Annotated in this window: 52 protein-coding genes and 1 other RNA gene (2 of these 53 cut by a window edge); 21 read left to right on the forward strand and 32 right to left on the reverse strand. The window is 73.2% G+C overall.

Annotated features, from left to right (window positions below):
• Together AOM04_RS07080 and AOM04_RS07085 are read right to left on the reverse strand one after the other, a co-directional pair.
• Positions 1-708, reverse strand: partial view of a GlcG/HbpS family heme-binding protein gene (locus AOM04_RS07080; protein WP_062464083.1) — the 5' portion only. It extends 264 nt beyond the left edge of the window; 708 of the gene's 972 nt are visible here — the first part of the coding sequence; the start codon lies at positions 706-708; the stop codon falls past the left edge of the window.
• The gene (locus AOM04_RS07085; protein WP_062464084.1) at positions 705-1,463 is read right to left on the reverse strand and encodes an SDR family NAD(P)-dependent oxidoreductase; all 759 of its coding nucleotides are present in this window, start codon (positions 1,461-1,463) and stop codon (positions 705-707) included. The genes AOM04_RS07080 and AOM04_RS07085 overlap by 4 nt, the downstream gene beginning before the upstream one ends.
• Before the next feature lie 233 nt (positions 1,464-1,696).
• Here AOM04_RS07085 and AOM04_RS07090 point away from each other — a divergent pair, with 233 nt between their 5' ends.
• The 5 genes from AOM04_RS07090 to AOM04_RS07110 are packed head-to-tail and all read left to right on the forward strand — an operon-like array spanning position 1,697 to position 6,809.
• Positions 1,697-2,935 (forward strand): FAD-dependent oxidoreductase, encoded by a 1,239-nt coding sequence (locus tag AOM04_RS07090; protein WP_062464085.1) that lies wholly within the window; start codon positions 1,697-1,699, stop codon positions 2,933-2,935.
• Positions 2,932-3,702 carry an SDR family NAD(P)-dependent oxidoreductase gene (locus AOM04_RS07095; RefSeq protein ID WP_062464086.1) on the forward strand — a complete coding sequence of 257 codons (771 nt, stop codon included), beginning with the start codon at positions 2,932-2,934 and terminating at the stop codon, positions 3,700-3,702. The genes AOM04_RS07090 and AOM04_RS07095 overlap by 4 nt, the downstream gene beginning before the upstream one ends.
• Positions 3,699-5,102 carry an FAD-binding oxidoreductase gene (locus AOM04_RS07100; protein WP_082104472.1) on the forward strand — a complete coding sequence of 468 codons (1,404 nt, stop codon included), beginning with the start codon at positions 3,699-3,701 and terminating at the stop codon, positions 5,100-5,102. The genes AOM04_RS07095 and AOM04_RS07100 overlap by 4 nt, the downstream gene beginning before the upstream one ends.
• Positions 5,095-5,595, forward strand: a complete 501-nt coding sequence (locus AOM04_RS07105) for a VOC family protein (protein ID WP_082104473.1) — start codon at positions 5,095-5,097, stop codon at positions 5,593-5,595. The genes AOM04_RS07100 and AOM04_RS07105 overlap by 8 nt, the downstream gene beginning before the upstream one ends.
• On the forward strand, positions 5,592-6,809 hold the full coding sequence (locus AOM04_RS07110; protein WP_169816422.1) for a Bcr/CflA family efflux MFS transporter: 1,218 nt from the start codon (positions 5,592-5,594) through the stop codon (positions 6,807-6,809). Before AOM04_RS07105 ends, AOM04_RS07110 begins: the two co-directional genes overlap by 4 nt.
• Here the strand turns inward: AOM04_RS07110 and AOM04_RS07115 are convergent.
• The gene (locus AOM04_RS07115) at positions 6,787-8,016 is read right to left on the reverse strand and encodes a multidrug effflux MFS transporter (protein WP_062464088.1); all 1,230 of its coding nucleotides are present in this window, start codon (positions 8,014-8,016) and stop codon (positions 6,787-6,789) included. The two genes, AOM04_RS07110 and AOM04_RS07115, sit on opposite strands and share 23 nt — an antisense overlap.
• A 68-nt stretch (positions 8,017-8,084) precedes the next feature.
• On the opposite strand from AOM04_RS07115, the gene AOM04_RS07120 reads away from it, so the two are divergent.
• Positions 8,085-8,534: a MarR family winged helix-turn-helix transcriptional regulator gene (locus tag AOM04_RS07120; protein ID WP_062464089.1), complete on the forward strand. Its 450-nt coding sequence runs from the start codon at positions 8,085-8,087 to the stop codon at positions 8,532-8,534.
• 17 nt (positions 8,535-8,551) lie between these two features.
• On the opposite strand, the gene AOM04_RS07125 is transcribed toward AOM04_RS07120, so the two are convergent.
• The 9 genes from AOM04_RS07125 to AOM04_RS07160 form a co-directional block, all read right to left on the reverse strand.
• The gene (locus AOM04_RS07125) at positions 8,552-11,191 is read right to left on the reverse strand and encodes an alpha-L-rhamnosidase (RefSeq protein ID WP_062464090.1); all 2,640 of its coding nucleotides are present in this window, start codon (positions 11,189-11,191) and stop codon (positions 8,552-8,554) included.
• 34 nt (positions 11,192-11,225) lie between these two features.
• A complete protein-coding gene (locus AOM04_RS07130) occupies positions 11,226-12,065 on the reverse strand; it encodes a nucleoside hydrolase (RefSeq protein WP_062464091.1) in 840 nt (279 codons plus the stop codon).
• A gap of 1 nt (position 12,066) precedes the next feature.
• Positions 12,067-13,317 carry a family 1 glycosylhydrolase gene (locus AOM04_RS07135; RefSeq protein ID WP_062464092.1) on the reverse strand — a complete coding sequence of 417 codons (1,251 nt, stop codon included), beginning with the start codon at positions 13,315-13,317 and terminating at the stop codon, positions 12,067-12,069.
• An 80-nt stretch (positions 13,318-13,397) separates the two neighbouring features.
• Positions 13,398-14,681: an MFS transporter gene (locus AOM04_RS07140; protein WP_062464093.1), complete on the reverse strand. Its 1,284-nt coding sequence runs from the start codon at positions 14,679-14,681 to the stop codon at positions 13,398-13,400.
• Between the two features lie 139 nt (positions 14,682-14,820).
• Positions 14,821-14,967, reverse strand: a complete 147-nt coding sequence (locus AOM04_RS14515; RefSeq protein WP_156160649.1) for a hypothetical protein — start codon at positions 14,965-14,967, stop codon at positions 14,821-14,823.
• 58 nt (positions 14,968-15,025) lie between these two features.
• Positions 15,026-15,886, reverse strand: coding sequence for an ATP-binding cassette domain-containing protein (locus AOM04_RS07145; protein WP_062464094.1), 861 nt, complete (start codon positions 15,884-15,886; stop codon positions 15,026-15,028).
• An 11-nt stretch (positions 15,887-15,897) separates the two neighbouring features.
• A complete protein-coding gene (locus tag AOM04_RS07150) occupies positions 15,898-17,688 on the reverse strand; it encodes a dipeptide/oligopeptide/nickel ABC transporter permease/ATP-binding protein (RefSeq protein WP_062464095.1) in 1,791 nt (596 codons plus the stop codon).
• Positions 17,685-18,626, reverse strand: coding sequence for an ABC transporter permease (locus AOM04_RS07155; protein WP_062464096.1), 942 nt, complete (start codon positions 18,624-18,626; stop codon positions 17,685-17,687). Before AOM04_RS07155 ends, AOM04_RS07150 begins: the two co-directional genes overlap by 4 nt.
• Positions 18,627-18,681: 55 nt before the next feature.
• Complete coding sequence (locus AOM04_RS07160) at positions 18,682-20,241, reverse strand: ABC transporter substrate-binding protein (RefSeq protein ID WP_062464097.1); 1,560 nt, start codon at positions 20,239-20,241, stop codon at positions 18,682-18,684.
• 109 nt (positions 20,242-20,350) lie between these two features.
• On the opposite strand from AOM04_RS07160, the gene AOM04_RS07165 reads away from it, so the two are divergent.
• From AOM04_RS07165 to AOM04_RS07180, 4 genes are all read left to right on the forward strand, one after another.
• Positions 20,351-20,971 carry a TetR/AcrR family transcriptional regulator gene (locus tag AOM04_RS07165; protein WP_062464098.1) on the forward strand — a complete coding sequence of 207 codons (621 nt, stop codon included), beginning with the start codon at positions 20,351-20,353 and terminating at the stop codon, positions 20,969-20,971.
• A gap of 177 nt (positions 20,972-21,148) precedes the next feature.
• The gene (locus tag AOM04_RS07170) at positions 21,149-22,078 is read left to right on the forward strand and encodes a LysR family transcriptional regulator (protein ID WP_062464099.1); all 930 of its coding nucleotides are present in this window, start codon (positions 21,149-21,151) and stop codon (positions 22,076-22,078) included.
• 117 nt (positions 22,079-22,195) lie between these two features.
• Complete coding sequence (locus AOM04_RS07175; RefSeq protein ID WP_062464100.1) at positions 22,196-22,750, forward strand: quercetin 2,3-dioxygenase; 555 nt, start codon at positions 22,196-22,198, stop codon at positions 22,748-22,750.
• 12 nt (positions 22,751-22,762) lie between these two features.
• The gene (locus AOM04_RS07180; protein WP_082104476.1) at positions 22,763-23,563 is read left to right on the forward strand and encodes an alpha/beta hydrolase; all 801 of its coding nucleotides are present in this window, start codon (positions 22,763-22,765) and stop codon (positions 23,561-23,563) included.
• Between the two features lie 21 nt (positions 23,564-23,584).
• Here AOM04_RS07180 and AOM04_RS07185 read toward each other — a convergent pair whose 3' ends face one another.
• Together AOM04_RS07185 and AOM04_RS07190 are read right to left on the reverse strand one after the other, a co-directional pair.
• On the reverse strand, positions 23,585-24,376 hold the full coding sequence (locus AOM04_RS07185; RefSeq protein WP_062464101.1) for an IclR family transcriptional regulator: 792 nt from the start codon (positions 24,374-24,376) through the stop codon (positions 23,585-23,587).
• A 39-nt stretch (positions 24,377-24,415) separates the two neighbouring features.
• Positions 24,416-24,970 (reverse strand): carboxymuconolactone decarboxylase family protein, encoded by a 555-nt coding sequence (locus AOM04_RS07190; protein ID WP_062464102.1) that lies wholly within the window; start codon positions 24,968-24,970, stop codon positions 24,416-24,418.
• Positions 24,971-25,085: 115 nt separating this feature from the next.
• On the opposite strand from AOM04_RS07190, the gene AOM04_RS07195 reads away from it, so the two are divergent.
• From AOM04_RS07195 to AOM04_RS07215, 5 genes are all read left to right on the forward strand, one after another.
• Complete coding sequence (locus AOM04_RS07195) at positions 25,086-25,997, forward strand: alpha/beta hydrolase fold domain-containing protein (RefSeq protein WP_062464103.1); 912 nt, start codon at positions 25,086-25,088, stop codon at positions 25,995-25,997.
• A 23-nt stretch (positions 25,998-26,020) separates the two neighbouring features.
• The gene (locus AOM04_RS07200) at positions 26,021-26,800 is read left to right on the forward strand and encodes an SDR family NAD(P)-dependent oxidoreductase (RefSeq protein WP_062464104.1); all 780 of its coding nucleotides are present in this window, start codon (positions 26,021-26,023) and stop codon (positions 26,798-26,800) included.
• Positions 26,801-26,844: 44 nt separating this feature from the next.
• Entirely contained in the window at positions 26,845-27,720 is an 876-nt protein-coding gene (locus tag AOM04_RS07205; protein ID WP_062464105.1) for a fumarylacetoacetate hydrolase family protein, read from the forward strand.
• Positions 27,717-28,568 (forward strand): fumarylacetoacetate hydrolase family protein, encoded by an 852-nt coding sequence (locus AOM04_RS07210; protein ID WP_062464106.1) that lies wholly within the window; start codon positions 27,717-27,719, stop codon positions 28,566-28,568. The genes AOM04_RS07205 and AOM04_RS07210 overlap by 4 nt, the downstream gene beginning before the upstream one ends.
• A gap of 107 nt (positions 28,569-28,675) precedes the next feature.
• On the forward strand, positions 28,676-29,293 hold the full coding sequence (locus AOM04_RS07215; RefSeq protein WP_062464107.1) for a DedA family protein: 618 nt from the start codon (positions 28,676-28,678) through the stop codon (positions 29,291-29,293).
• A 35-nt stretch (positions 29,294-29,328) separates the two neighbouring features.
• Here AOM04_RS07215 and AOM04_RS07220 read toward each other — a convergent pair whose 3' ends face one another.
• From AOM04_RS07220 to AOM04_RS07230, 3 genes are read right to left on the reverse strand one after another with little or no spacing between them, the layout of a single operon-like run.
• The gene (locus AOM04_RS07220; RefSeq protein WP_062464108.1) at positions 29,329-30,330 is read right to left on the reverse strand and encodes a sensor histidine kinase; all 1,002 of its coding nucleotides are present in this window, start codon (positions 30,328-30,330) and stop codon (positions 29,329-29,331) included.
• On the reverse strand, positions 30,327-30,992 hold the full coding sequence (locus AOM04_RS07225) for a response regulator transcription factor (protein WP_082104531.1): 666 nt from the start codon (positions 30,990-30,992) through the stop codon (positions 30,327-30,329). Before AOM04_RS07225 ends, AOM04_RS07220 begins: the two co-directional genes overlap by 4 nt.
• Positions 30,993-31,031: 39 nt before the next feature.
• Positions 31,032-31,706 (reverse strand): phosphatase PAP2 family protein, encoded by a 675-nt coding sequence (locus AOM04_RS07230; RefSeq protein ID WP_062464110.1) that lies wholly within the window; start codon positions 31,704-31,706, stop codon positions 31,032-31,034.
• Between the two features lie 97 nt (positions 31,707-31,803).
• Here AOM04_RS07230 and AOM04_RS07235 point away from each other — a divergent pair, with 97 nt between their 5' ends.
• On the forward strand, positions 31,804-32,601 hold the full coding sequence (locus AOM04_RS07235) for a COG4705 family protein (protein WP_062464111.1): 798 nt from the start codon (positions 31,804-31,806) through the stop codon (positions 32,599-32,601).
• A gap of 367 nt (positions 32,602-32,968) precedes the next feature.
• On the opposite strand, the gene AOM04_RS07240 is transcribed toward AOM04_RS07235, so the two are convergent.
• Entirely contained in the window at positions 32,969-34,231 is a 1,263-nt protein-coding gene (locus AOM04_RS07240; protein WP_228373657.1) for a hypothetical protein, read from the reverse strand.
• Positions 34,232-34,266: 35 nt separating this feature from the next.
• Positions 34,267-36,654, reverse strand: coding sequence for an alpha-L-rhamnosidase (locus tag AOM04_RS07245; RefSeq protein WP_062464112.1), 2,388 nt, complete (start codon positions 36,652-36,654; stop codon positions 34,267-34,269).
• Positions 36,655-36,794: 140 nt separating this feature from the next.
• Between AOM04_RS07245 and AOM04_RS07250 the strand changes: the two genes are divergently transcribed.
• Positions 36,795-38,090, forward strand: coding sequence for an MFS transporter (locus AOM04_RS07250; RefSeq protein WP_062464113.1), 1,296 nt, complete (start codon positions 36,795-36,797; stop codon positions 38,088-38,090).
• 86 nt (positions 38,091-38,176) lie between these two features.
• A complete protein-coding gene (locus AOM04_RS07255) occupies positions 38,177-38,812 on the forward strand; it encodes a TetR/AcrR family transcriptional regulator (protein WP_062464114.1) in 636 nt (211 codons plus the stop codon).
• A gap of 200 nt (positions 38,813-39,012) precedes the next feature.
• Here the strand turns inward: AOM04_RS07255 and AOM04_RS07260 are convergent, their stop codons facing one another.
• From AOM04_RS07260 to AOM04_RS07280, 5 genes are all read right to left on the reverse strand, one after another.
• Positions 39,013-39,462, reverse strand: coding sequence for a hypothetical protein (locus AOM04_RS07260; RefSeq protein ID WP_062464115.1), 450 nt, complete (start codon positions 39,460-39,462; stop codon positions 39,013-39,015).
• A gap of 193 nt (positions 39,463-39,655) precedes the next feature.
• The gene (locus AOM04_RS07265; protein WP_062464116.1) at positions 39,656-41,047 is read right to left on the reverse strand and encodes a S1C family serine protease; all 1,392 of its coding nucleotides are present in this window, start codon (positions 41,045-41,047) and stop codon (positions 39,656-39,658) included.
• A 67-nt stretch (positions 41,048-41,114) separates the two neighbouring features.
• Complete coding sequence (locus AOM04_RS07270; RefSeq protein ID WP_228373658.1) at positions 41,115-42,425, reverse strand: MFS transporter; 1,311 nt, start codon at positions 42,423-42,425, stop codon at positions 41,115-41,117.
• 93 nt (positions 42,426-42,518) lie between these two features.
• Entirely contained in the window at positions 42,519-44,105 is a 1,587-nt protein-coding gene (locus tag AOM04_RS07275) for a bifunctional phosphatase PAP2/diacylglycerol kinase family protein (RefSeq protein WP_062464117.1), read from the reverse strand.
• Positions 44,106-44,233: 128 nt separating this feature from the next.
• Entirely contained in the window at positions 44,234-45,073 is an 840-nt protein-coding gene (locus AOM04_RS07280) for a helix-turn-helix domain-containing protein (protein ID WP_062464118.1), read from the reverse strand.
• 122 nt (positions 45,074-45,195) lie between these two features.
• Between AOM04_RS07280 and AOM04_RS07285 the strand changes: the two genes are divergently transcribed.
• Complete coding sequence (locus tag AOM04_RS07285; RefSeq protein WP_062464119.1) at positions 45,196-45,978, forward strand: SDR family NAD(P)-dependent oxidoreductase; 783 nt, start codon at positions 45,196-45,198, stop codon at positions 45,976-45,978.
• Here the strand turns inward: AOM04_RS07285 and AOM04_RS07290 are convergent.
• The 6 genes from AOM04_RS07290 to AOM04_RS14975 all read right to left on the reverse strand — a co-directional run bounded on the left by AOM04_RS07290 (position 45,975) and on the right by AOM04_RS14975 (position 52,349).
• The gene (locus AOM04_RS07290; protein WP_062464120.1) at positions 45,975-46,715 is read right to left on the reverse strand and encodes a copper homeostasis protein CutC; all 741 of its coding nucleotides are present in this window, start codon (positions 46,713-46,715) and stop codon (positions 45,975-45,977) included. The two genes, AOM04_RS07285 and AOM04_RS07290, sit on opposite strands and share 4 nt — an antisense overlap.
• 58 nt (positions 46,716-46,773) lie before the next feature.
• On the reverse strand, positions 46,774-48,942 hold the full coding sequence (locus AOM04_RS07295) for a DEAD/DEAH box helicase (RefSeq protein WP_062464121.1): 2,169 nt from the start codon (positions 48,940-48,942) through the stop codon (positions 46,774-46,776).
• A 245-nt stretch (positions 48,943-49,187) separates the two neighbouring features.
• On the reverse strand, positions 49,188-50,195 hold the full coding sequence (locus tag AOM04_RS07300) for a bile acid:sodium symporter family protein (RefSeq protein WP_062464122.1): 1,008 nt from the start codon (positions 50,193-50,195) through the stop codon (positions 49,188-49,190).
• A gap of 238 nt (positions 50,196-50,433) precedes the next feature.
• Positions 50,434-51,027, reverse strand: coding sequence for a hypothetical protein (locus AOM04_RS07305; RefSeq protein ID WP_062464123.1), 594 nt, complete (start codon positions 51,025-51,027; stop codon positions 50,434-50,436).
• 280 nt (positions 51,028-51,307) lie between these two features.
• Positions 51,308-51,690: RNase P RNA component class A (gene rnpB, locus AOM04_RS07310), an RNA gene on the reverse strand.
• Positions 51,691-51,848: 158 nt separating this feature from the next.
• Complete coding sequence (locus AOM04_RS14975) at positions 51,849-52,349, reverse strand: MarR family winged helix-turn-helix transcriptional regulator (RefSeq protein ID WP_062464124.1); 501 nt, start codon at positions 52,347-52,349, stop codon at positions 51,849-51,851.
• 97 nt (positions 52,350-52,446) lie between these two features.
• On the opposite strand from AOM04_RS14975, the gene AOM04_RS07320 reads away from it, so the two are divergent.
• Positions 52,447-53,910 carry an MFS transporter gene (locus tag AOM04_RS07320; protein ID WP_062464125.1) on the forward strand — a complete coding sequence of 488 codons (1,464 nt, stop codon included), beginning with the start codon at positions 52,447-52,449 and terminating at the stop codon, positions 53,908-53,910.
• A gap of 82 nt (positions 53,911-53,992) precedes the next feature.
• Here the strand turns inward: AOM04_RS07320 and AOM04_RS07325 are convergent, their stop codons facing one another.
• Both AOM04_RS07325 and AOM04_RS07330 read right to left on the reverse strand, forming a co-directional pair.
• The gene (locus AOM04_RS07325) at positions 53,993-55,165 is read right to left on the reverse strand and encodes a 4-hydroxybenzoate 3-monooxygenase (RefSeq protein ID WP_062464126.1); all 1,173 of its coding nucleotides are present in this window, start codon (positions 55,163-55,165) and stop codon (positions 53,993-53,995) included.
• A gap of 100 nt (positions 55,166-55,265) precedes the next feature.
• Positions 55,266-56,018: an IclR family transcriptional regulator gene (locus tag AOM04_RS07330; RefSeq protein ID WP_156160652.1), complete on the reverse strand. Its 753-nt coding sequence runs from the start codon at positions 56,016-56,018 to the stop codon at positions 55,266-55,268.
• A gap of 111 nt (positions 56,019-56,129) precedes the next feature.
• On the opposite strand from AOM04_RS07330, the gene pcaH reads away from it, so the two are divergent.
• A protein-coding gene (gene pcaH, locus AOM04_RS07335; protein WP_174447666.1) for a protocatechuate 3,4-dioxygenase subunit beta crosses the window boundary here: on the forward strand, positions 56,130-56,211 show its start. The gene runs 755 nt beyond the window's last position; only the first 82 of its 837 coding nucleotides appear in the window; its start codon is at positions 56,130-56,132; the stop codon falls past the right edge of the window.

The raw sequence follows: 56,211 nt of genomic DNA on the forward strand, positions 1-56,211 counted from the left end.
GTCCTCGCGGATCGGGTCGCCGCCGCGGTCGACCACGGAGACAGCGACCCGCAGGCCGCGCGCCGCGGCGGCCGCGATGACGGCGTCGCACAGCCCGGCGGCCCACGCGAGCTCGTGCTGGCGGGAGGCGACGGGCGCCGGGCGCATCCCGAGGGCGTCGGAGGGCGCGACCACCAGGTCGCCGAAGCGGTCGGCCCAGCGGGCGCGGTCGTCGCCGTGCTGGCCCGCGTACGGCACGCCGAGGGCGTACGCGATGAGGAGGTCCTCGGGGTTGGCGGGCTCGCCGTCCGCGCTCACCACCTCGGGGGCCACGCCCCGCGGGAGGAACGGGCTCACGGTCGCGCCGGAGGCCGCGATGCCGCCCACCACCACGCCGTCGACGGTGATCGGCATCCCGCCGGCCCCGGGGAAGACTGCCTCGGGCGAGGCGGCGACGAAGCCGCCCGCGATGGGCGCGGGCAGCGTGGTCATGCGGTGCAGGTGCTCGGCGGTGGGGATCTGCTGGGTCGCGGAGATCCACGCCTTCGAGCGGGCCCGCGCCATGCCGCCGGGGCCGCCGCGGTCGAGCCGGGAGGCGGTGACCACCGCGCCGGAGGCGCCGACGAGCGCGATCGCGCCGCGCAGCCCGAGCTGCTCGGCCTTGTCGACCGCGCGCGCGACGAGCACGCGGGCGTCGGCGAGCGGGAGGTCGCGGGGGTGGACGCTCATACGAGGGTCCGGCCGCCGTCGACGTACAGGCACTGGCCGGTGATGAACGCGGCGCGGTCGGACAGGAGGAACGTGACGGCGTCGGCCACCTCGGCCGGGACGCCGAGGCGGCGCGCCGGCACGAGCGACTCGAGCTCCTCGCGGTGCCCGTCGCGGTCCAGGTAGGCGCGCGTGAGGTCGGTCTCGACGTAGCCGGGGCCCACGGCGTTGACCGTGATGCCGTGCGGCGCCCACTCGCGCGCCATCACCCGCATCATCTGGTTGATGCCGCCCTTGGTCGCGGCATAGGGGGCGTGATGGGCGTGCGCGAGCAGCGCGGAGACGGACGACACGAAGACCATCCGCCCCTCGCCCGCGGCGACCATGCGGCGCCCCACCTCCTGGCCCAGCCACCATGCCGTCGAGAGGTTGAGGGTGAGGATCGACTGCCAGTCGTCGTCGCCCAGCTCGAGGACGGGCCGGCGGTCATTGCGCCCCACCGCGTGCACGAAGGCGCGCGGCTCGCCTACCATCGCGACGGCCTCCGCGACCGCGTCGCGGCACGCCTCGGGCGTCGAGATGTCGGCGACCACGCCGAGCAGCTCGCCGCCCTCGGCGGGCGAGTCGCCCACGAGCCGCTCGAGCGCGGCGGCGTCGCGGTCGACCACCACGGTCGCCATGCCCTGCCGGGCCAGGCTGCGCGCGCTCGCGCCGCCCAGGCCGCCCGCTCCGATGACGAGGGCGCCCTTGCCCTCGAGGTTCAGCCAACGTGCCATCTGCTCACTCTTCCTTGAGTTCTCACAGTGTGAAAGTCGCTTTCACGAACCGTAGGGCACGAGGCGGGCACCTGTCCAGGCGGGCGCGCCGCGCATCGTCCCGGCGCCCACCCGGCCGTCGCGCGAGGCTGGCGCCGACAGCCGGGCGGCGCTACCCTCCACATGAAAGCCGTTTTCACGAAACGAAAGTTGCCCGGTCCCCCGGGCGGCGCCCCGCACAAAGGAGTGCACGCATGGCCTTCCACCCGCTCCACGTGATCATCGCCGGCGGCGGCCTGGCCGGGCTCACCGCCGCCCACGGCCTGCTCCGCGCCGGCCACACGGTCGACGTCTACGAGCGCCACGACACCGTCGAGCACCGCCAGGGCTACTACCTCCACGTCAACCCCATGGGCGGCGACGCGCTCGAGCGCTGCTTGCCCGAGGACCTCTTCCGCCTCTACCAGGCCACCTCGCGCGTCAACTACGTCCGCACCGGCTCGATCGTGCGCGACGAGCAGCTCCACGAGCTCAGCTCGCAACCCCCGCTCATCCCGCCCAAGGAGGGCCCCTTCCCCGACACCGGCGTGCACCGCCGCCAGCTGCGCCAGATCCTCATGGCGCGCCTCGACGACGTCTACCACGCGGGCCTCGGCGTCGCGTCCTTCGCGCAGGACGATGCGGGCGTCACCGTGACGCTGTCCGACGGCACCGAGGTGCGCGGCGACGTGCTCGTCGGCGCCGACGGCATCAACTCGGCGGTGCGCCGCCAGCTGCTCCCGGACGTGCAGGTGGTGCGCACGGGCATCGACGGGATCGGTATCTTCGGGCGCACGATCATCACGGAGGAGCTGCAGGCGCAGCTGCCGGCGCTGCTCGACGAGGGCGTGCAGATGATCGTCGACCGCCACGGCTCGCGCCTCCTGGCGGCCACGTACCGGCCGCGCCGCCCCGCCGACGAGGCGTGCGCCGAGATCGCGCCCGACGTCCCGCTCGAGCCCGTCGAGCCGTACATCATGGCCAGCTGCTCCGTGCCGCCGGGCACCGAGATCCCGCCCGCCGAGGAGTGGACGCTCGAGACCGCGGAGCGGATCCGCGACGCGATGCTCGCCGCGATCGACGGCTGGCACCCGGCCACCAGGGCGATCATCGCGGCGATGGACGTGCCGTCGATGTTCGCCGTCCCGTTCGGCTTCCTCGACCCGGCCGAGAGCTGGGAGCCCTCGCGCGTGACGATCATCGGCGACTCCGCCCACGCCATGCTGCCCACGCTCGGCATGGGCGCGAACGTGTCCCTCAACGACGCCGCGGTGCTGGTCGACCGCCTCGCCGAGGTGGGCCGCGGCGAGCGCCCGCTCGAGGACGCGATCGGGGCCTACGAGGCCGAGATGCGCGCGACCGCCTACCCGATCCTCAGGATGGCCTCGCACCACGACGAGAACTTCGGCGGCGGCGCGCTCGTGGACCTCGCCCACGCGGAGCCGACCGCGTGACGGGCCGGCTCGCCGGCAAGGTCGCCCTCGTCACCGGCACGGGCGGCGGCATCGGCCGCGCAACCGCCCTCGCGTTCGCCCGCGAGGGCGCGCACGTGATCGGCTGCGACCTCGATCCCGCCACATCCGAGGAGACGGTCGCGCTCGCGCGCGACGCGGGCGGCCGCATGGACGCGATCGCGCCGGTCGACCTCGCGACGCCCGACGGCGCGTCGGCGTGGGTGGACGCGGCGGCCGCGCTCGGCGGCGGGGTCGACATCCTCGTGAACAACGCGTCCGCGATCCGCTTCGGCGCGATCGACGTCCTGTCCTACGAGGACTGGTCCTTCACCATGCGCAACGAGCTCGACATCGTCTTCCTCGTCACCCGCGCGGCCTGGCCGTACCTCATCACGCGCGGCGGCGGCTCGGTGGTGAACATCGGGTCGATCTCGGCGTCGCGCGGCGCGTGGTTCATGCCGCAGAACGCGCACGGCGCCGCCAAGGGCGGGGTGCTCGCGCTGACGAACCACCTGGTGGTCGAGGGTGGCCCGCACCGCATCCGCGTCAACGCCGTCTCCCCCGCCATGACCCAGACCCCGCACACCACGCCCATGCTCGAGGACCCCGACGGCCCGGCCGAGCAGATCCTCTCCCGCGTGCCCCTCAGGAAGTGGGGCCAGGCCGAGGACGTCGCGAACGCGATCCTGTTCCTCGCGAGCGACGAGGCGTCCCACGTGTCCGGCGCGAACATCCCGGTCGACGGCGGCGCGGCGGTGGTGGGATGACCGCCGCGGTCGACGGCCGCCCGGGGGTGCGCGGACGGTTGACTATGCGCGGCGAGCCCGCGTACGAGGAGGCCCGCGTGGGCCGCGTCTTCAACGCCCGCAGGCCCGACCGCTATCCGGCCGCGGTGCTCGAGGCGGCCGACGCCGAGGACGTGGCCGCCGGCGTGCGCCTCGCGATCGAACGCGGCTGGACGGTGTCGGTGCGCTCGGGCGGCCACTCGTGGGCGGCGTGGAGCGTGCGCGACGACGCGCTGCTCATCGACCTCGGCGCGCTGCGCTCGCTGTCCTACGACGAGTCGACGGGCGTCGTGGCCGCGGGCCCGGCCACCAAGGGCGGCGAGGAGCTCGCGCCGTACCTCGCCGCGCGCGGCCGCGCGTTCCCCGGCGGGCACTGCCCCAGCGTCGGCATCGGCGGCTTCCTGCTCCAGGGCGGCCAGGGCTGGAACGGGCGGCTCAACGGCTGGGCGTGCGAGAGCATCGTCGCGATCGACGTCGTCACGGCGGACGGCGAGCTCGTCCGCGCGGACGCCACCCAGCACGCGGACCTCTACTGGGCGGCGCGCGGCGCGGGCCCCGGCTTCCCGGGCATCGTCACCCGCTTCCACCTCCAGACCTATGCCAAGCCCGCCGCGATGTGGCACGACACCTGGACGTTCGCCCTCGACGACGCGGAGGCGGTGATCCACTGGCTGCACGCGGTCCTGCCCACGCTCGACCGCCGCGTCGAGCCCGTGATGGCCGCGACGCGCCTGCCGGACGTGCCGCTGCACGAGGGCGTGACCCACCCCGGCGGCACGGTCCTGCTGCTCCATGCGACCTGCATGGCCGACTCGGACGAGGAGGCCCGGGCGCTGCTCGCGGGTCTGGGCGACTGCCCCGTCGCCGGCCGCGAGCTAGGCCACGTCACCGCGCCCACCTCGATCGAGGAGGAGAACGCCGCGCAGGCCGGGCAGAACCCCGAGGGCCACCGCTACGCGGTCGACTGCGCGTGGACGGACGCCCCCGCCGAGACCCTCGCCCCGCTGCTGCTCGACATCTGGCGCGGGCTCGACACCGAGCACTCGTTCTCCATCTGGTACGGCTGGGCGCCCACGCGCGAGCTGCCCGACATGGCGTTCTCCGTGGAGGGCAACGTGTACGTCGCGACGTACCTCATCTACAGCGACGCGGCGGACGATGCTCGCTACCGGTCACGCGTGCACGCCCAGACCGCGGCGATCGCCCGGGACGGAGGCGTCGGCGTCTACCTGGGCGACACGGACTTCACGGCGCGCAACGACCGGTTCCTCTCCCCCGCGCACCACGCGCGGCTCGAGGAGATCCGCGGGGCCCGCGACCCGCACGGGCGGATCGCGTCGTACCTCACGTCCGACCCGGCGGGGCTCAACGTCCATGCCTGAGCGCGCACGCCTCGACCACGTCGGGCTCAACGTCGCAGACCTGGCCGCCGCATCGTCCTGGTACCGCGACGCCTTCTCATTGGAGGTGGACTTCGAGGGGCGGGTGGACGCGATCGGGCTGTCGTTCGTCATGCTGCGCGACGCGCACGGCGGGCGGCTCGAGCTGCTGCACCGCGAGGGATCCGCGGCGGGCCCGCGGCCGGTGGATCCCGCGGAGGCGGCGCTGCGCGAGGGCTTCGGGCACATGGCGTTCGACGTGAGCGGGCTCGACGCGGCATTCGCGCGGCTGGTCGCTCTGGGGGCGCGCGAGGTGATGACGCCGCGCCCGTCCCCGGAGCCGGGGATCCGGATGGCGTTCGTGGCGGATCGGGAGGGCAACCTGGTCGAGCTCCTCGAACGATTCGCAATGACAGATGTGACAGGAGTGACGGACGATGCGGGCGCGGCGGGCACGGCGGCCTTGCCGTCCGCGCGGGGCCGGGCGAGCGCGTGAGCCAGGTCCTCGGCGAGGCGCCGCGACGGCTGGTGCCGCTGCTCGCCTCGTTCACCGCGCTCGTGGTCTTCACCACCGACGTCTACATGCCGGTGCTGCCGCGCCTCCAGGCGGACCTCTCGATCAGCGCGGCGGCCGCGGCGGCGACGCTGTCCGCCGTCCTCGTGGGCGTGGCGGGCGGGCAGCTGGTGCTCGGCCCCGTGAGCGACGCGGTCGGACGCCGGCTGCCGCTCCTCCTGGGAGGCCTCGCCTACGCGGCCGCGCACGTGCTCAGCGCGCTCGCCCCCTCGATCGGGCTGCTGCTCGCGCTGCGGTTCGTGACGGGGCTCGCCGCGGCCGCGTGCCTCGTGGTGACGCGGGCGATCGTGGCGGACGTCTACCCGGACACCGCCGCCGGCCGCGCGTACGCGACGCTCGGCGCGACCGCGTCCATCGCGCCGGTCATCGCTCCCCTGCTCGGCGGCGCGCTCGCGCGGGTCACCGACTGGCGGGGCATGTTCGTGGTGCTGGCCGTCGCCGCGCTCGCCCTCACCGCGTTGTCCGCCCGCGCGCTCCCGGAGACGCTCCCGCGCGAGCGGCGTATCCCGCCTCGGCCCGGCGCGATCGTGCGCGAGCTCGGGGCCGTGCTGAGCCTCCGGCCGTTCCTCGCCTACCTCGGGGCGACGGGCGCGATCGGCGCGGTGCTGTTCGGGTACATCGGGGCGTCGTCGTTCGTGCTGCAGGAGGGGTTCGGGCTGTCGCCGCAGCAGTACAGCTACGCGTTCTCGCTGAACGCGGTCGGGATCGTGGCCGCGTCGATGACCACGCGGCACCTGGTCGCGCGGGTCGGCTCGGCGCGGATCCTCGCGGCGGGCCACGCGTCGTCGGCGGCGGGTGCGGTGGTTCTCGGCATCGGGGTCGCCGCCGGGTCGCTCGCCGTGGTGCTCGCGGGCCTGTTCCTCGCGATCGCGAGCATCGGTCTCATCATCCCGTCGGTGACCACGCTCGCGATGGCGGCCGCGCGCACCCGCGCCGGCGCCGCGTCGGGTCTGCTCGGCATCGTGCAGTTCACCGCCGGCGCGATCGCGTCGCCGCTCGCCGGGGCGGGCGGATCCGCGTGGGCGCTGGTCGCGGTGGTGGGCGCGGGCGCGCTGCTCGGGCCGCTCGCCGTGGCTCTCGTCGCCGGGCGTCGAGGCGCCGCCGGGGCCGCGCTCAGCGCGCCCGGCGAATCGTGACGACAAGCGTCGCCGTCGCGACCACCGCGCACGCGACCATGACGAGCGCGAGCGGCGCCGCCGTGGCCGTGCCGCCGACGCTCACCAGCGGCGAGACCAGCGCGGCGAGCCCGAACTGCGACGCGCCGAGCACCGCGGACGCCGCGCCCGCGGCCGCGGGGACGGCGCCCAGGGCGAGCGCCGTCGCGTTGCCGAGGACGAGACCCAGGCTCGACACCGCGGCGAACAGCGGGATCGCCAGCCGCCCGGCCCCGACCCCCGCCGCGACCAGGAGGCCGAATACCAGGGTGGACGCGAGCATCGTCCCGATCCCCACGGCCAGGAGCGCGCGCACGTCGCGCGTCGCCGCGAGCCTGGCGGAGACGCCGCTCACCACGACGAGCCCGAGCGCGTTGACGCCGAACGCGAGCCCGTAGCCGGTCGAGCCGAGCCCCATCATGTCCTGATAGACGAACGGCGACGCGGAGATGTAGGCCATCATCACGCCGAACGCGAAGGTGAAGGTCGCGGTGTAGCCGAGGAAGCGGCCCGACCGCAGCGCGCGCAGCGGCGAGCCGGTGGCGGCGCGCTCCGCGCGGTGGACGATGCGGCGCTCGGCCGGGTAGGTCTCGCGCACCACTGCGAGGATCGCGACGAGCATCACGACGGACAGCGCGAGCACCACCGCGAGGATCCCGCGCCAGCCGATCGGCTCGACCAGGAGTCCGCCCGCGATGGGGGCGACCACGGGGGCGACGCCGCCGACGATCATCATGAGGCTGAAGGCGCGGGCCGCGGCCTTGCCGGTCGCGAGGTCGGAGATCACCGCGCGCCCGATCACCATGCCCGCGGCGCCGCCGAGGCCCTGCGCGAGGCGCGCGGCGATGAGCACGCCCGTGGTGGGCGCGAGGACTGACGCGACGCCCGCCGCCACCATGAGGACCGCGCCGCCGACGAGCGGGGGCACGCGCCCGAAGCGGTCCGACAGGGGCCCGAACACCAGCTGGCCGGCGGTGACGCCGACCAGGAACGCGGTGAGCGTGAGCTGCACGGCGGTCGCGCCCGTGCCGAGGTCCTCGGCCATCCGCGGGAACGCGGGCAGGTACAGGTCCGTGGCGAACGGGGCGATGGCCGACAGGAGGCCGAGCACGGCGAGCAGGACGGCGGGGATGCCGGCCGATGCGGTGGCGGCGGCCTGGGAGCGCGGGGACGCTGCGGTGGTGGTCACGGGGACTCCTCGGGAAGAATGATTATGAAATCATAACTGACCGGCCGAGGCGCCGGTACCCTTCCCCCATGGCCGAGGAACGACCCTCCGACCGCGAGCTCGCGGAGCTCGCCGAGTCCATCCTGCGCATTGCGCGCGAGCTCGACCCGCACGCGGCGGGCGTCGGCGTGGTGCCGATCACCGGCACCGAGACCGCCGTGCTGCGCTGGATCCACCACCACCCGGGCGCGACGCCGAGCGCCGTCGCCGCGGCGACCGGACTCAAGCGCCCGAACCTGTCGGCGGCGCTGCGCGCCCTCGAGGACAAGGAGCTCGTGCGGCGCACCCCGGACCCCGACGACCACCGCCAGGCACGCCTCGAGGCCACCGCGCTCGCCGATGAGGGCGTCGCGCTGCTGCACGCGTACTGGTCGGGCCGCATGCGCGCCGCGCTCGACGGCGAGGATGCAGACGTGCCCGCGGTGACCGCCGCGCTCGACCGGATCGAGGCCGGGCTGCGGCCCTCACCGCGCCCGTAGCGCGGCGCGCCGTCGGCTCAGTCGGCCACGAACTCGGCTGGCCGGCCGGCGGCCTCCTCGACCGGCAGCACGCACGCGAACCGGTGCTCGCCGGCGGCCACCTCGATAGGCTCCGAACCGTCGGGCAGCACGATCTCCGCGGTGGTCGACGGCGGCACCGTCACGGCCAGCGCGATCGCGGAACCGTCGCGGTCCCAGCACACGGACGCGGTGCCGTACGGCGTCTCGTGCGACGCCTCGGCCCAGTCGAGCTCCCGGCTCGGCAGCGGCGCGACGCGGATCCGCCGGTAGCCCGGCGCGGCGGGCGCGAGGCCCGCGACACGGCGGTGCAGGAAGTCCGCGACGGAGCCGAACGCGTAGTGGTTGAACGACGTCATGCCGCCGGGGTTGATGGACCCGTCCTCGAGCATCGAGTTCCAGCGCTCCCAGATGGTGGTCGCCCCCATCGACACCGGGTACAGCCACGAGGGGCACGCCTTCTGCAGCAGCAGGCCCCACGCCGTGGCGCCGTGGCCCGTGTCGGCGAGCGCGTCGCACACGAGCGGGGTGCCCAGGAAGCCGCTGCCGATGTGGAAGCCGTCGACCGCCACCTGCTCGGCGAGCAGCGCGCCGGCGTGCTCGCGCTGCTCGGGCAGCAGCAGGTCGAACGCGATCGCGAGGGCGTAGGCGGTCTGCGCCGGGTAGGCGGCGCGGCCGCTCGCGGTGAGGTACTCGGCGCGGAAGCGCGCCCCGGTGCGCTCGGCGAGGTCGGCGTACCGGGCGGCCGCCGCATCGTCCCCCAGGACCTCCGCCGCGGACGCGACCACGCGCGCGGACCGGGCGAGGTAGGCGGTGGACACCAGCTGCCACGGCACGCGTGCCTTCCACGGCTGGTCGTCGGGGGCGGACGCGTCGAGCCAGTCGCCGAACGAGAAGCCGCCCGAGGAGAAGTCGAGCCGCTCCCCCGCCCGCGCGGCGAACGCGTCGACCCAGGCGGTCATCGAGGGCCACTGGGCGGCGAGGATGCCCGCGTCGCCCGAGCGCTCGTACAGCGTCCACGGCACGAGCGTCGCGGCGTCGCCCCAGCCCGCCTCCGCGCCGAGCGGCGGCATGTGCGGGTCGGTGCCCATGAACGGCACGTACGGCGGCACGTTGCCGTCGGGCGCCTGGTCGGCGGCGAGGTCGGCGAGCCAGCCCGTGAGCATGCCGGCGGTGTCGAACAGGAACGATGCGGTGGGCGCGAAGACCTGGAGGTCGCCGGTCCAGCCCAGGCGCTCGTCGCGCTGCGGGCAGTCGGTGGGCACGTCGACGAAGTTGCCGCGCGTGCTCCACACGACGTTCTCGTGCAGGCGGTCGAGCAGCGGGTCCGAGCACGCGAAGGTGCCGGTGCGGCGCATGTCGGTGTGGATCACGACGGCCTCGAGGTCCTCCGCGGCGAGCGTGCCGGGCCAGCCGGTGACCTCGACGTAGCGGAAGCCGTGGATCGTGAACTGCGGCTCCCACTCGCGCGGGCCGCGGCCGTCGAGCACGATCTCGTCCGCCTGGGTGGCGGCGCGCAGCGGCCGGGTGCCGAGCTCGCCGTGCTCGAGCACCTCGGCGTGGCGCAGGCCCACGACGGTGCCGGCGGGCGCGTCGGGGAACCTGAGGCGCATGCGGCCGACGAGGTTCTGCCCCAGGTCCACGACCGTCGCGCCGGAGGGCGTGGTGAGGATCTCGACGGGGTGGACGATGCGCGTGCGGCGCACCGCGGGACCCGTGGGGGCCACGAGGCGCGTCAGGTCGCACGGGATCGCGTCGACCGCCTCCCACGCGGAGGCGTCGAAGCCGGGCGCGTCCCAGCCGGCGAGCTCGCGGCGCGCGTCGTGGGTCTCGCCCTTGTAGAGGTCCGCGCGGGTGACGGGGCCGAGCGCCCAGCGCCAGGTCTCGTCGGTGCCGACGATGGTGCGCGTGCCGTCGGCGTGATCGACCTCGAGCTGGAGCAGCACGCCGGTGCGGTCGCCGTAGACGTCGCGCTGGCCCCAGAAGCCCAGGTAGCCGCGGTACCAGCCGTCGGCGAGGTGGGCGCCGACGACGTTCTCCCCGGCGCGCACCAGGTCGGTGACGTCGTAGGTCGCGTACCGGAGGCGCCTGTCGTAGGTGGTCCAGCCGGGCGTGAGCACGTCCTCGCCGACCACGCTCCCGTTGAGGTGCAGGGTGACGATGCCGTGGGCTGTCGCGCGCAGGCGTGCCCTCACGATGTCGGCGGGGACCGCCACCGATCCGCGCAGCAGCGCCGCGGGCTCGCCCTCGGTGCCGGGCTCGGGCAGACGGGGGCCCACCATGACGGCCTCCCACGCGCCCGGGTCGAGCAGGCCGGCCTCGACGACCGTCGGCTCGCTCCACGCGGAGGGCCCGTCGCCCTCGGGACCCCACACCCGCACGGCGACCTCGCGCCGCTCCCGCGACCCCAGCGGGGCGGCCGGCCAGGAGACCAGCACCTGGTCGGCGGACACGACGCGGCCCGTGGTGAACGGCGCCGTGACGCCATCCGGGTCGGTGACGCGCAGCTCGTAGGCGCTCTGACGCCAGCCGGCCTCGGCGGTGCGCGCGACCCACGACAGGCGGGGCGCGGCCTCGCCGATGCCGAGCGGCTCGCGGTGGTGCTCGATGGTGACGGGGTCGAGGTGAAGCGAGGTCATGCGAGTCGGTTCCTTGCGGTCGAAGGCGGAAAGGTCAGCGGTGTGCGGCGTGGCGGCGGAACAGGGCGGCCATGTCGCCGAGGACGAGGGCGGCGTCGGGTGCGGCGCAGACGAGCGCGTGCTCCCCCGCCTCCCAGGTGCTCGACTCCCCGGACAGGGCCGTCCCGAGCAGGGGTGCGCTGTCGCCGAGCGGCCACACGGCATCGACCGCGAAGCCCGGAGGGAGCGGCAGCTCGTCGAAGCGCCGCCAGAGCCACGCGCCGAGCTCGCCGCACGAGCCGAGCAGGTCCTGGATCTGGGCCACGCTCCACGCGAGCCGCCGGTACGTCTCGAGGGGGAACTGGCGCACCTCGAGCCCGGGGATGCCGAGCACGTAGGCGGCGGCCTCGGCGTCCGTGTCCCGGTTGTACTCCTCGGCGTCGGCGACGGAGCCTCCGACCCACGCGAGCGTCAGCCGCGCCGCGATGTCGGGCGCAGCCGCAAGTGCCTCGGCGACGTTGGTCAACGGGCCGCCGCACACGAGGGTGAGGGGTAGCGCATCGCCCCTCCGCGCGTGCGCGATGATCGTCCGTGCCGCGGCGGAGATCTCCGACCCGGCCGCGACCGCCGCGAGGTCGACGGGCGCGTCCCCACCGGCGGCGACCTCGGGTGCGGGCCCGCCGATCAGGTCGACGAGCTCCGCGGCGTACGCCGCGCCGGCCGCCGCGCCGCCCTCGGGCGGGCCGAAGACGGGTGACAGCCGCGAGCTCGTGATCGCGTCGACGCGGTGCCCGGGCGACAACAGGTGATGCGCGAGCGCGAGGAGCCCGTCGGGGTCCCCCGCGAAGTCATTGTCGATGATGACGCGGCAGCGGCGGGCGATGGTCAGCGGCATGTCAGGCTCGCGCGATGCTCGCGCTGCGGTGCTCGCGCACGATCTCGCCGAGCACGTGGGCGGACGGCTTGACGGTCCGGTCGAAGGTCTCGCGGTCGACGGAGACGAGCCCGAGCTTGGGGCCGTACCCGAAGATCCACTCGAAGTTGTCGAGCAGCGTCCAGTGGCAGTAGCCGAGCACCGGGGTGCCGGCCGCGATCTGATCCCCGAGCGCGGCGAGCGCGGCGGGGATGAAGGCGGCGCGCTGGGCGTCGTCGTCGGTCTGCATGCCGTGCTCGGTGACCAGGACCGGCACGCCGGAGACGCGGTGCGCGTACTCCGCGGCGCGGGCGACCGACGCGGGCTCGATGAGGGTGCCCATGCCGTTGCGCGGACCGTCGGGCACCACCTCGCCGTCGGGGCCGTGGAAGATCGACTCGTAGTTCTGCACGCCGATGAAGTCGTCGTCACGCGCGACCTCGAGCCAGTGGTCGTAGACCGCCGCTCGCTTGGCGTCGCGGCGCTGCTCGCCCCCGTCGAGCGCGACCTCGTCGATGATCGCGATGGAGACGCCGGTGGGCAGGTCGGGGCGGCGCGCCTTGATGGCGGCGACCGCGGCACGATGCGCGCGCGTGAGCCCGTCCGTGAACTCACCCTCGAGCGCGGCCGGGATGACGTTGGACGCGTAGTAGCGCTCCGTGCCCGCGTCGCGCGCGGCGGCGGCGAGCATCTCGAGCTTGATCTGCTCGGCGATCGGGGGCAGCTTGCCGCTCGCGTGGAGCAGCTGCTCGAGGTTGGGCTCGTTGATGGTGACAGCGACGGCGATCCTGTCGCCGAACCGGGCCATCACCCGGTCGCACTGCGCCGCGAACAGGTCAGCGGCATCGTCCGCGAGCCACGAGCCGGCGGCGGAGAACCAGTGCGGCGACGCGAAGTGGTTGAAGGTGACCACGGGCGCGAGACCGCGGGCGAGGCAGCCGTCGACCACCTGCTCGTAGTGGTCGAGCGCGGCCTCGTCGATCTCGCCGCGGCGGGGCTCGACGCGCGCCCACTCGACGGAGAAGCGGAAGGCGTTGAGGCCCAGCCCGGCGGCGAGGTCGAGGTCCTCCTCCCAGCGCTCGTACGAGCGGCACGCGGGCCCGCTCGGCTCGGAGAAGAGCGACGGCGTCGTGTGCTCCAGCGTCCAGATGTCACTGTGGACGTTGTCGCCCTCGCCCTGGTGGCCCGCGGTGGCAACGCCCCAGAGGAAGTCGGAGGGGAAGGTGCTGGTCATGGGAGGTACCTCGAGATCAGTAGATGAGCTGGTGGTGCGGGAGGGACCGGGCCCCGGATGGGCCCGGTCCCGGATGCGGGCTAGCGGACGCCCTTGATGAGCGGCATGATGGCGGCCCCTGCGAGGCACAGGACGGCCGAGCCGATCCATAGGAGCGCGTAGTTGTGGCCGGCGCCGATCGCGAGCACCGCGGGGCCGACGGCCGGCACCACGATGTTCGGGATGTTGAGCGCGAGGCCGAAGACGGCCATGTCCTTGCCCGCGTCCTTCGCGTCGGGCAGCACCGACGCGCACAGGGCGAGGTCGACGGTGAGGTACATCGACTGGCCGACCGCGAACACGCACCAGGCGACCACGAAGGCGGCGAACGTGTGCGCCGTCGCGCCGATCACGAGCGCGGAGGCCATGAGGATCGCCGCGACGGCGACGAACGGCTTGCGGCGGCCGACCTTGTCGGACAGCCAGCCCGACGCGGTGAAGAACACGATCGAGATGGGTGCGGAGATGAGCGTGAGCAGGCCGGCCTTCGCACCGACCTCGGGCAGCGGCACCTCGAGCACGTCGATCATGAAGTAGACGAAGTAGGTGAACAGCGCGGCCATCGCGACGCCTGCGAGCAGGCGGGCCAGCCAGGTCCATCCGAAGTTCGGGTGCTTGCGGGGGTTGACGATCAGTCCGCCGACGAGGCCCTTGACGTCGAGTGCGGGCACCTCGGCGCGGGTCTTCACCGGGTCGCGGTACATCAGCAGCAGCGGAAGCGTGGTGACGATCGCAAGGGCGACGGGCACCGAGAGGATCAGCAGCGGCTGGCCGACGAGGGCGCCCGCCAGGTACGAGCCGCCGGAGAACGCGAGCGCACCGAACAGGCCCATGATTCCCATGACGCGGGCGCGCATGGAGTCGGGGACCGCCTCCACGGGGATCACGGCGTAGGCGTTGAAGGCCGACTGCATCGCGACCACAAGGACCACGTAGGCGGCTCCGATGATGGCGACGTTGCTGGTCGCACCCGCGATCACGCCGGCGACGAGCGCGACGCCGAGGCCGCCCACGATCCATGGGCGACGGCGGCCGAACCGGCTGGTGGTGCGGTCGGACAGCGCCCCCGCGAGCGGGATGACGACGAGCATGAGCAGTGCGCCGACCGCGACGGTCCGGCTGTAGACGATGTCCTTGGTGTCGGGCGCGACGGCGGCGATGCGCAGCGACAGCGCGGTCGACATGCTCATCGCCATGATGTACATGCCGAGGGCGGCGACCAGGACGAGCCCGATGGTCTTGCGGGGGGATCCGAACTCGGCGGTGAGGCGCGAGGAGTCGTCCATCGACTCCGACGCGAGGACCGCTTCATCTGAGAGGGTCATGAGGCTTCCTTGCCTGAGGGTCGCGAGGGGGCGGCCCACGTGGTGTTCTACGCGATGGTCCCGGGGGTACGACGACTATAGCCACGAAAATCTTAAGGTGTCAAGGTTTTCGCGATCCGGAGCCGTCCGTCCGCGCCGATCAGCGCAGGGACCCGCGGCCCATCCGGGCCACGCGCGGCGCGGCGAGCTCGGGGAAGGACGTGTCCGAGGTGGTGTCGTCGCCGTCGGACCGATGGCCTGCGGTGGCGACACCCCAGAGGGGCGATGCACGGGTTGGGACTGTCATGGCGACCTCCTTCGGCACCGCGACGGTGCGGCGGGTGGGTGCTGCGGGCGTGGCAGGTTCAGGCGGCGCCGGCCTGGAGATCCTGCTCCGCCTGGATCTCCTTGAGCCGCAGGCGGTCCGCGCGCCGCTGCTCCTGCGCCGCGGGGTCGGGTACGGGCGACGCGAGCAGCAGCCGCTGCGTGTACGGGTGCTCGGGCGCGGAGGTGACGGTGTCGCCGTCGCCCCACTCGACGATCTCACCGTGCAGCAGGACGGCGACGCGGTGCGACATCTCGCGGACGACCGCGAGGTCATGTGAGATGAAGAGGTACGCGACCCTCGTCCGCTCCTGGATCTCGAGGAACAGCTCGAGCACGCGGGCCTGCGTGGACAGGTCGAGCGCGGAAACCGGCTCGTCGCACACGATGAGCGTGGGATCGAGCGCGAGCGCCCGGGCGATCGCGACACGCTGGCGCTGACCGCCCGAGAACTCGCGCGGGTAGCGGTCGGCGGCGTCCGCCGGAAGCGCCACCATGTCGAGCAGCTCCCGCACGCGGGCCCCGGCCTCCTTCTTGGAGGTCTTGCGCACGATCATGGGCTCGGTGAGCGAGTCGCCGATGGTGAGCGACGGGTTGAGCGACGAGTAGGGGTCCTGGTAGACCACCTGAATGTCGCGCGTGAGCTCACGGCGTCGCTGCTTGGTCGGATGGGAGATGTCCTCGCCCTTGAAGGTGAGCGACCCCGCGGACACCGGCGCAAGGCCCAGCAGCGCGCGCCCGATGGTGGTCTTGCCCGAGCCGGACTCCCCCACCAGGCCCACCGTCTCGCCGGGCCTGATGTCGAAGCTCACGCCCTTGACCGCACGGAACGGCTGGGCTCTGAACCCCCGGCCCGGGTACTCGACCTCGAGGCCGTCGACGGTGAGCAGCGGTTGGTTCATGATGTCCTCCTTCATCGCAGCGCACCCGCCCCGAGCGAGCCGGCGCTCGAGACGCCCGGCAGCGGTGAGCGCGGCGCGCCCTGCGGGATCGCGGCGAACAATGCACGGGTGTACTCGTGACGCGGGTTCTCGAACACGGCGCGCGTGGCGCCCGTCTCGACCATCACGCCCTTCTGCATGACCGTCACGCGATCGCAGATGTCTGCGACCACGCCGAAGTTGTGGGTGACGATGAGGATCGCCATCCCGAGCTCGTCCTGGAGGTCGCGCAGCAGGTCGAGCACCTCCGCCTGGACGGTGACGTCGAGCGCGGTGGTGGGCTCGTCGGCGATGAGGAGGTCCGGGTGCGAGGAGACGGCGCCCGCGATGAGCACGCGCTGGGCCATGCCGCCGGACAGCTGATGCGGGTAGGAGTCGAACGCGCGCTGCGGGTCCGGGATCCCGACGCGAGCAAGCAGCGACAGCGCCCTCCCACGCGCTTCGGCCTTTTTCATCCCGAGCACCTTGACCAGCGGCTCGGTGAGCTGGTGGCCCACGGTGAAGGACGGGTCGAGGTTGGACATCGGCTCCTGCGGCACGTAGGCGATGCGCGAGCCGCGCAGCGCGTTGAGCTGCGCGTCGGTACGGCCCACCAGCTCCTCGCCGTCGAACACGATCGACCCGGCCATCACCTTGCCGCCCTTGGGCAGCAGGCCGAGGATCGAGAACGCCGTCTGGGTCTTGCCCGAGCCCGACTCGCCGATGAGGCCATGGGTCTCCCCGCGACGCACGGAGAGCCGTCCGCCCTTGACGACGGTGGCGTACCCCTCTCCCGCGGGGTAGGCGACGGCGAGGTCGCGGACGGTCAGCAGCGCGTCACCCGCGGGCTCGTCGCCGTGATCGATGTCCGCCGGCACCTCCTGATCGAGCGCCCACGGGCGCGCGGCCTTGTGCCGCTTGTCACCGGTGCCCTCGAGCTCGTCCCTCAGCGCGGTGCCGAGCAGCGTGAGCGCCACCGTGGTAAGCCCGAGCACGAGCGCGGGCCACAGCACCAGGTTCGAGGAGCGGTTGATGTTGTAGAAGCCCTCGTTGAGCATCTGGCCCCACGTCGGGGTGGTGGGGTCACCCAGGCCGAGGAAGTCGAAGCCCGCCTGCATCCCGATGCCCGCCGCGATCACGCCCGACATCAGCAGGATCACCGGTGCGCGCACGGCGAGGAGCACGTGGCGGCCGATGATCCTCCCATCGCCCAGGCCCGAGGTGCGTGCCGCATCGACGTAGAGCTCGTTCCGGACCGATCGCACCGAGGTGTAGACCACGCGGTAGTAGACGGGTGAGATGAAGAGTCCGAAGATCGCCATGGTCCACCACATCGAGGGGCCCATGACCGAGCGCGCGGCGATCAGCACGATGATCGACGGCAGCGACATCGTGAGCGCGGTGAACCAGGCACCCGCCGCGTCGATCAATCCGCCGTAGTAGCCGGCGACGAGGCCCGCGGTGAGGCCGACGGTGACGGCGACCGCCATCACCAGCAGACCGCCCGCGAGCGAGAACGCCGTCGCGACGAGAAGTCGCGACAGGATGTCGCGTCCCGCCGCGTCGCCTCCCAACAGGTACTCGGGGCCGGGCTCGGCGAGGATCATGTGCAGGTCGGTGGCGCTGGGATCGAACGGAGCGAGCCACGGGGCGAGCGCACCGAGCAGGACGACGACGGCGAGGATCAGCATGGACACGCCGCCGAGCGGGTGCCGCAGGAGACGGAGGAACAGGCCGGGGCCGGTGCGGCGCGCCGGTGCGGCCGCGGGCGTGACGGAGCTCATGACAGACGCACCTTCGGGTTGACCCAGGCCTGGATCACGTCGACCAGGGTGTTGACCAGGACGACGATGACGCCGGTCACCACGACGATGCCCATGACGACGGGGATGTCTCCCTGAGAGGTCGCGTTGAGCGCGAGCGGGCCGAGGCCGGGGATGGAGAAGAGGGTCTCGACGATGACCGCACCGCCGAGAAGGATGACGAACTGGAGGCCCAGCACGGTGAGCGCCGGACCGGCCGCATTGCGGAGCACGTGCTGGAACACGACCGAGCGCTGTGGCAGGCCGCGGCTGCGGAGCGTCCGCACGTAGTCGCGCTCGAAGGCGTCGATCATCGATCCGCGCACCTGCTGGGCGACGCCGCCGATCGAACCGACGGTGAGGGCGATGACGGGAAGCGTGATGGAGAGCAGCCACCCGGGCACGGACTCCGATGGGCGTGTGTAGCCGGTCGCCGGGAACCAGTCGAGGTTGATCGCGAACACGAGCACCAGCGCCAAGGCCATCAGGAAGCCGGGGATCGCCTGGCCGAGGACGGCGAGGAACTGCACGCCGCGGTCGGACCACCCGCGTCGCGTGGCGGCCAGGGCTCCGAGGGTGACGCCGAGGAGCGCGGTCAGCACCACGGAGCCGACGGCGAGGCTCACGGTGACCGCCATGCGGCTCATGACCGCCTCGGTCACCTCCTGGCCCGAGAACCACGAGCGACCGAGGTCGCCCGTGAGCGCGGATCCCACCCAGTCGCCGAACTGGACGATCACGGGACGATCGACGCCGATCCGCTCCTCGACGACGGCGACGGCGTCGGGGCCGGCCTGCTGACCGGCGATGCGTTGCGCGACGTCGCTCACGCCGAACTGAAGGAAGAAGAACGTGAGCACCGCCAGGGTGGCGATGAGGCCGACGCCGGTCGCGAGGCGACGGCTGACGAAGCTGAGCATGATGTCTCCAGGATCCAGCCGGTGGGGGCGGCCGGGCCGCCCCCACCGGTACGGGTCAAGCGGTGGCCGTGATGTCCCAGAGGTTGGACACGGCCTGGCCGGACTTCATGGTGATCTGGAAGCCGTCCGCGGTCACGATCACGCCGATGACGCGGTAGAACGGCGCGAACCAGGCCTGGTCCACGACGTACTCGTTGAGCTCCTTCGCGGCGGCCGCGCCGTCGTCACCGCCGAGGCGGATGCGGGCGGCGAGGGCCTCGACCGTCTCGTCGGCCTGGTGGTAGACGTTCCATGCCGCGCCGGGTGCGATCGCCTGGTTGTACGTCTGCCACGCGAGCGGCTCCTGGTTGAGGCCGAACGCGAATGCCGACCACTTGCCGCCAAGCAGGTCGCCGAAGAAGGACTCGCCCGCCTGCTCGTAGTCGATGAAGATGTTCGACTCCGCGAGCACGCCCTTGATCAGCTCGGGCTCCGACGCCGGGACGAACGACGTCTGCGGCATGGTGATGTGGATGCCCTCGGGGTAGCCGGCCTCGGCGAGCAGCGCCTTGGCCTTCTCGGGGTCGTAGGGGTAGGCGTCCTCGAGCTCGGCCTCGTAGGCGTCGCCCTCGACATTGAAGATCTGGGTGGTCGGCTCGCCGTAGCCCGACTCGAGACCCTGCAACAGACCCTCGCGGTCGATCGCGTAGTTGATCGCCTGGCGCACCTTGACGTCGGCGAGCGCCTCGTTGTTGGCGCCCCATCGATCGGCGAGGATAAGGCCCTTCCAGTTCACGGGGATCGAGTTGGTGGTGTATCCCGCCGCCTCGGCGTCGGGGATCTGCGTGAGCGAGTTGAGGTTCGACACGTCGACCTGGCCGTCGCGCAGGGCGTTCAGCAGCGCCGAGGCGTCGGCGTAGTAGTTGATGGTGATCTTGTCGAAGTGCTGGTCCTCAGGGGCCCAGTAGTCCTCGTTCGGCGTGAACGTGTACGTGGCGCCGATGGTGGAGGACGCGGCGTCGAGCACGTAGGGGCCGGTGCCGACGGGCGTGGTCTGAGCGTCGGGAGAGTCGAACGTCGAGGGCGAGGCGATCAGGCCGGCCTGCATGCTGAGGTTGATCTCGAGCGCCGGGTCCGGAGCCGACAGGGTGATCACGACGGTGTCGTCATCCGGGGCGGACACATCCGTGACGGCGTCGAGCAGGGCGCGGTCGGGCGAGGCGCCCTCGCGGAAGCGGTTGAGGTTGTCGACCACCACCTGCGCGTCGAGCGCGGTGCCGTCGGTGAAGGTGACGCCGTCGCGGATGTCGAGGGTGAGCTCGGTGAGGTCGTCGTTGTACTCCCACGCCTCGGCGAGCCCCGGCTGGACCTCGTTGGTCGCGGAGGTGCGGAGCAGGCTGTCGTAGACCGCCATGTAGTAGGTGGCCTCGTTGCCCCACGCGGCGTCGGCGGCCACCCAGGTCGAGATGTCGACGACGGCGCCGACCCGGAGCTCGGGCGCACGGCCCTCGATCGCGGTGCCCTCCGAGCCGCCGGCGGCGGGCGAGGTGGCGTCGTCTGAACCGGACGACGAGCATGCGGCCAACGCGAGCGTGGCCATGCCCGCCACGGCGGCGAGCTTGGTGTGTCGAAGCATCGTTGCTTTCCTCCTTGGGGTCACGTCATCGGCGACGTGCCGGTGACGCTAGCACGCAATTTCTTAAGGGTGCAAGATTTTTAAAATCACAACCTGATAACCTCGCGTCATGGCAACGCAAAGGGGCGCCTACAAGAAGTCGGCGAAGAGACGCGAGGAGATCCTCGACGCGGCGTTCGACGTCTTCTCGCGTCAGGGATACACGGCCGCATCGGTCAACGAGATCGCCAGGACCGTCGGCATGACGCAGCCCGGCCTGCTCCACCACTTCGGGAACAAGCTCGCGCTCCTCGAGGCGGTGCTCGAGCGCCGCGACCAGCTCGCGCTCGACATCCTCTCGGGTCGCCATGACGTCGAGTTCTTGTACGGACTGCTCGAGATCGCCCGTCGCAACAAGGCCGTACCAGGCCTGTTGCGTCTCTACTCGATCCTCGCTGCCGAATCGTCGACGCCCGACCATCCCGCACATGCGTTCATCGCGCGTCGTCTGGGGAACGTGGTCGGCGGCACCACGCGCGCCTTCGAGGAGATGCAGGAGCGCGGCATGCTGCGCGACGGCGTCGATCCGCGATCCGCGGCCCTCGAGATCACGGCGATCGCGGAAGGGCTGCAGCTGCTGTGGCTGCAGGGTATCGACGTCGACATGGAACGCATCATCCGCGGGCACTTCGACAGCTACCTGGAGACACCCCTCGACACGTCCGCGGCCCAACTGAGCGCGGACGCCTGAATCCCATCAACCTTTCATATGTAAGACTTTGGTCGGCCGGCGACGCGGGTTCCAGTCGACCGAACGGCCGATCACGGACGGAGACGCGGCGCACCCTGGTGCTGGTCCCCCCACACCCTCACGGATAGGCTGACCCACACGATCCGAGGCAACGCCGCCTCGGCACGGAGGGATGACATGGACGTCTCGGTGCCCACGCTGCGCTACTTCTGCGTGCTCGCGGAGGAACTGCACTTCGCCCGCGCCGCCGCCCGCCTCACGATCACGTCGCCGTCGCTGAGCCAGCAGATCGCGGGCCTCGAGCGCACCGTGGGCGGCCGCCTGTTCGACCGCACGTCGCGCTCGGTCGCGCTCACCCCGCTCGGCGCCGCGCTGCTGCCCCACGCCACGCGCGCCGTCGAGGCGCACGACGACCTCGCGAGCTGGGTGGCGGAGCGGCGCGCCCCGGCCGAGGCGACCCTGCGCCTTGGCGTGGTCGCGGCCGGCGCCGGCCCCCTCACCGCCGCGATCATGACCGCGGTCTCCCAGATCCCGCACCTGCGCCTCGAGATGCGGCGCGTGGGCTTCTTCGACGTCGAGCGCGAGCTGGTCGCGCGGCGCGCCGATGCGGTCCTCGCGCCCGCGCCGCTCCCCCCGCACCAGGACGTTCTCTCGACGGCGCCCCTGTGGTCGGAGCCGCGCGTGCTCGTCGTGCGCGCCGATCACCCGCTCGCCGAGCGCGACTCGATCTCGATCGAGGAGGTCGGCGACGAGACCTTCGTGGTGGTCTCGGGCGACCACCCCGACGCCATCGCATGGTGGACCGTCGACCCGCGGCCCGACGGCTCCCACCCGCGGCTCGGGCCGCGCGCCGACGACATCGACGGCCTCCTCGAGCTGGTGTCCGCGGGGATGGGCGTGAACATCGCCGCCGCCTCGGCGGCCGCGCACTACCCGCGCGCCGACCTCGCGTTCGTGCCGATCCGCGACATCGAGCCCGCGACCATCCTGCTGTGCACCCGCCGCCGGCGCGAGAGCGTGGTCGCGGCGTTCGAGGAGATCGCCCAGGCGGAGGCGCGTCGCGCCCGGGCGACGGTCGAGCCCACCGGACCCGCGCATCGTTCATAGGCACCGCCTACCGATCCGTCGGGATCTCGAACTTCCCCCGCGGGACCTTGGTCCCGGATGCTGGGCGCAGCGGCCCGACGACGAGGTCGGCCGCGGACCAACAAGGAGGTTGGCGAGATGTCCCCGAACGAGGCCCCCGCGCTGTCACCCACCCACGCCGGCATCCTGCCCGGCGAGCCCAAGCCCTTCTACCTCGACAACGGCGAGGGCGAGAAGTCCGTGGTGTTCGACACGCTCTTCACGATCCTGCTCACCGGCGACGAGACCGACGGCCAGTACGACGTCTTCAGCTGCGAGGGCAACGCCGGCCAGATCATCCCGGCCCACATCCACCCCTTCACCCACGAGATCTTCTTCATCGTCGACGGCGCCGTCCACCTGTGGATGGACGACGAGCAGGGCTTCAAGGAGGACAAGGTCCTCACCTCCGGCGCGTTCGGGTTCGTCCCCAAGGGCACCATCCACGCGTTCCGCATGGAGGCGCAGTCCAAGATCATGGGCGTGAGCTCGGGCGGCTTCGCGCGCTTCTTCCACGCGATGGGCACCCCGACCGACAAGCCGGGCATCCCCACCCCGAGCGAGTTCTACGCGCCCCCGTTCTCGCAGATGAAGGCCGCGGGCGAGCTCTACGGCACTGTGTTCCGCCCGGACTACAACTTCCTCACGGACTGAACCCGCACGGCCGTGACCATCGAGACCACGGCCCCGACCGCGCTCCGCGACCTCGTGTTCGCGGAGCCGGTCGGGTTCCGCCCGCTGTCCCTCGACCTGCACCCCTCCGTACCCGGGGCGCCGCTGGTCGTGTTCCTCCACGGCGGCGGCTGGCGCGTCGGCAGCCGCCGCGCCATGGCGCCGACGATGCCCGGCGACGCGCCCTTCGCGCGCATCACCGCGGCCGGCCTGGCCGTCGCCTCCTTGGACTACCGGCTGTCGGGAGAGGCGTGCTTCCCCGCGCAGGTGGACGATGCGGCGGCCGCCCTGGCCTGGCTGCGCGCCCACGGCGACGAGCTGGGGGTGGACGCGACGCGCATCGTCCTGTGGGGCGAGTCCGCGGGGGCGACGCTCGCCGCGCTCGTGGCGCTGGGGCCGGACGAGCCGCGCGCGGGCGTGCGCGGCGTCGTCGACTGGTACGGGCCCGCCGACCTGGTGGCGCTGGCCGAGCACCAGCACGCGCTCGACGACCCGGGGCTGCGCGAAGCAGGGTGGCTCGGCCACGCCGTCGGCGCCGATCTCGACCGTGCGCACGCGGCCAGCCCCGTGTGGCAGGTGCGGCCCGGCGCGCCTCCGTTCCACCTGGCCCACGGCACCGCCGATACCGCCGTCCCGCCCGATCAGAGCGTCGCGCTCGCGCAGGCGCTGCTGGCCGCGGGCGTCGACGCGGAGCTCACGCTGGTACCCGGAGCCGGGCACCTCTGGCAGGGCGACGTCGATCGCGACGCGATCCTCGACGCGGCGATCGGCTTCGCCCGCCGCGTGACGGCCTGACGGGGGCCGGGCGTGGACGGTTCAGAGCGCGCGCAGGCGCACCGAGATGTCCTCGGCCGTCGCGCGCAGCGCGTCGAGCAGCGGGCCGCGCAGGTCCGCGACCGTGTGACGGTTGGCGGCGACCGCGATGTTGATCGCGGCGGCCGGCGCCCCATCGCGCCCGAGCACCGGCACGGAGACGGACCGCAGGCCCGCGGCCACCTCCTGGTCCTGGAGCGCGTAGCCGTCGTCCCGGATCGCCGCGAGGCCGGGCTCGAGGTCCGCCGCCGACCGGGCCGCGTTCGGGCCCACTGCCCGCGAGAAGTCGTAGCCGCCGAGCAGGTCGCGGCGCTCCTGCTCGGGCAGGTAGGCCAGCAGCAGCTTGCCCATCGAGGTCACGGGCGCGGGCAGGGTCGACCCGACCTGGACGTTCGCGGTGACCAGGTCGGAGTTGCGCAGGCGCACCAGGTAGAGCACCTCGTCGCCCAGCAGCACGCCCATGTTGACCGTCTCGCCGGTGGTCTCCGCGAGGCGCCGCAGCGGCTGCTCGCTCACCTGGACGAGGCCCGAGCCGCGCAGCGCGGCCGAGCCGAGGGTGAGCACGGCGACGCCCGGCCGGATGGTGCCGTCCTCGGAGCGCTCGAGGAAGCCGCCCTCCTCGAGCGTGGCGACCACGCGGAACGCGGTCGGCATGGGGATGCCGGTGCGGTCGCTGATCTCGCGGAGCTTGAGCTCGGTGACGGTCTCGTCGAACAGGCGCAGCACGTCGAGCCCCTTCGCGAGCGCCTCGATGCGGTAGCGGTTGCCCGCCTTCGTGTCGACATCGGCTTTCATGGTGTGAAACCTATCCCCTTCATCCCTGGCATGTCGCCGTCACGCGCCGACGCGGAAGACGCGCAGCTGCAGCGCGAGCGTCGCGTAGTAGCCCACGAGCGTCGCGAGCTCGAACACCCCCGCCTCGCCCAGGGACGATGCGGCGGCGGCCCACGCAGCGTCGTCCAGGTCGCCGTCGAGGAGGTCGACCACGCAGCGCGCGACCGCGGCCTCCTCCCCCGCGAACGCACCCGCATCCTGGCGGCGCAGCGCGGCGAGCTCGTCGTCGGTGAGCCCGGCGGCGCTCCCGACGGCCTCGTGGGACTCGCGCTCGAAGTCGCTGTCCCAGCGGGCGGCGACCAGCAGGATCGCGATCTCGCGGCACCGGTCGGTGAGCGAGCCGCGGTACCGGATGGCCGCACCGAGGTCCTGGAGCGCGGCGCCGATGCCCGGCGCGAGCAGCATCGCGTTGAACGGGCCGCGCAGCGAGCCGTCGGCGCACGTGAGCGCGAAGTGCTGCGGACCCGCGGCCCGCGGCCCACCCGCGATCGCGTCGTAGAGCGCGGCCTGATCCGGGTCCAGCGAGCCCGGTGGGAGCCCTGGCAGGCGGGTCATCGGCACCTCCCTGTGTCGAGGAGCGGGGCCGGCGGGTCGCGGTTGACGCCGCCGAGGTCCCGTCGTAGATTCAACCATTGAAAACGCCTTTTGGCTATTGAAAGCGAGATCAACGATGATCACGATCGCGACCGAGGACCTCACGCTCACCGCGGCGGGGTACGACTTCGGCATCCGCGTGTACCCCGCGGCCCGCCCCGACGGCACGCTCCTCGTCTGGCTCCATGGCGGCGCGTTCATCTTCGGCGACCTGGACGTGCCCGAGGCCGACGCCACGTCGCGCCACCTCGCGGAGCACGGCACCAGCGTGGTCTCGGTCGACTACACGCTCGCCCCGATCGACGCCCTCGCCTCGATCCCGCTGCCCCCGCCGCAGGAGGGCATGCCCGCCCCCGAGGACCTGGTCAAGGCGCTCGGCTCGGGCCGACCGCGCGCGCCCTTCCCGGTGGCGTCGCTCCAGGCGGTCGCGGCCTTCGACTGGCTCGCCGAGCACGCCCTCGACCTGGGCGGCCACGCGCGCGCGGTGGCGATCGGCGGCGCGAGCGCGGGGGGCAACCTCGCCGCCGGCGCGGCGCTGCGCCTGCGGGACCGGGGCGAGAACGTGCCCAGCGCATCGTGCCTCATCTATCCCGTGCTGCACCCTGTGCTGCCCGACCCCGACGAGGAGCTGGCGGCGAAGGTCGCGGCCCTCACCTCCGGGTTCGACATGTCCCCCGAGGCGACCGCCGCGATCGGCGCGAACTACCTCGGCGGCGCCCCCGCCACCGACCGTTACGCGTTCCCGGCGGGCCACGACCCGCGCGGCCTGCCGCCCACGCTCATCGTCAACGCCGACGCCGACCGGCTGCGCGCCTCCGGCCAGGCGTACGCCGCCGAGCTCGCGGCCGCGGGGGTCGACGTCGAGGTGGCCCTCGCGCACGGCTCCGAGCACGGCTTCCTCAACGGGCTCGAGGACCCGCACCGCGCGGCCGTCCTCGAGCGCACCTCCCGCTTCATCCACGAGCGCGCCGCCGCGGCGCGCGCCTGACAACCGCCTCGAAGGAGAGAGCAATGACACAGATCTTCCCCCGCTTCGCCGGCAAGACCGTCCTGGTGACGGGCGCCGGCACCGGCTTCGGCGCCGAGGTGGCCGTGCGCGCCGCCCAGGAGGGCGCGCGCGTCGCGGTCCACTACCGCTCGTCGAAGGCCGGCGCCGAGCACACGCTCGAGCGCATCCGCGAGGCCGGCTCGGACGGCGTCCTGGTCCAGGCCGACATCATCAGCTGGGACCAGATCACGCGCATGGCGGATGAGGTGTGGGAGGCGTTCGGCGGCCTCGACGTGCTGGTCAACAACGTCGGCGACGTCTCGAGCGAGCAGATGTCGTGGAAGGAGCTCACCCAGGAGGCGCTCGACGCGGTGGTCGACGTCGACGTCAAGGGCACGCTGCTCATGACCCACGAGTTCGGCGCCCGGATGCTCGAGCAGGGCCACGGCGCGATCGTCAACGTCGGCTCGACCGTGGTGGTCAAGGGCTCGCCGCGCGCGCCCCAGTACGCGGCCGCGAAGTACGCGATCCTCGGCATCACCAAGTCCTACGCGAAGGCCTTCGCGCCCGCGGTGCGCGTCAACACGTTCGCGCCGGGCTTCATGGAGACCGAGCGGCTGCTCGAGCGCGCGGACTGGAAGGCCGGCCGCCGCGAGGTGCTCATCTCCCAGACGCCCATGGGCCACATCCCGCCGCCCGAGTTCGTCGCCGGCGCGTGCCTGTGGCTCGCGACGGACGAGTCGGCCCACCTCACCGGCGGCTACATGCTCGCCGACGGCGGCTTCAACATGGTCGGCGCGTAGGCGCGCGGACCCTCACGACACCCCGACAGACAAGAGGAGAAGCAATGAAGCTCATCACCTTCGACGAGGGCCGCGTCGGCCGCCTCGAGCTCGAGGAGGGCGTGGTCATCGAGCTCGACGTGCCGTCCACCCGCGAGTTCTTCGAGCGCGGCGGCAAGGTCGGCGAGACCGGCGAGCGGCTGCGCTACGAGGACGTCACGCTGCGCGCCCCCATCCGCCCCAAGAAGTTCTTCCACACCGCGGGCAACTTCATCGACCACCACAACGAGCTCACCGCCGTCGACTGGTCGCACCCGGTGCACAAGGGCATCGTGTTCTTCCAGAACCTCGACGCGATCATCGGCCCCGAGGACCCGATCGTGTACCCCGAGGGCCTCACCAAGGAGCTCGACTACGAGCTCGAGCTCGCGATCGTCATCGGCAAGGGCGGCAAGTTCTTCGGCCCCGACGAGGCCGAGGACTACATCGCGGGCTTCACCGTCTTCAACGACATCACCGCGCGCGACATCCAGCGCAAGGAGATGGAGTCCGGCGTGTTCTCGTTCTCCAAGGGCATCGACACGTTCTGCCCCATCGGCCCGTGGATCGTCACCAAGGACGAGGTCCCCGACATGCACAACCTCGCGATGGAGCTGCGCGTCAACGGCGAGGTCCGCCAGAGCGGCAACACCAGCAAGACCCGCATCACCTGGCCGCACCTGGTGGCGTACCACTCGCCGCAGGTCTACTCCCCCGGCGACCTCATCACCACGGGCACCATCTCGGGCGTCGCGGCGGTCCAGAAGAACCCGTTCGACTTCTACCTCAAGCCCGGCGACGTGGTCGAGGCCGAGATCGAGGGCATCGGCACCCTGCGCAACCCGATCATCTCGTGGCAGGACGCGTACGGCGAGCCGGCCCCGCGGCGGGTCGACTGGTGAGGATCGCCGCCCTCGACGGCCGGCTCGTCCTCGTCACGGAGGACGGGCGGGCCGTCGACGTCGCGGAGGCCTCCCGCGGCCGCTTCGGCCCCGACCCCATGGGCGCGTTCGCCGACTGGCGCGCCTTCGCGTCGTGGGCGAGCGAGCGCCTCGCGGACGATGCGCCGGGCGCCCGGGCCCTCCCGCTCGACCGCGCGCGGCTCGGCCCGCCCGTGCCGCGGCCCGCGCAGATCTTCGCCATCGGCGTGAACTACCGCGAGCACGCCGACGAGGCGGGCTACCCGCCCGACAGCCTGCCCGTGACGTTCACCAAGTTCCCGTCCAGCCTGGTCGGCGACCAGGCGACGGTGACGCTGCCGCCCGGCAACGTCGACTGGGAGGTCGAGCTGGTCGTGGCGATCGGGGTCGGCGGCCACGCGATCGCGCGCGAGGACTCGTGGGGCCACGTGGCCGGCGTGACGGTCGGTCAGGACCTGTCCGAGCGCGTCGCGCAGCTCGCGGGGACGATGCCGCAGTTCGGCCTCGCGAAGTCGCACCCGGGCTTCTCCCCCACGGGCCCGTGGCTGGTCACGCCCGACGAGCTGCCCGACCGCGACGACCTCGCCATCTCATGTGCGATCGACGGCGAGACCATGCAGGACTCGCGCACGTCGCAGATGATCTACGACGTCCCGGAGCTGATCGCCCGCCTGTCGGCGGTGGTCACGCTGATGCCGGGCGACCTGATCTTCACGGGCACGCCCGCGGGGATCGGGAACCGACGCACCCCGCCGCGCTTCCTCCGCGCGGGCGAGGTGCTGACCAGCTCGATCGAGGGGGTCGGGGAGCTGGTCACGCGGTTCGCGTGATCGAGGCGACCGCCGGACGTGCGTGAGACCGCGCCCGGCGGTCGTCGCCTCCTCGGCCCCGCCACGCCCTCAGCGGTTCCTTAGCGAGCCGCGCCGATGCTGAGGGCATGACCCTCGCAGCCCTGCTCGCGGCGTTCGGCCCCTTCGCGCTCGCGCTCGTCGGCGTCATCGTGTTCATCGAGAACGGCCTGCTCTTCCCGTTCCTGCCCGGGGACACCCTGCTCTTCGGGAGCGCCGTCATCGCGGCTGCCATCGGGGTCTCACCGTGGGTCGTCGTCGCCGTCGCCGCGGTCGCCGCGATCCTGGGCGGCGAGGCGGGCTTCGCGATCGGGCGCCGCTACGGGCGCCGATGGTTCCGGCCCGACGCGCGTGTCCTGAGGACGCGCTACGTCGACGACACGGAGCGGTTCTTCGCGCGCTGGGGCACGCCGGCCATCGTGCTCGCGCGGTTCGTGGCGATCGCGCGCACCTTCGTCGCGCCCGCCGCCGGCATGTCGACGATGCCCCACCGCACGTTCTCCGCGTGGAACGCCGCGAGCGGCGTCGCGTGGGCATGCCTGGTGGGCCTCGTCGGGCACCTCCTCGGGGCGATCCCGTGGGTCGCCGCGCACATCGAGTGGATCATGATCGGCATGCTCGCCCTGCCCGGGATCCCCCTCGCCATCACCGCGGCGCGACGCGCAAGGCGCACGCCGGCTCCGGTCGACGCCACCGTCGGCGCCTGAGCCGCCCGGCGCTCAGCGGCGCTGCATCCCGGCCCTCAGCGCCGCGGGGCCGGCAGGCGCATCGTGAACGTGGTGCCGCGCTCGGACGTCTCGGTGACCTCCACCGAGCCCCCGAACCGCCCCAGCGCGTCCTGGACGAGGCTGAGCCCGATCCCGAAGCCGGTCGGTGCGGACCCGCCACCGTCGACCGCGTCGGACGAGCGCGCGAAGCGGTCGAAGACCCGCGCGGGGTCGATGCCGCGGATGCCGCCGCCGTGGTCGGCGACCGCGATCCACACCCCGCCGCGCGCCGCGCCCGCCCGCACCTCGACGTCCGCGCCGGCCGGCGAGTGCTTGACCGCGTTGTCGATCAGCGCGACGAGCGCACGGTGGAGGCTGTCCGCGGGGATCGCGGCCTCGAGATCCTCGGGGACGGCGTCGGCGCGCACGCCGACGCCGCGCGCCTCGGCGAGGATCCGCATCGAGTCCACGGCGCCCGCGATGACCGGGGCGACCCGCTCGGGCGCGGCGAGCGTGCCGGCGGCCGGGTCGATCGAGGCGAGGAGGTCGTTGACCACGCCGATGAGGCGGCGCGAGTCTCCGCGCAGGTCCTCGACGACGCCGCGGTTCGGGTCGTCGCCGTCCATCGCGCGCTCGAGGACCTGCAGCCGCGTGTCGAGGATCGCGAGCGGCGTGCGCAGCTCGTGGGACGCGTCGGCGACGAACCGGCGCTGGCGGGCGAGCGCGTCCACCAGCGGCTCGACCGCCCGGTGCGTGGCGACGAGCGCGAACGTGCCGGCGAGCACGATCGCGATCGCGCCGAGCGCGATGACGCCCTCGATCACGTCGACACCGCCGACGTCGATGGCCGCGGAGTGCCGGGTGGGGTCGAGCAGGTCGGTCACCGGGATCTGCTTGAACACGAACAGCACCGCCGCGATGAGCACGAGGACCACGAGCACGGCTGCCGCGACCGCGATCCACACCCCGACACGGATCGCGGTGCGACGGACCAGCAGCGCGTCGGCGTCGGCGCGCCGGGGCCGGCGCGCGCTCACAGCATCCCGAGCCGGTAGCCGCGTCCCCGCACGGTGGTGACGATGTCGGGGTCGGTCTTGCGCCGCAGGTAGTGCACGTACGTGTCGACCGAGCCGGGGGTGTCGTGCGCGTCGAACACCGCTCGCAGGATCTCGTCGCGGCTGAACGTCTTCTGGGGGTGCACGGCGAGGAGCCGCAGCAGGTCCGTCTCGCGCTCGGTGAGGATGGTGCGCCCCTCGTACGGCGAGTAGACGGCGCGGGAGTCCGGGTAGAACTCCCACGAGCCGATGCGGACGAACGGCCCCTCCCCCTCCACCACGCGACGGATCGCGCGCAGCCGGGCGAACAGCTCGTCGAACTCGAACGGCTTCACGAGGTAGTCGTTGGCGCCGGCGTCGAGGCCGCGCACCTTGTCCTGCACGGTGCCGAGCGCGGTGAGGATCAGCGTGGGTGTGGCGATGCCGTCGCGCCGCAGCGTCTCGACGATCGACACGCCGTCGAGTCCGGGCAGGCGGCGGTCCACGACGAGCACGTCGAACTGCCGCTCCTGCGCGGCCGCCAGCGCGTCGCTGCCGTCATCGATGAGCGTCACCTCGTAGACGCTCTCGAGGACACCCCGCATGAGCGGTCCCAGCTGCGGGTCGTCCTCCGCGAGCAGCAGGCGCGGTCGAGCCTCGGCCATCATGTCCTCCACCCTCGGGTCACGGCTCTAAGAATCGTCTCAGGATCCCACCGTGGCAAGGGCGCGCGGGCGCATCGCCCACGACGCGGCGAGGCGATCGACGGCCACGGCGACGGGCGGCACCACCAGCATCGACGCCGCGACGTCCGTCGGGTAGTGCACGCCCAGGTACACGCGCGACCAGGCGGTCGCGAGCACCAGCACGCACCCGAGGACCGCCCAGCCGGCGCGGCCGCGGCGCGGCGCGAGCACGATCAGCATCGCGCACACGAGCGCGGCGGCGAACGCGGTGTGACCGCTGGGGAAGCTCGAGGAGCTGGGATGCGCGACCAGCGGGGCGTGCAGGAGAGCCGCGTCGGGTCGGGGACGCTGCACCACGACCTTGATCACCTCGGCCGCCACCCACGGCACGCCCGCGACCAGGCCGAAGCGCACGGCGAGACGGACCGAGCGGCTTCCCACGACGATGCCCACGGCCGCGCCGCCGAGCACCAGCACCGCGCCCATGTCCCCGAACACCGCGTCGATGGTGACCGCCGCCCGGTCGAGCACCGGCCCGTGCACGCCCTGCACCCAGGCGATCGCGTGGATCTCGGCGCCCGACCACGCGGGCGACGCGACGATCGCGAGGCCCACCACGGTGAGCAGGGAGAACACGGCGAGGGCGAGCAAGACGGCGGGTCGCGCGGCGCGACCGGGGGCATCGTGAGGCATCCCGACAGTGTCGCGGGGCGGCGCTGAGAAAGCGCTGAGGGGACCGGCGCCGCCGCTCCTTAGAGCCCGCTTAGACGCGCGCGCCGATGCTCGCGTCATGAGCACACCCGCCCTCCAGGGCCGCGCCCCCGCGCGCGTGCCCGCGCCCACCCGACAGTTCTGGATCGCCAAGGCGGTCTCCACGGCGCTCGGCGAGGCCGTGTCCGACTTCTCCATCCACGTCCTCAACCCCGTGCTGGCGGTGCTGCTCGGCTTCGCCTTCTTCGTCGGGGCCCTCGCCTTCCAGCTCACGCGCCGGCGCTACGTCCCGGAGGCGTACTGGCTCGCGGTCGCGGCGGTCGGCGTGTTCGGCACCATGGCCGCGGACGTCATGCACGTCGTGCTGGGCCTGCCCTACGCCGCCACGGCCACGCTCTACGCGGCCGCGCTCGCGGCGGTGTTCATCGCATGGCGGCGCACCGAGCGCACGCTCGACGTGCACGCCGTCACCACCACGCGCCGCGAGCTGTTCTACTGGGCCGCCGTGGTGGGCACGTTCGCGCTCGGCACCGCCGTCGGCGACCTCACCGCGGTCGGCCTGGGCCTGGGCTACGCGCCCTCGATCGTGCTGTTCGCCGTGCTCATCACCCTGCCCGCGATCGCCTACCGGTTCCTGGGCCTCAACGGCGTCGCCGCGTTCTGGACCGCGTACGTGCTCACGCGTCCCCTCGGGGCGTCCGTCGCGGACTGGCTGGGCAAGCCGGTGAGCGAGGGCGGCGCGGGCGTGGGCCCGGGCTGGGTGTCGCTCGTGTTCGCGATCGCGCTCGTGGCGGTCGTGTCGGCGCCGCGCATCCGCGCGCTCCGTGTCACCGCGCGCGAGCCCCGGCTCGACCGAGAGCTCACTCCGGACGCGTGAGTTCCCTTTTCAGGGTGCGCGCGTGACCGCTATCCACACGAGCGCGGCCGATCTGCCCCGATCCGCTGCACTTCCCGTCGTGAACCCCGACCAACGGACCACGAAGTGCAGAATCTGTGTGGGCCACGGTCGGGGCGGCTACGGGGAGCTCAGCCGCACACGCATCGTGCCCCGCGCAGGCCCGCGACCCCCATCCACACACGCGCAGCCGATCGGCCCCGATCCGCTGCACTTCCCGTCGTGAACCCCGACCAACGGACCACGAAGTGCAGAATCTGTGTGGGCCACGGTCGGGGCGGCGACGGGTGCGGGCGCCCGCACGCGCATCGTCCCCCCTCCCGCGGTGGAAGGGGGGACGATGCGCCGCTCAGGCGAGCGTGGTGAGGAGCGTGTTGAGCGCGGTCGTCTCGGCGGCCGCGTCGGGGTGGGCGTCGCGGATCGAGGTGAGCACCGCGTCGATCTGTCCGTCGAGGACGCTCCAGCCCGTCTCGTCGAGCGGCTCGAGGGTCGGCTGCGCGTCGTCCCAGGCGGTCTCGAGGTCCTTGGCCCGCGCCGTGGCGCCGGCCTGGTCGCCGGCGGCGACGAGCCCGCGCGTGTCCGAGACGATGGTGCGGATGGTCGCGACGTCGGAGCCGGGGAAGCTCGCCGTCGCCGACTGCCCGGGCGCGAGCGTGACCTGCGGGGCCGGCCCCTCCTCGCTCGCGGCGGCCACGCCGTGCGGCTGCGCCGAGGCCCACATGAGGACCGCGACCGCCACCGCCCCGACGGCGCCGAGGTACCCGAGCATGACGCCCTCGCGGGTGCGGTTCGGCTGCGCCGCGGGCGCCTCCGCGCGCGCCGCCCGCTCGCGGGACAGGACGTCCGCCCGCGAGCGCGACAGGTAGATCACGGTCGCGAGGATCGCGGCGAGGAAGATGATGCTGGTGGTCGCGACGCCGAGCCCGAGGCCCTGCTGATCGCGCGGCATGCCGAACCAGTCGCCGAGGTTCGCGCCGAGGGGACGCGTGAGGATGTACGCGAGCCAGAACGACAGCGTCGCGTTGGCCCCGAGGCGCCAGCCGATCACCACGGCGACGATCAGCCCCAGCGGCAGCAGCACGCTCACGCCGGGACCCCAGCCCGTGAGGTCCAGCGTCCAGTCGCCGGCGGCCGTGCCCAGCGCGAAGGTCACCAGGATCGCGAGCCAATAGAACAGCTCGCGCGGCGTGGTGGTGATGCTGTGGATGGACAGCGTGCGCTGGTTCCACCACCAGATCCCGAACACCAGGGCGAGGATCACCGCGAACACCGAGGTGCTCACCACGAGCGGCACGCCGAGGGAGTCCGTGAGGATGTCGGTGTAGAGCGTGCCGGTGACGCTCACCACGACCACCGTGAGCCAGTACACGAAGGGCACGTAGCGGCGGAGGCTCAGCTGCCACGCGAGCACGCCGGCGAGCACCACCGTGAAGAGGACCGCGGTCACCTGCAGTCCGACGCCGAGCGTCATGTTGATCCAGTCGGCGAAGCTCTCGCCCACCGTGGTGCACAGGATCTTGATGATCCAGAACCACAGCGTGATCTCGGGAACCTTGCTGAGCATCTCGCGGCCGCGCGCGGGGCGGGGCAGCGTCATCGTGTTGTCGTCCACCCGGCGCACGCTACGGAGGCGCCGCTAAGCCGGCGCTAAGCGATCGCGCAGGTGAACGTGTGGGCACCCCCACCGGCGTGCCGGACGGACCCGTCGGGCACGCGGACCTCGGCCTCGGCCGTCTCGGGAAGCCGAACGTCGAGGGTGAAGATCCCGTCCTCGATCCGCCACGCGACCTCGATCCGGCCGCGCCGCGTGAGCTGCGACGTCCGCGCGGACCTGAGGGTCGGCCCGGGCACCGGCTCGATGACGATGCGCCGGTACGCCTCCTCCCCCGGCGCCGGCTCGGCGGGCAGCCGCAGGCCTGCCACGTGCGTGTGGAGGAACGATGCGACGGCGCCCTTGGAGTAGTGGTTGAGCGAGCCGCGGGCGGTCCCGTCCTCGGCGATGCCGTCCCACCACTCCCACATGGTGGTCGCGCCGGCGTCGAGCATCCCCAGCCACGACGGGTGGCCGGTCGCGACGAGCAGCCGGTGAGCGAGGTCGGCCTGGCCGTGGTCCGCGAGCGCCGGCAGCAGCTGCCCGGTCGCGAGGAAGCCGGTCCCCAGGCGTCCGCCCGCCTCCTCGATCAGGACGGCCAGCCGGGCCGCGGTCGCCTCGCGCAGGCCCTCGGGCACGAGCCCGAACGCGAGCGCCCGGACGTAGTGGCCCTGCCGCTCCTCGGTCAGCGTGCCGTCGTCACGCAGGTACTCGGCCCGCCACGCCTCGAGCGCGCCGGCGGCGATCGCGCGGCACTCCGCCGCCGCCTCATCCTCACCCGCGATCGCGGCGAGCAGCGCGGTCACGTGCGCGGAGCGGTGGAGGAAGGCGGTCGCGACGATCCCGTGGTCGACGGTCGGGTCGGGGTTCGGCGGGACGCCCGGCTCGAGCCACTCCCCGAAGTGGAAGCCGGTGTCCCACAGGAAGCGCTCGTGGGGCGCGGGGTCGGGGCGGGCGGCGGCGCGCTCGGGGTGGCGGCCCGCGGCGGCACGGCCCGCGGCGTAGCGCACCCACGCGAGGGCGGCGGGGAGCTGCTCGGCGACGGCGTCCACCGATCCGTACGCGCGCCACAGCTCCCACGGGACCAGAGCGGCGGCGTCGCCCCAGCCCGCGGAGCCGGCGGAGGCGTCCTCGAACGCGATGCCCGAGGGGCGGTTGCCGGCGGGGTTCGGGATGACGGTCGGCACGCGGCCGTCCTCCCACCGGTCGGCGGCCAGGTCGCGCAGCCAACGGCGCGAGAAGTCCTCGACGTCCGCGAGCAGCGCGGCCGTGCCGACGAACACCTGCCAGTCCCCCGTGAACCCCGACCGCTCGCGCTGCGGGCAGTCGGTCGGAACCGCGCACGCGTTGTCGCGCAGGCTCCAGCGCACGGCCTCGTGGAGCCGCTCGAGCCGCGCATCGGAGCACGAGAACTCGCCGGTGCGGGCGAGGTCGCTGTGGACCACCACGCCGCGCGCGCCCTCGAGCGCGAGCCCCTCGGGCACACCGTCCACCTGGACGTAGCGGAAGCCGTGGGTGGTGTGGCGCGGCTCGAACACGTCGCCGGCGCGTCCCGCCGAGATCACCTGGTCGACCTGGCCCGCGTCGAGCAGCTCATGGGTCGCGAAGGTGAAGGCGCGCAGGTGCTCGAGCGTGACGAGGCCGTCCGCATCGAGCACCTCGCCGTGCGTGAGGGTGAGGCAGGTACCCGCCGGGCCGAGGTCCGTGAGCCGCATCCAGCCGTTGATGTCCTGCCCCAGGTCGATCACGGCGGTGCCGGGCCGCGGGAACGTGACGGCCGCGGGGGCGAGCTCCTCGATGCGGCGCACGCGGGGACCCTGCGCGGGGACCAGGCGTCCGCGGTCGGCGAGCAGCGCATCGTCCGGCGTCGCGACGGGCGCCCAGCCGGAGCCGCCGCCGGTGAACCACGCCGCGTCGAGCAGGCGCAGGTCGACGGCCTGGCCGTCCATGAGGTCGGCGCGCGTGACGTGGCTCGGGCGCGACTCCCAGGCGCCGCCCGTCGCGACGAGCGCGTCGCCCGCCTCCGACACCACGGCCGCGAGCAGCGCGGTGCGCGCGCCGAAGCCGTCGGCGCGGCGCTCGAAGCCGTGGCGGCCGCGGAACCAGCCGTCCGACAGGAGGAACACCAGGGTGTTCTCGCCCTCGCGCACCAGGGCGGTGACGTCGCGGGTCGCGACCTCGAGGCGCGCGCGATAGGACGTGAAGCCGGGCTCGAGCTCGTCGTCGCCGACCCGCACGCCGTTGAGGAACGCCTCGTAGAGGCCGTGCGACGTCGCGGCCAGGCGCACCTCGCCGGCGCCGGGCGCGACGGTGAACGATGCGCGCAGCAGGTAGGCGGGGCGCTGCCCGGCCGGCGCGATCACGGGTTCGTGCGGGGCGATCCAGGCGGCGGAGGCCAGCGCGGTCGTTCCCGCACGGCGGGATACGGACGGGGTGACGGTCATCGCGGAGTCCTCCTTGACGTGGGCGACAGGTCATTTCTACCACATGGCATGTATCGACTTTACAAGTGGTCGGTGATGTGGGTACGGTCGCTCCCACCGGGCTCGACGGCGAGCCCTTCGATCAGCAAAGGTGCTTGACGATGACCGTGTCACCCGCCGAGACGTCGCCCCGCGAGGACGACGCTCCCGCCCCGACCCCCGCCTTCCGCAATCCCGGCTCGGGCTTCCTCGTCGCGCTCGGCTTCGCGTCGATCCTGCTGATGGCGTCCCTGCTGTCGGTCGGCATCCTCACGATGCCGCTCCAGGCGACCGCCATCGATCCCGACCGCTCCACCAGCATCGTCTCCACCGTGAGCCTGTTCGCCGGCATCGCCGCGCTCATCGCGAGCCCGATCATGGGCCGCCTGTCCGACCGCACCACGTCCCGCCTCGGCCGCCGCCGCCCCTACCTCGTCGCGGGCGCGGTGCTCCTCGTGGCCGGCGCGTTCCTGGTGCTCGAGGCCTCCGCCACCGGGATGCTCGCCGCGGGCTGGGTGGTGATGAGCCTCGGCCAGATCGCCGCGTTCACCGCGCTCGGCGCGTGCATCCCCGACCAGTTCGCCGCCGAGCGTCGAGGCCCGGCCTCCGCCCTCTTCGGCATCGGCGGCGTCGCCGGGGCCGTCGTAGGCCTGTGGCTCGGGTCGCTGTTCTCGCCGAACCTCACGCTCATGATCATGGTGCCGGCCGGGCTCGGCGCCGCCGCGCTGCTCGCGTTCGCCGCGGTCCTGCGCGACGACCGGATCTCCCCCGAGGACCGCCCGGAGCTCCAGCTCCGCTCCGCGTTCGGCACCTTCTGGGTCAACCCGGTCCGCCACCCGGCGTTCGCGCTCGCGTTCGGCTCCCGCTTCGCGGTGTTCTGCGCGATCGCGGCGGTCAACGCCTACATGGCGATCTTCCTCATCCTCGGCCTGCACATCGACCCGATGGAGATCGCCGACAAGATGTTCGTCGCGAACCTGCTGTCGGGAGGCATCGCGTTCGTCATCGCGAACATCGCGGGCCGCCTGTCGGACCGCATCGGCCGCCGCAAGCCGTTCGTATGGACCTCGGCCGTGGTGTTCACCGTCGGGCTCGGGCTCATCGTGGCCGCCGACACCTTCAACGCGTTCCTCGTCGCGCTCGTGGTCATGGGCATCGGTCAGGGCATCTACCTCGCCGTGGACTTCGCCCTCATCACGCAGGTCCTGCCCGACCCCGAGGACTCGGCCAAGGACCTCGGGATCATGAACCTCGCCGCATCGCTGCCGAACATCCTGGTCCCCGCGGTGGCGCCCGCACTGCTGGCGATCGGCGCGAGCGCCGCCGCCCCGCAGAACTTCACGGTCTTCTTCACGGCGGCCGCGATCGCCGGCGCGATCGGCGCGCTGCTCATCATCCCCATCCGCGGGGTCCGCTGACCCAGGCACGATGCCCGGCTCGCCGCCCCCGCGGGGCGGGCCGGGCATCGTCGCGCGAGGGCTAGGGTGAACGCGAGGAGGTCCCCATGCCGCTGACCGATGACGTCGAGGTGCGACGCCGCGAGAGCCGCCAGGCCGCCGCGTCCGCGGAGCGCCGCGAGGCGATCCTCGACGCCGCGGTCGAGGCCTTCGCCGAGCGCGGCTTCAACGGCACCTCGATTCGCGACGTCGCCGGCCGCGCCGGGCTGTCCCACACCGGCGTGCTGCACCACTTCCCCGACAAGACCGCCTTGCTCGAGGCCGTGCTCGACCGTTCGGTCGGGCGCGCGGGAGCCGAGTTCGAGCTCGACGAGAGCGACGGCGAGCGCTTTCTCCGCGGTTTCCTCGCCCTCACCGCGCGCGACGTGGCGCGTGGCGTCGACGCCCCCGAGACCCGCATGTTCCGCATGATCACGGCCGAGGCGCTCGCGCCCAGCCACCCCGCGCACGGCTACATGCGCCGCTGGTACGCCGAGGTGCGCGGCCACGCGGTGACCGCGCTCGAGGACCTCGCCGCACGCGGGCTGCTGCTGGTAGACGTCGAGGAGATCCCCCTCGCGGCGGCCCAGATCGCGGGCGTGCGCGACGGCCTCGACCCGCAGTGGCTGCTCGACCCCGAGGCGTTCGACCTGGTGGGCGCCGTGCGCGACCAGCTGCGCCGCTACACCGCGCTCGCGCTGTAGCCGCGCTCGGCGCCACCTGCGCGACCGCGTTCCACACACGCGGACCCCGCATCGTCCCCTGGGATGCCACTCGCGCGGGATATCCCGACGTGCGTCGGGCCATGTGCAGAAACCGTGTGGACCACGGTCATGGCGCCCCGAGACGCCGAAGGGCCCGTGGTCCCCCTCGGCGACCACGGGCCCTCGCGCTGCCAGGAGCGCTACTTCTGGATGTCGCGCACGACCTCGCCGCCGAGCGCGGACACGGCCGCGAGCTGGTCCGCGTCCGGGGTCGCGAAGATGTAGCTGTCCGTCTTCACGATGCCCGACGTGGTGTCGTCTGCCTCGATGGTCACGAGGTCGGAGTCCAGCGCGTCGCCCGAGGTGTAGACCCGGAAGGTGCTCACGTCGGTGCCCTCGCCGGTGGCGTCGCAGCTGTACTCGTAGCTCGCGAGCACGCCCTCGCCGGCGACGCGGCCGCCGGCCCAGGACTCGCAGCCGGTCGCGGTGCGGATGTCCTCGACGATCTGCGAGACGTTCAGCGTCGCGACGGTGTCCGAGGCCGCGGGCGAGGTGCTCGCGTCGGTGTCGGAATCGGTGGAGCAGGCTGCGAGGAGCAGGCCGGCGGAGGCGGCGACCACGGCGACCTTGATGCCCTGGTTCATGCGCATGTGTATTCCTTTGTCTGATGGGGACGTATTCGAACCGAAGAATCCTATTCCCCTTTTACGCACCCGAGTGCCAGGCGAGGTCCCGGGAGGCCCGTCGGGGGACGATGCGGCACGTGCGTCGTGCGCGGGACGGCAGGGATGCAGCGGGCCCGCCGGTCTCCCGGCGGGCCCGCTGCCGCGTGGCGATTCGCTCCTAGGCCGCGGGGCCCTCGGTGAGGGTCGCGGTGCCGGTGTGCGTGGCGCCGGCGGTGTCGGTCCAGGTGAGCTTCACCGAGTCGCCGGGCTGGAGGGCGGTCAGGACGCCGGAGAGGTCGCTCTGGCTGGTCACCGTGGTGCCGTTGGCGGCCGTGATGGTGTCGCCCGCGACCAGGCCGACCTGCGCGGCCGGGGTGTCGGGGTAGACGTACTCGACCTGAGCGCCGTCGGTGGTGGTGACGGCGCCGAGGCGTCCGCCGGGCAGGACCGCGTACTGCTGGCCCGCCGCGATCGACACACCGAGCATGGCCGGGTAGCCGATGGTGATGGTGCTGGAGGACTGTCCCGACTCGATCTGCTGCGCGATCGACAGCGCGTCGTCGATGGGGATGGCGAAGGCGACCGTGTCGGCGCTGCCGGTGGAGGCGGCCGTGGTCATGCCGACCACCTCGCCCTGGCTGTCGAGAAGCGCGCCGCCCGAGTCGCCCGCCACCACGTCGGCGCCGAACTGGATCATGCCGCTGAGCGACTCGCTCGCCGCGGTGTACTCGGCGGCCGTGGTGACGGTGGCGTCGAGCCCCGTCACGGCGCCGTCGGCGGCCATGAGGGTGCCGCCGCCGGAGGCGTTGCCGACCGCCGTGACGGTGTCCCCGACCGCGACCCCCGTCTTGTCGGTCGTGACGGTGGTGAGTCCGGAGGCGCCCTGGAGCTGGAGGACGGCGACATCGTCGGTCGCGTCCGTGCCGACCACCTTGGCCGTGTAGGTGTCGCCGGTCGAGGCGATGGTCACCTGGATCTGGGTGGACCCCTCGACCACGTGGTTGTTGGTGAGGACCAGGCCGTCGCTTGTGAGGACCATGCCCGTGCCCGCGGCCTGCGCGCTGTCATAGCCGAGCACGGTGTCGATGAGGACCAGGCCGGTCGACTCGCTCGTGCTGGCGGCGGACGCGGCCGTCTGGGTGGAGGTGCCTCCCGACGCGGAGCTCCCGCCCTGGGTGGTGCCCGAACCATCACCCGGGAAGGCGCCGCCGCCGGGCAGCGTGCCGTAGATGCCGTAGCCGCCGGACGTCCCGGAGGACCCGGAGCTGCCCGACGTGCCCGACGATCCGGTCGAGCCCGACGTGCCGCCGGTGGCGGGGTTCGACGCGTTCTGGACCGGGGTCTGCGCCGTGGCGGTCGACGTCGAGGGAGACGCGCTGGTCACGGCGACACCCGCCGCGAACCCGCCGAGCGCGAGCGCGGACGCCGCCGTCACCATCGCGGCCCGTCGCATGTGGGTGCGCCGACGGTGGCGCGTCGCGGGCACGTGCTCGATCACGAGGCCGGCCGGGGGCTCGGCGGGAGGCGGCGTGAGGGCCGCGTCGCCGGACTGCTGGATGTCGTCGCTCATCATGTCCTCCTGAGATCTGTTCTCGATCCCACTTCACCGCCCCAGGCGGGGAGGAGGCTGAGAGGAATCAGGGAGAACGCTCAGAAACGCGGGCGCGTCCGACCGACCGCGCCGACGCCGTCGCGAACGCGAGCGGCGCCAGCACCGCGAGCGCCACCCAGGACAGCGTCGCGAAGCTCGTCGCGGCGAGCAGCGGGCCCGCGAGGAACGCGGTCGCGGCGCCGCAGAGGTTCGACATCGCGTCGAGCGCACCCTGCGCGGACGCGCGCCCCTCGGGCGCGATCGCCTCGCTGAACAGCGCCGAGCCCGCCACGTTGACGAACGACCACCCCACGCCGAGCAGGATCAGCGACACCGTGGTCCACCGCATGCTGGCGGACAACAGCGCCCCTACCAGGAGCGACACCGCGAATATCCCGATGCCGACGGCGATGGTGAGCCGGTGCCCGCGCAGGTCCACGAGCGCCCCGACCACGGGCGCGAGCGCGTACATGCCCAGCACGTGCAGGCTGATGGTGATCCCCACGATCGTCAGCGAGCCGCCCTCGTGGACGATGTGCACCGGCGTCATCGTCATGACGGCGACCATGACCGCCTGCGCGGTGAGGACCGCGAGCACGGCGTAGCGCGCCCGCGGATTGCCACGCAGCTCCGCGCGCAGCCGCGCGAAGCGCTCCCGCAGGGTGGACGATGCGGCGCGCGGCGCATCGTGCGGGGCGAGGGTGGCGCTCACGCGCAGCGGGTCGGGGCGCAGCCATGCGAAGACCACGACGCCCGCGAGCGCGAGGCACACCGCCGCGATGAGGAACGCCGAGGCGTAGACGGTCAGGCCGGTGGCGTCGCTCACGACGGCGCCCGGGGCGCCGAGGTTGGGGCCCAGCACCGAGCCGAGCGTGCCCACCCACACGATGAGCGCGAGCGCCCGCGCACGGTGGTGGGGCTCCGCGAGGTCCGTCGCGGCGAAGCGCGACTGGAGGCCGGCCGCGGACCCCGCGCCGATGAGCAGCAGGCCGACGAACAACGGCACCACGGCGGACCACTGCGCGGCCGCGACCAGGATCGCGCTGCCGAGCGCGGCCGTCCACCACCCGGTCGCGAGCGCGACCCGGCGGCCGAAGCGTGCCGCCAGGATGCCCAGCGGCAGGCCGAGCAGGGCCGCGCCCAGCGTGCTCGCGGTGCGCGCGAGCCCGCCCCACGCCTCGCTGTGGGTGACGTCGCCGGCGAGCAGCACCCCGATCGACGGGGCGACGCCCACGCCGATCATGCCGACCACCTGGGTGACGGCCAGGACCCGCATGGTGCGACGCTGGATCGCGGCGGCGGCCGGCGTCGCGCGGCTCACCGCGGTCGCGTCGATCTCCTGCTCCTGCACGTCCACCCTCTCGCACCCCGGATGCCGCCCGGGGTATGCGACCAGGCTACGGGCGGCGCGAGCCCGCACGCGACGGCCGACGTCCCGGGTGGTCGAGCCCTAGGAGGGGCGCGGCACCATGACGGTCAGGGCGGCCGGCATGATCTCCGCGGTGAACCCGACCGTCGACCCCTCCGTGTCGCCGTCCACCTGATACGGAACCTCGCGGTCGAGCTCCACCTCGACGCGGCGCCCCTGGACGCGCTTCATCGGCGATCCCGAGCCGTCCTTGCCGAACGCGCCGAGTGCCCCGAGCAGCCGCACCATGCCGCGCACTCCCCCGCCCCGCGCGACCAGCACGTGGAGCCTGCCGTCCGCCGGCTCCGCGTCCGGGAGCAGACTGATCCCGCCCTGCAGGCGCCCGACGTTGCCGACCAGCACCATGACGGCGCTGCCGTCGTGGACGGTGCGGCCGTCGACGCGGATCCGGGCACGGAACGGCTCGGCCCCCACCTGACGGACGCCGGCGACGACGTAGGCGCCGCCCTTCACGACCTTCTTGAGGCGCGGATCGGTGTCACGCATGATCTGGGCGTCGAGCCCGACGCCGGCCATGACGGCGAACCGCTGCGTGGAGCCGCCCGCGTTCCAGCGGATCATGTCGATCGGCATCGCGACGCCGTCGAGCGCGAGCGCGAGGGCCTCGCCCTCGTCGAGCGGCACGCCGAGGTTGCGGCCGAGCAGGTTGCCCGTGCCCGCGGGGATGATCGCGGCGGGCACCCCGCTACCGGCGAGCTCGGCGCACACGGCGCGTACCGTGCCGTCGCCGCCGGCGACGAGCACCATGTCGACGTCCTTGGCGAGCGCGTCGCGGGTCATCTGACGCCCGGGATCGTCGCGCTCGGTCTCGAACCACAGCGGCGCCTCCCATCCCGCCTCCGCCATCGCGTACGTGACGCGGCGGCGGAACAGGTCGAGCTCGAGCACCTTGGTCGGGTTGTAGACGACGGCGGCGCGACGCCCGGCCGCCGCGGCGCCGGCATGCGCGCGCCAGGGCACGTCCGCCTCGGCGCCGCTGATCCACAGCGCGCCGGTCGCCACGACGGCGCCGAACAGCCAGCCGCCCACCATGTCCGACAGGTGGGCGAGGGACATCGCCCACTGGTCCACCACCGTCAGGGCGATGAGGACGCCGCCCCACGCACGCGTGCGCACGCGTTCCGCGGTCGAGGCGCGCTGGGCGTTCGCGACCGTGACGGCGACCCACACGAAGATGGTGACGGCGAGCACGTGCCCCGAGGGATACGACGGGCCGACCGCGGAGATCGAGTCCGCGAACGCGGATTCGGGCCGTGGACGGTCGACCAGGACCCGGTTGAGCTGCCACAGCGGGACGCCGATCGCCGCGATGGCGAGCGCGATCGCGAGGCGCCGCTGGCGCTGCCGCTGGGAGCGCAGCGCCAGCGCGGCGGTCACCACCATGACGAAGAACGGGTTGGTGAGCAGGGAGAACGTCTCGGCTACCTGACCCCAGAAGGAGCGCGGCGCGAGGGACGATGCGGGGAGCCAGGTGTCGACGTGGGTGTCGGCCCAGCCGGTCATCACCCCGACGGTCCAGGCGACGTAGGCGGCGAGCGCGATCCAGAACACGGCCGGCTCGAACGGTCGACGCCGGCCGACGGGACGCTCCGGCGCGGGCACGCTCACGCGACGGCCCCTGCCCGGCACGACGCGCATCGTCCCCTCACCGCCACCGTCTCCTCCCACCGCCCTGGTCAGAGCATCCGGCAAGGACCAGGTTCTTCGCAAGGCGACGGGCCGCCGAGCCGGACCGCCTACGAGGTGAGCGCCTGCTGCCCGACCACGCGCAGCAGCGCGAGCCGCTCGACGCTGTCGGCGTCCTCGCGCGCGGTGAACCACAGCAGGTGCTGGGAGCCGTCGTCGGTGTAGAGGTTGTGGCAGCTCAGCGCCATCGTCCCGACGGTCGGGTGGACGAACGTCTTGTGGTCCACGCGCCGCAGCCTCACCGCCCGGTCCTCCCACAGCCGCGTGAACTCCTCCGAGGCCTCGGAGCACAGCGCCACGAGCTCCGCCAGCCTGCGGTCCCCCGCGGGCCGGCGGCCCGCCGCGAGCCTCAGGTCGGCGACCAGCGACTCGGACAGGCGGGCGTGATCCCGCTCGGGATGCGTCGCGCGGTGCTCGGGCTCGACGAACCAGCGGTACACCTGGCTCGACCGCGGCCACGCGATCCCCTGCCGCTCGCCCAGCAGCGCGCGGGCGAGGTCGTTGGCGGCGAGCGTCTCCGCGAGGTCCGAGACGATCAGCGCCGGGGTGTCCTCGAGGCGGTCCAGCAGCGCCAGCATCGCGGGCTCGACGTGCGTGTCGCCCGTGCGGGCAGGCACGGGGCGGCCCGCGAGCCGGTACACGTGGTCGCGCTCGTCGGAGGTGAGCCGCAGCGCGCGGGCGAGCGCGCCGAGCATCTGCGGCGAGGGCTGGACCTTCGAGCCCTGCTCGAGCTCCGTGTAGTACTCGACGGAGGCGCCGGCGAGCATCGCGACCTCGTCGCGCCGCAGCCCGGGCACCCGGCGGCGCGGGCCGGGCACGATGCCGACGTCGGCGGGCGTGATCCGGTCGCGGCGCGAGCGCAGGAAGGCGCCGAGCTCGGGAAGGTCCATCGCCCCAGTATCCGCGTGCTCGCGCCGCGGAGGGTAGGGGCGTCGCCCCCAGGGTGAGCGCCCTCTTCTCCGTCGCGCGCGGCCGCCGCACGCTGGAGGCGCAATCGACCCGAGGAGACCTCATGACCACCCCTTCCCCCGCCCCGCTCGCCCTCGTCACCGGCGCCAACCGCGGCATCGGCCGCGCGACCGCCGAGGAGCTGGCCCGCCGCGGCCACGACGTCGTGCTCACCTACCGCGGGCACGCCGAGGAGGCCGCCGAGGCGGTCGAGGCGATCGCCGCGCTCGGCCGCACGGCCATCGCGCTGCGCCTGGACGTCGCGTCGACGGAGGACGTCGCGCGGTTCGTACCCGAGCTCCGGGCGGCGATCCGCGACACGTGGGGCCGCGACACGCTCGACGTGCTCGTCAACAACGCAGGGGCGGGCGCGGACACGCGCCTCGGGGCGACCACCGCCGACGTCCTCGACGCCCTCTACGCGACCCACGTGCGCGGCGCGTACCTGCTCACGCAGGCGATCGCCGCCCCCGCCGAGGGCGCGCCGCTGCTCGCCGACGGCGGGAGCATCGTCAACCTCGGCACCGGCCTCACCCGCTTCGTCCACGTCGGCCGCGACGCCTACGCGGCGATGAAGGGCGCGGTGGGCGTGCTGACCGGCTACTGGGCTCAGCAGCTCGGGTCGCGCGGGATCCGCGTCAACACCGTCGCGCCGGGCCCCGTCGAGACGCACTTCTCGGGGTGGATGGGCGACGAGAAGGTTCGCCAGGTGTTCGCGGACGGGACCGCGCTGGGCCGGTCGGCGGTCGCGACGGACGTCGCGGGCGTGATCGCGTCGCTGGTCGCGCCCGGCTCCGCGTGGGTCACCGCGCAGCGCATCGAGGCGTCCGGCGGCTACCGCCTCTAGGCGGACGCGACCGCATCCGAGGCGATCCGCGCGCGCACCGCGCGGATCGTCTCGGCGTCGGTGCTGAGCGTCCCGTCCCCGCGCTCGGACTCGACCTGCGCACGCAGGTGGACCTCGGTCACCCCCGACGCCGCGATCACCTCGGCGACGTTGCCCGGCCTCACGCCTCCCCCGGCGAGCACCGCGGGACCGCCCGCCGCGACCAGCCGGGCCAGCGCATCGGCCCCCTGCAGCGCGGTCCGCGCGCCGCCGGAGGTGAGCACGCGCTCCACGCCGAGCCCCGCGAGGGTCGCGTACGCCGCGTCGATGTCGGGCGTCGCGTCGATGGCCTTGTGGCACGTCACCGGCACGTCACCCGCCGCGCCGACGAGCGCGCCCATCGCGTCCGCGTCGACCGTGCCGTCCGTGCGGAGGGCGCCGGTGACGATGCCGACGCGGCCGGGCGCGGCCGCCGCGACCTCGCGGATGACCGCGACGTCCTCGAGCATCACCGCGAGCTCGGCGGCGTCGTAGACGAAGTCGCCGCCGCGCGGGCGCACCATGATCTGCACCGTCACGCGCTCCGTCGCGGCCACCACCCGGCGGATCATGCCGAGGCTGGGCGTGGTGCCGCCCACGCACAGGTCGGCGCACAGCTCGACGCGGTCGGCGCCCGCCGCCTCGGCGGTGACGGCGCCGGCGACGTCGTCGACCACGATCTCGAGCAGGACGGGGGTCGGGGGCGCGATCGGATCCACGCGCCGAGCGTAGCGGCGTGCGGTCCCGACCGGCGCATCGTCCCTGGTCGGACAGGCCCTAGTGAGCGCCCTCCGCCTCGAGCGCGTCCACCAGAAGCCCGACGAGGGCGTCCAGCTGCACGTCGGTCGAGGAGTCCTCGTCGCCCGCGGTCGCGCCGTCGAGCGCGCGGGCCGCGAGGCCGGACTTGCTGTCGATGAGCTGGGCGATCCGCGCGTCGATCGTCTGCGCGGCGATGATCCTCCACGCCGTCACCGGCTCGGACTGGCCGATGCGGTGGATGCGGTCGATCGCCTGGGTCTGCTCCGCGTCGGTCCACGACAGCTCCGCGAGCACCATGTTCGACGCAACCTGGAGGTTGAGGCCCACGCCGGCGGCCATGAGGGAGCACACCACGATCTGCACGTCGGGGTCCTCGGTGAACGCGGTCACGTTCTCCTTGCGGGCCTTCGCGGTCTGGTCGCCGCGGATCGAGGCGTACCGGATGCCGCGCTCGGCGAAGATGCGCTCCGCCTCGTCCATCACGTCGATGTGCTTGGCGAAGAACACCACCTTGCCCACGTTGCGGGCCAGCTGCACCGCGTAGTCCGCCGCCAGCCCGGCCTTCGCCTGGCCGATGCGCCGAACCATCGTGAAGACGTTGTCGCCCTTCTTCTTCGAGGACGCGTCCTTGAGCTCCGCCGCGGCGATCTGCCGGGCGAGCGCGAGGTCCACGCCGTCCTCCGGCGAGTGGTCGGCGCGGCGCTCGATCGCGCGCAGGTAGCTCGCGACCATGCGCTCGGCGAGGACGGCCTCGGCGGCGCGGATGGAGCGGCCGAGCGGGCCGTCGAGCTCGACGGGCAGGTCGGCGACGCGGCGGGCGGGGATGTCGGCGGCGACGTCGGCCTTGCGCCGGCGCACGATGCCCTGGTCCACCACCGCGGCGCGCGCGGCCGGATACCACCCGCGGTCCGTCGGGATCAGCCCGGTGTCCTCGAGCGCCGCCATGAGCGCGCCGAGCGGCTTCTCGTCGTCGATCCAGCCGAGGAACTCCCAGATCGCGCGGAAGTCCTCGATGTCGTTGATGAGCGGCGTGCCGGTCAGCGCCATGAGCAGCGGCCGCGCGGTGCGCTTGCGGATCCGCTCGGAGAGCGCGAGCACGTGCTGCGAGCGCTGCGAGCGCTGGTTCTTGATGAAGTGCGCCTCGTCGAGGACCATCCCCTTGAAGCCGAGGTCGCCGAACCAGCCGACGTGCCGGTCGAGGATGTCGTAGTTGACGATGACGACGTCCGCGAACGCGTCGACCTCGTCGCCGTCGCCGTGCACCACGGTCGCGCGACGATGCGGGGTCCACAGCTCGACCTCGTGCGCCCAGTTGGTCTTGACGACGTTGGGCACGATCACGAGCAGCGGGTACGCGTCGGCGGCCTGCGCGGCCAGCAGCGCCTGCGCGGTCTTGCCCAGGCCGGGCTCGTCGGCGAGCAGGAACGTGCGGTGACCGCGGGCCGCGGCGGCGACGACCTGCGACTGGTGAGGCATGAGCGCCCGGCCGAGCGGCACGCGCGCCGTGGTGGCGGAGATCGAGTCCGGCTCCGGCAGCTCCATGCACGCCCGGGCGCCCGGCGCATCGTGCTCGAAGGACCGGAACAGCGGGTCGAGCAGCTCCCAGCCGGCGAGGCGGCGGGGCTGCGCGGCGGCGCGCGCCTGCGCGGCCGAGAAGTCCGGGGCGAGGAACGGATTGGCGAGCTGGAACGCGACGGCGGACTGCGGCACCACGCGCTTCTCCGCTCCGGGCGTCGGCTCGACCGGGGCGGGCTCGGGCTCGGGCTCCTCCTCGACCTCGCGCCCCGCGGCGCGCAGGACCGTCGTCTTGTAGGAGCGCGCGGCATCGGTGACGCGGGCGTCGTCGGCGAGCAGGGCGAGCAGCGAGGTGTCGCGGGCGGCGATCTTGGCGAGCATCGTCGCGACGCCGTCGAGGCGGCGCAGCTCCTCGTCGCGCTTGGCCTGGCTCAGCGACTCGTCGGCCTTCACGCGGGCGCGCTCCTCGCGGACGATGAGCGCAACCACCTGGAACTTGGTGCGCGCGACGCCGCGGGTCGGGGGCTGCTTGACCGCGCGGTCCACCTCGCCCGCGAGCCCGGCGAGGAGCGGGATGAGGCCCTGCTCCGCGGGGCGCGCGGCGCGGCGCCGCGTCGTGGTGCCGCCGCCGCTCCTCGTGCGGCCCGACCGTCGCTGCCCTGCTCCTGCCACTTCGTCTCCTACTCCTCCGCTGCCGCGGATGCGGCACGATGCGCCGCCCGGGGATGCCCGCGGTTCGCGGGCTCCGACCCTCGGTGTCCTCGCGCTGACCGCGGGCCGTTCAGATGGGCCGGCGGCGCGTCGGGCGATGCCGATGCCGAGGTGGGCGGGGCGCGTCACGCTGTAGCGCGATCGCTGTTCCGCCTGCATTCTACGGCCTGCGACCCGGGACCGGGGGAACGCAGGCGCGACACGGGTCAGGCGGGCAGCTGCACGCCCTCAGGCTCGGCAGCCGCGAGCCGCCGCGCGAGGATCGCGCACGTGAACAGCTGGATCTGGTGGAACAGGATCACCGGCAGCGCGACCGAGGCCGCGACCGCGGGCGCGAACAGCACCGACGCCATGGGCAGGCCCGTCGCGAGCGACTTCTTCGAGCCGCACATGAGCAGCGCGATGCGGTCCTCGCGGTTCAGCCCGATGCGCGCGCCAGCCCACCAGTTGAGGCTGAGCATGATCGCGAGCATCACCGCGCACACGGCGAGGAGGATCACCAGGGCGAACGCGGTGATGTGGCTCCAGGCTCCGGACACCTGCGCCTCGGACACCGCGCCGTAGGCGACCAGCAGGATCGTGGTCCGATCGGTGAAGCGCGTGAGGTGCTTGTGCGCGCGGATCCAACGGCCGATCCAGCGTTCGGCCACCTGCCCCACCGCGAACGGCACCAGCAGCATGAGCAGCGTGTCGAGCACGCCCGATCCGCCGCTGCCGCCCTGCTGGCCCGTGCCCACGATGAGCAGCCCGACGAGCACGGGCGTGAGCACGATGCCGAGCACGTTGGACACGGTCGCCCCGCAGATCGCGCCCGCGACGTTGCCGCGTGCGATCGACGTGAACACCACGGAGGACTGCACCGTCGACGGCAGCAGGCTGAGGTAGAGCAGCCCGGTCTGCAGGTCGGGCGCCACCACCGAGTCGGGCAGCAGCGTGACCGCGATGCCGAGGATCGGGAAGATCACGTAGGTCGACGCGAGCATCGACCCCTGCAGCCGCCAGTTCTTGAGACCCGCCCACACCTCGGACGTCGACATGCGCGCGCCGTACAGGAAGAACAGCAGCACGATCGCGATGTTGGTGACGGTGTCGAGGCCGTCGGCGAAGCCGCCTCGGGCGGGCAGCAGCAGGCCGAGGACGAGGACGCCGATGATCATCGCGACCAGCGGGTCGATCCAGGTGGCGGCCTTCTTGAGGCTCGGCGGGACGGGCATGGGCCCATCGTGCCCTACGTGTGTCACGGGACGGTTTCGCCCCCGCGCAGGCGAGGCGCATGGGCGCTGCCATTCGTGATCCACGCGTTCAGGGCTCTCGCCGCCGAGATCGCGGGCGCGCGCTCCCACGCCGACGCGACGGAGGCGTCTCGAACCAAGGCGCGGCCCGCCTCATGTCGATGAGGCGGGCCGCCGGGTCGATCTCCTGTGCCTGATGGCGTGGAAGGCCTTTCAGGTCTCAGCTCGTCGCCGCGGACGGCGCTTCGGACGGAGAATCGCCGCTGCAAATATCGTCGGTGAGCAACGTGAATGGCGCAGCCGTGCCATCGACCTTCACACCGTAGATCGTGTAGTTAGATCCCGAAGAGGTCGGGTTCGTATTGCTCGCCACCTGGTACCACTCGCCTTCAGCGGCCGTCGCGCCGTAGTGCAGCATGCCGTTGGGTGAGTCGAAGTACTCGTAGCGATAGTCGACCGCAACGCTGGCATCGCCGTAGCCACCCGTCCGGATGTCGAGGATGCAGGTCCCGCTCGCAGGGTCGCTAGGCGACCTGGAGAGCCACACGTAGACGTCGACTCCGGGCTGCTTGAGATCCATGATGACGCCGCCCCGAGCCGCGTATGCGGTGCATGCGTCCGAGGAGGCGAAGGGCGTATACCGATCCTCGGACGTGGCAAGGGAGAGATAGCCGCCCTTCTGGCATGCCTTGGCATTGAAGCTGTTCCCGGACTTCGCATCCGCGGTGCCGGCGAGCGTCATTGTCGACGCGAGCAACAGGACGACGATGGCGGCAATCCTCGCGAGAAAGGATGGTTGAGCGTGCGATGTCATCTCGAGATTCCCCTCGGTGTGTGGTGGCGGAGCGGCTCGGAACCGTCACTGCGGGGAGAGACGGTGAGCCGGTCCGCCAACAACATCTCCAACACAGAGGCGCGAGGGCTTCGTCAGGGTCGAGGCGAGCCACCGTGGCTGCGATCAGCGTATGACGCAGCAACGAACTGCGCTCGGCGACGGGGGCCGAGAAGCCGCACCACCGAGCAGCCGCCGCCACTCGCGGCGGGGGGCCGAGAAGTCACGTCCCAGCCTGCCGTGGCACCTCTCGAGCACGAGGCGGATGAGCTGGCCGATACGCCGGGTTCTGTCTCTCGCACCCGTTACCGGATACGAGGGGCGGCCATCCATCTAGGCCCTGGATTGCTCCAGGGCTCAAGCAACCTACCCGCATGCTCGGGCGAGCAGCCCTCGAACGCATGCTGTCTGGTCTTGCTCCGGGTGGGGTTTACCTTGCCGCTCCTGTCACCAGTCGCGCGGTGAGCTCTTACCTCACCCTTTCACCCTTACCCCCTCGCGCCCGAAGGCCCGAGAAGGCGGTCTGCTCTCTGTGGCACTGTCCCGCGGGTCACCCCGGGTGGCCGTTAGCCATCACCCTGCTCTACGGAGCCCGGACGTTCCTCGGGACCCCCGAGGGGGCCACGCGGCCGCCTGGCCAGCTCATCCGCCCAGCAAGGATACCGGTCGGGACGATGCGCGTGGAAGCCGGGTCCAACCGGCGCACGATGCGCGCTCCCGGGGGCATCGAACCTGGTGCGAGAGTCGGGGCGGCGACCTGTACGGCGGTTGGGTGCGCGCGCGAGGCGCGCGGCCCGCGCGGGTCAGCTTGTCGCGGGCGCCGCGGGCAGCGCCGCGGCCGCCTCGTCGTAGCCGGCCATGAAGCGCCCGAGCAGAACGGCGAACACGGCCCGCTCCCCCGCCTCGAGCCGGTCCAGGCCGCCTCGGATCACGTCCATCGACAGCGTGATGTCGCGCCGCAGCGCCTCCGCGCCCGCGGGGGTCACCTCGAGCACCAGCGCGCCACCGGAATCCGGGCGGTACCGCCGGATCAGCCCGTGCTTGAGCGCTGCCGCGACCTGGCGGTTCACGGTCGACTGCTCGAGCCCGAGATCGTCCGACACGTCGCGCATCGTCCGCGCCGCCCCGTCGGACAGCAGCCACAGCAGGCGCAGCTCGGCGGACGCGAGCGTCATGCGCTGCTCGACCACGCGTCGGACGCGCTCGGCGTCCGCGAGCGAGCGGGCCACGTCGTAGCGCTCGGCCCCCAGCAGGGCGCGCACGTCGGCACCGAGGGTCGTGGCGTCTTCACGAGCGTCGGGCACGTCATGTATTCTACACATCGTCGGCTTTATGTAACTTACATATCGAGCGCCTCGCGCGGCCGCCATCGTCCCCCTCCCCTCCAGGAAAGGCTCCGTCATGCCCTCCTCCGCCCCGCCCGCCGAGCTGAGCTCACGCCGCGCCGTCTGGACCATCGCGGTCCTCGCGTTCGGCTCGCTCGCCGGCGCGCTCATGCAGACCCTCGTGGTCCCCATCCAGGGCGAGCTCCCCGAGCTGCTCCACACCTCCGCCTCGACCGCCTCGTGGGTGGTCACCGCGACCCTGCTCGCGGCGGGCGTCGCGATGCCGGTCGTCGGCCGCCTGGCCGACCTCTACGGCAAGAAGCCGGTCCTCGTCGTCTCCGCGATCCTCCTGGTGGCCGGCTCGGTCGCGTGCGCGCTCGCGGACTCGGCCGTGCCGATGATCGCCGGCCGCGCCCTCCAGGGCATCGCGATGGGCTACATCCCCGTGGCGATCTCCGCGGTGCGCGAGCTCGCGCCCGCGCACCTGCGCAACACCGCGGTCGCCGGCGTGTCCGCGACGCTCGGCGTCGGCGGCGCGATCGGCCTGCCGCTGTCCGCGTGGATCGCGCAGAGCCACGACTGGCACGCCCTGTTCTGGGTCTCCGCCGCCCTCGCGACCGTCATGGTGATCCTCACCGCGGTCGTGGTCCCCCACCGTCACGACGCGCACCCCGCCAAGCTCGACCTCGTCGGCGCGGCCGGCCTCGCGATCGGCCTCGTCGGCGTGCTCGTCGGCGTGTCCAAGGGCAACGACTGGGGCTGGGGCTCCGGCTCGACCTGGGGCATGATCGGCGGCGGCATCGTCGTCATCGCACTGTGGAGCGTCTACGAGCTGCGCCACCACGACCCCCTGGTCGACCTGCGCACCTTCGCGCACCGCCCGGTGCTGTTCACCAACCTCGCGGCCGCGTTCATCGGCTTCGGCATGATGGCCCAGTCCATCGTGGTGCCCCAGCTGCTCGAGATGCCCGAGGCCACCGGCTACGGCCTGGGCCAGACCATCCTGCAGGCCGGCCTGTGGATGGCGCCCGGCGGCATCATGATGATGCTCTTCACTCCCGTCTCGGCGAAGCTGCTCGACCGCATCGGCGGCCGCCTCACCCTGTCGCTCGGCGCGTTCGTCCTCGCGTGCGGCTACGTGCTCGCCGCGTTCCTCATGGACGCGCCGTGGCAGCTGCTCATCGCCTCGTGCGTGATCTCGGGCGGCGTCGGCATCGGCTACGCCGCGATGCCCACGCTCATCCTGTCGAACGTGCCGGCCGAGGAGGCCTCCGCGTCCGTCGGCGTCAACACGCTCATGCGGTCGCTGGGCACCACCACCGCGGGTGCGGTGATGGTCGCCGTGCTCACCGGCACGACCACCGAGCTCGCCCCCGGCGTGGTCATCCCGACGCAGGGCGCCTTCCAGATGTGCTTCGTGGTCGGCGCCATCGCCGCGATCGCGGGCGCGCTCGTGGTGCTGCTGGTGCCCAAGCAGCGCAACCTGCGCGTGGACGATGCGGCGGTCGCCCCCGAGGAGCAGGCGGCGCTCGCGCACTGAGCACCTCGCACCGCCCTCGACCGGCCGGTCCGCCTCGCGCGGGCCGGCCGGTGCGTCTTCCGTGGCCCGCGCGCCTGCGGCGTCAGCCCAGCGGCCACCCCGTGTAGCCCTCGGCGAGGTAGGTGCGCCCGGCCTCGGACTCGGCGACGGTGCGCAGCTCGCCCAGCGCGCGGCGGGCGTCGAACTCGGACTGCCCGGGCGCCACGTGCAGCATGCTCGTCATCCACCAGGAGAAGTGCTGCGCCTTCCAGATGCGCCGCAGCGCACGCTCCGCGAACGCGTCGAACGGGCGCTCGTCCGCGCGCGTGAGCGACGCCTCGAGCGCCTCGGCCAGCAGGACCACGTCCGCGACCGCGAGGTTCATGCCCTTGGCGCCGGTGGGCGGCACGGTGTGCGCCGCGTCGCCCACGATGACGACGCGCCCGCGCCGCAGGTCGCTCGCGACGAAGCTGCGGAAGCGCAGCACGTCCCGCTGGATGATCGCCCCCTCGTGGAGCGTGGTGCCGGGCACGCGCCGCTGCAGCGTGTCCCAGATTTGGGCGTCGGACATCGACGCGGGATCGAGGTCCGGGTCGCACTGGAAGTACATGCGCTGGATGGTGGGGCTGCGCTGGCTGATGAGCGCGAAGCCGTCCGCGGAGCGCGAGTAGATGAGCTCCTCGGCGCTCGGCGGCGCCTCGCACAGGATCCCGAACCACGCGTACGGGTACTCCCGGAACATCCCCGCGGCGTGGCCGCCCCACACCGACCGGCGGACGATGCTGTGGGAGCCGTCCGCGCCGACCACCACCTCCGCCTCGAGGCGCAGCGGGCGGCCCTCGGCGTCGGTCGCGAGCACCCCGGGGGCGGCGGTGTCGGCCCCCTCGACGCCCTCGACCGTGACGCCGAAGCGCAGGTCCTGGCCATCGGCGAGGCGCGCGGCGACGAGGTCCCTCAGCACCTCGTGCTGCGGGTACAGCCACACGCCACGGCCCACGAGGCCCGCGAAGTCGATGCGGTGGCCCTCGCCGTCGAACGCGAGCTCGATGCCGTCGTGCCGGCGGCCCACGGAGTGCACCCGCGAGCCGGGTATCTCGCCCAGGATCTCGACCGTGCCCTGCTCGAGGATGCCGGCGCGGATGGTGGTCTCGATCTCCTGGCGCGATCGGCTGTCGAGGAGCACGGACGCGATCCCGGCGCGTGCGAGCAGGTGGGACAGCAGCAGGCCGGCGGGGCCCGCGCCCACGATGGCGACCCTGGTGCGCAGCACGGTCATGGCATCTCCCTTGATGTCGGTGCCCTCATGGTCGCGCCTCGCCCCCCGCCCGTGGCCAGCGTTCCCGTTCAACGAGAACAATTCGGGGTCGCCGCCGGGATCAGCGCCGGGCGCCCATGGCCCGCTCGATCCCGCGCGCGGCGCGGTAGAGCTCGACGAGCGCGAACTCCGTCTGCGCGTCGCGCGGCAGCACCACCGACAGCGCCGCGACCGTCCGCCCGGTCTCGTCGCGCACCGGGACGGCCAGCCCGGTCGACACGTCCTCGATGTAGCCGGGCGCGAGCGCGTGCCCGAGCGTGCGCACCTCGTCGAGCTTGCGGCGCAGCGCCTGCGGGTCGGTGGGCGTGGCGCGGCTGAGCGGCTTGAGCGGCCCGGCGAGCACGCGCTCCTGCAGCTCGCGGTCGCCGAAGGCCAGCAGCACGAGCCCCGACGAGGAGGCGTGCAGGGGCAGGCGGCCCGCCACGCGCGTGACGTTCGCCCCGGCATCCGGCCCGCTCAGGCGCTCGACGAACAGCGCGTCGTCCTGGTCGAGGATCGCCAGCTGGGTGTGCTCGCGCACGCGCGCCTGGACGTGCTCCATGAACGGCAGGGCCGCCTGGCGCAGCCGCAGCGCATGGGACGAGCGGGTCGCGAGCTCCCACAGCCGCATGCCCACCCTGATCCTGCGGTCCTCGCCACGCTCGAGCAGGCCGGCGTCGACCAGCTCGCCCACGATCCGGTGCGCGGACGACGCGGGCAGGCCCGCGCGGCGCCCGATCTCGGTCGCCGTCTGCGCGGTGCGCGTCGGCGTGAACGTCTCGAGGACGCGGACCAGGCGCTCGGTCACCGAGTCGCCCGACGGGGAGTTGGCCACGCCGTCAGCATGCCACGCGATCGCCCGCAATGCCATTGAATGGGACAAGCCCTGGCGAGACCGCGGCGGCCGTGAGAACCTGAGGCGTCACGATGGCGTCGAAGGAGACCCATGACCGCCCCAGTCCCCACCGCAGGCGCGCCGCGCACCGCCGCCGCCCCCGAGACCCTGCTGGCCTCGGAGGACATGCCGC

It is taken from the genome of Demequina soli (assembly GCF_000971195.1).
Classification (GTDB): domain Bacteria; phylum Actinomycetota; class Actinomycetes; order Actinomycetales; family Demequinaceae; genus Demequina; species Demequina soli.

What these genes read in the sequence shown, in the direction of transcription:
- AOM04_RS07085 (WP_062464084.1), bottom strand. Translation starts at nt 1,463, where the DNA reads ATGGCACGTTGGCTGAACCTCGAGGGCAAGGGCGCCCTCGTCATCGGA.
- AOM04_RS07090 (WP_062464085.1), top strand. Translation starts at nt 1,697, where the DNA reads ATGGCCTTCCACCCGCTCCACGTGATCATCGCCGGCGGCGGCCTGGCC.
- AOM04_RS07100 (WP_082104472.1), top strand. Translation starts at nt 3,699, where the DNA reads ATGACCGCCGCGGTCGACGGCCGCCCGGGGGTGCGCGGACGGTTGACT.
- AOM04_RS07105 (WP_082104473.1), top strand. Translation starts at nt 5,095, where the DNA reads ATGCCTGAGCGCGCACGCCTCGACCACGTCGGGCTCAACGTCGCAGAC.
- AOM04_RS07120 (WP_062464089.1), top strand. Translation starts at nt 8,085, where the DNA reads ATGGCCGAGGAACGACCCTCCGACCGCGAGCTCGCGGAGCTCGCCGAG.
- AOM04_RS07125 (WP_062464090.1), bottom strand. Translation starts at nt 11,191, where the DNA reads ATGACCTCGCTTCACCTCGACCCCGTCACCATCGAGCACCACCGCGAG.
- AOM04_RS07130 (WP_062464091.1), bottom strand. Translation starts at nt 12,065, where the DNA reads ATGCCGCTGACCATCGCCCGCCGCTGCCGCGTCATCATCGACAATGAC.
- AOM04_RS07135 (WP_062464092.1), bottom strand. Translation starts at nt 13,317, where the DNA reads ATGACCAGCACCTTCCCCTCCGACTTCCTCTGGGGCGTTGCCACCGCG.
- AOM04_RS07140 (WP_062464093.1), bottom strand. Translation starts at nt 14,681, where the DNA reads ATGACCCTCTCAGATGAAGCGGTCCTCGCGTCGGAGTCGATGGACGAC.
- AOM04_RS14515 (WP_156160649.1), bottom strand. Translation starts at nt 14,967, where the DNA reads ATGACAGTCCCAACCCGTGCATCGCCCCTCTGGGGTGTCGCCACCGCA.
- AOM04_RS07145 (WP_062464094.1), bottom strand. Translation starts at nt 15,886, where the DNA reads ATGAACCAACCGCTGCTCACCGTCGACGGCCTCGAGGTCGAGTACCCG.
- AOM04_RS07150 (WP_062464095.1), bottom strand. Translation starts at nt 17,688, where the DNA reads ATGAGCTCCGTCACGCCCGCGGCCGCACCGGCGCGCCGCACCGGCCCC.
- AOM04_RS07155 (WP_062464096.1), bottom strand. Translation starts at nt 18,626, where the DNA reads ATGCTCAGCTTCGTCAGCCGTCGCCTCGCGACCGGCGTCGGCCTCATC.
- AOM04_RS07160 (WP_062464097.1), bottom strand. Translation starts at nt 20,241, where the DNA reads ATGCTTCGACACACCAAGCTCGCCGCCGTGGCGGGCATGGCCACGCTC.
- AOM04_RS07165 (WP_062464098.1), top strand. Translation starts at nt 20,351, where the DNA reads ATGGCAACGCAAAGGGGCGCCTACAAGAAGTCGGCGAAGAGACGCGAG.
- AOM04_RS07170 (WP_062464099.1), top strand. Translation starts at nt 21,149, where the DNA reads ATGGACGTCTCGGTGCCCACGCTGCGCTACTTCTGCGTGCTCGCGGAG.
- AOM04_RS07175 (WP_062464100.1), top strand. Translation starts at nt 22,196, where the DNA reads ATGTCCCCGAACGAGGCCCCCGCGCTGTCACCCACCCACGCCGGCATC.
- AOM04_RS07185 (WP_062464101.1), bottom strand. Translation starts at nt 24,376, where the DNA reads ATGAAAGCCGATGTCGACACGAAGGCGGGCAACCGCTACCGCATCGAG.
- AOM04_RS07190 (WP_062464102.1), bottom strand. Translation starts at nt 24,970, where the DNA reads ATGACCCGCCTGCCAGGGCTCCCACCGGGCTCGCTGGACCCGGATCAG.
- AOM04_RS07195 (WP_062464103.1), top strand. Translation starts at nt 25,086, where the DNA reads ATGATCACGATCGCGACCGAGGACCTCACGCTCACCGCGGCGGGGTAC.
- AOM04_RS07200 (WP_062464104.1), top strand. Translation starts at nt 26,021, where the DNA reads ATGACACAGATCTTCCCCCGCTTCGCCGGCAAGACCGTCCTGGTGACG.
- AOM04_RS07205 (WP_062464105.1), top strand. Translation starts at nt 26,845, where the DNA reads ATGAAGCTCATCACCTTCGACGAGGGCCGCGTCGGCCGCCTCGAGCTC.
- AOM04_RS07215 (WP_062464107.1), top strand. Translation starts at nt 28,676, where the DNA reads ATGACCCTCGCAGCCCTGCTCGCGGCGTTCGGCCCCTTCGCGCTCGCG.
- AOM04_RS07225 (WP_082104531.1), bottom strand. Translation starts at nt 30,992, where the DNA reads ATGGCCGAGGCTCGACCGCGCCTGCTGCTCGCGGAGGACGACCCGCAG.
- AOM04_RS07230 (WP_062464110.1), bottom strand. Translation starts at nt 31,706, where the DNA reads ATGCCTCACGATGCCCCCGGTCGCGCCGCGCGACCCGCCGTCTTGCTC.
- AOM04_RS07235 (WP_062464111.1), top strand. Translation starts at nt 31,804, where the DNA reads ATGAGCACACCCGCCCTCCAGGGCCGCGCCCCCGCGCGCGTGCCCGCG.
- AOM04_RS07245 (WP_062464112.1), bottom strand. Translation starts at nt 36,654, where the DNA reads ATGACCGTCACCCCGTCCGTATCCCGCCGTGCGGGAACGACCGCGCTG.
- AOM04_RS07250 (WP_062464113.1), top strand. Translation starts at nt 36,795, where the DNA reads ATGACCGTGTCACCCGCCGAGACGTCGCCCCGCGAGGACGACGCTCCC.
- AOM04_RS07255 (WP_062464114.1), top strand. Translation starts at nt 38,177, where the DNA reads ATGCCGCTGACCGATGACGTCGAGGTGCGACGCCGCGAGAGCCGCCAG.
- AOM04_RS07260 (WP_062464115.1), bottom strand. Translation starts at nt 39,462, where the DNA reads ATGCGCATGAACCAGGGCATCAAGGTCGCCGTGGTCGCCGCCTCCGCC.
- AOM04_RS07265 (WP_062464116.1), bottom strand. Translation starts at nt 41,047, where the DNA reads ATGAGCGACGACATCCAGCAGTCCGGCGACGCGGCCCTCACGCCGCCT.
- AOM04_RS07280 (WP_062464118.1), bottom strand. Translation starts at nt 45,073, where the DNA reads ATGGACCTTCCCGAGCTCGGCGCCTTCCTGCGCTCGCGCCGCGACCGG.
- AOM04_RS07285 (WP_062464119.1), top strand. Translation starts at nt 45,196, where the DNA reads ATGACCACCCCTTCCCCCGCCCCGCTCGCCCTCGTCACCGGCGCCAAC.
- AOM04_RS07300 (WP_062464122.1), bottom strand. Translation starts at nt 50,195, where the DNA reads ATGCCCGTCCCGCCGAGCCTCAAGAAGGCCGCCACCTGGATCGACCCG.
- AOM04_RS07305 (WP_062464123.1), bottom strand. Translation starts at nt 51,027, where the DNA reads ATGACATCGCACGCTCAACCATCCTTTCTCGCGAGGATTGCCGCCATC.
- AOM04_RS07320 (WP_062464125.1), top strand. Translation starts at nt 52,447, where the DNA reads ATGCCCTCCTCCGCCCCGCCCGCCGAGCTGAGCTCACGCCGCGCCGTC.
- AOM04_RS07325 (WP_062464126.1), bottom strand. Translation starts at nt 55,165, where the DNA reads ATGACCGTGCTGCGCACCAGGGTCGCCATCGTGGGCGCGGGCCCCGCC.